This is a genomic window from Lentibacillus juripiscarius (assembly GCF_042685205.1).
GTDB lineage: Bacteria > Bacillota > Bacilli > Bacillales > Amphibacillaceae > Lentibacillus > Lentibacillus juripiscarius.
Genome location: NZ_JBHUNA010000042.1, coordinates 40,150 through 91,871, shown reverse-complemented (window position 1 = coordinate 91,871; position 51,722 = coordinate 40,150). Strand labels below are relative to the sequence as shown.

Here is a 51,722-nt window from a genome sequence, read left to right as displayed (position 1 = left end):
CAAATTACAAGGAAAACCTTATATAGCGGTTTCACAAAGGGTGTTGCATTTACTATTGCAATTTAGGAATCTGTTTATTAAAAGATCGTTTACATAAAATCTATTGCAATGTCTATATTTCTATGCTAAAGTATAAATACAATATATACTAACAATATCATATAAAAATACTATATATAGTATGCGCAAGCAATGGTGACACATGGTGTTTTAAAAGGGAATCCAGTGAAAATCTGGAACTGTCCCCGCAACTGTAAGTGTAGACGAACGGGATAACCACTGTATGGCAAGCTTTACGGCGGCAATACGGGAAGGCCCTCAGTAGGAAGAAGCACAAGTCAGGAGACCTGCCATTGCTTGAGTGTTTCCATTCCTCGGGGAAAGCGGGTGGTAAAACGATAGACATGGTATAAATCATCCATCGTTTTACAGCCGTTCATCCACCAGGGTGAGCGGCTTTTTATGTATTCAAAAGGAGGAGAATCATGACAACAGCAATAACGGATCAGTGGACAGACTTACTTGATGAGGCAACACAAGGGTTGAATGCCGATAAGGAACTATTACTTGAAAAAATACATAAGAACGATTCGGAAGTAACAATGGACCATGTCATCAAATGGGCGCTGGAAAACATCGACGAGGCGAATCCGGACTGGACATTTGTTGCCAGCCGCTTGTATCTGCAAAACCTGTATGAAAAGGCAGCGGCCAATCGAGGATATGATGCCAACAAGCGTTATGGAGATCTTTATGAACTGATTCAACTCCTTACCAAAAAAGGCATTTATACGGAAGGGTTGCTGCACACATACACGAGAGACGATATCGATTATTTTGCCAGCATCATCGAACCAGCGCGGGATAGACTGTTTCATTATCTTGGGTTGTTTACACTGGCGACACGCTACTTGGCAACAGATCATAATAAAGATACATTTGAGTTGCCGCAGGAGCGTTGGATGATCATTGCTATGCACTTAATGCAGCAGGAAGATCCAGCCTACCGCCGCCAGTATGTCGCTGAAGCTTACTGGGCGCTTAGTAATCTGTATATGACGGTAGCGACACCAACCATGACCAACGCCGGTAAGACCCACGGACAATTGTCAAGCTGCTTTATCGAAACGGTCGATGATAGTCTGCAGTCCATTTACGACAGCAATACTGGTATTGCTAAACTGTCCAAAAACGGTGGTGGGATTGGTGTCTATATGGGTAAAATCCGCAGCCGCGGCAGCTCCATCAAAGGGTTCAAAGGTATGTCGAGTGGTGTTGTACCCTGGATCAAGCAACTAAACAATACGGCGGTGAGCGTGGACCAGCTCGGAACCCGAAAAGGCGCGATAGCCATTTATTTAGACGTGTGGCATGCCGATATAGAAGCATTTCTTGATTTGAAATTGAACAATGGCGATGAACGCATGCGTGCACATGATATTTTCACTGGTGTTTGCCTGCCTGATTATTTCATGGAACAGGTAGAAAACCGCGGGGACTGGTATCTTTTTGATCCGCATGAAGTGCGCGAAGTGATGGGATATTCGCTCGAGGACTTTTATGATGAAGATAAAGGCGACGGATCGTGGCGTGCACGTTATTTGGAATGTGTGGCATCTGCTAAGCTCACAAAGCGTGCTGTTCCGGCGATCGACATTATGAAACGAATTATGAAGTCGCAGCTTGAGTCCGGTACACCGTTCATGTTTTATCGTGATGAGGTGAACCGGCATAACAACAACCCACATGAAGGAATGATTTACTGTTCCAATTTATGTACGGAAATAACACAGAACCAGTCGCCAACAGAATTTTTGGAAGAAGTAACCGAGGCAGATGGTACCATTGTCCAGAAGTATAAACCAGGTGATTATGTCGTTTGTAACCTAAGCTCGATCAACTTGGGTCGTGCTGTGCCTGATGGCGTGCTGGAGCGGCTGATCCAAATTCAGGTCCGCATGCTGGATAATGTGATTGATATCAATACATTGCCGCTGAAACAAACCCAATTGACAAATCGGAAATATCGCGCCATTGGGCTGGGAACGTTTGGCTGGCATCATCTGCTGGCGAAAAATAACATGTATTGGGAGTCCGACGAGGCGGTTGATTATGCGGACAGACTTTATGAAACAATCGCTTACTTATCCATCAAAACGAGCATGGAGCTAAGCCAGGAAAAGGGCAGTTATCCAGCGTTTTCCGGCAGTAAGTGGCAGACGGGACAGTATTTTACCGACAAAGGATATACAGGGGAGGAATGGGGGCAACTGAAACGTGATGTGGCCACTAGCGGCATCCGCAATGGCTACTTAATGGCTGTTGCACCGAATTCGTCAACGTCAATGATTGCCGGCTCAACGGCCAGTATCGACCCCGTATTCCAGCCGTTTTATTTTGAAGAAAAGAAAGATTTCAAAATTCCTGTCACCGCACCGGACTTGAATCATAATACGTATAACATTTACCGTCGCTCGGCCTATATTGTCGATCAGCGTTGGTCTGTGCGGCAGAATGCAGCCAGGCAAAAGCATATCGACCAGAGTATTTCGTTCAATATTTACGTGCCGAATACGATTAAAGCATCCGTTTTGCTGGATGTACATTTGCAGGCATGGCGCGAAGGGTTGAAAACGACGTATTACGTCCGGTCTACGGCCAATGATGTCGAAGAATGTGAGTGGTGTGAAAGTTGAGAAGTCTCGTAGCGTATTTATCCTATAGTGGCAACACGAAGGAAACCGCGGAAATGATTGCTGATTATATGATGGAGGACGGTGCGGTAGTGGATATGCACCAGATGGCCATCGATCCTCCCGTTGATGCAGCAGCTTACGACATGATTTTCATCGGGTCGTTCACTTGGGAGATGGGTGCAACGCCTGATGAGGTAAAAGATTTCGTCCTGGAAGTCGGCTATAAACCAGACAATGTGGCCATTTTCGGAACTGGGGAAACGCAATTTGGCGGGGATGAGCTATTTTGCCTGGCAGTGGATAAACTTGCCACGTTTTATGCAAGCAGGTGGCCTGGTTTGAAAATAGAACAGTCCCCGCGCGGTTCACAGGAACAATTGGTGGAAAACTGGCTGGAAGGAGTGCTTCACGATGTCAAAAGTCTTGCTTGATAAAGCAAAAACATTGGAACCGATGAACCCGAACAAGTCGACAGCACTGTTCGGCGGGCAATCGAGCGGTATCTTAAATTGGAATGATATTAAGTATCCGCATTGGTATAAAATGTATAAACGTTTAGTTGGCAATTACTGGCAGGCAGATGAAATTAATATGTCCGATGATTTGCGCCAATTTGCATCACTTACAGAGGAAGAACGGGACGCGTATTTGAAAATCATCGGCCTCTTGTCAACACTTGATGCACCGCAGACCCGGACGGCATTACTTTTATCCCTATATGCAACTGATCCGTCTGTCCAGTCGATTATGGCGGTCATCGCCCAGCAGGAGGCGGTTCATAATGAAAGTTATTCGTATGTATTGTCGTCGGTTGTTTCCCTTGACGAGCAGAACGAGTCTTTTCAGCTCGGCCGAAAAGATCCGGTCTTATTAAAGCGGAACGAAACGATTATGCAGCAATACAATGCATTTGTTGAGGAACCGACGATTGAAAATATCTTGAAAACGTGTGTTTACACAGCGCTCCTGGAAGGGATGTTTTTCTACTCCGGGTTTGCGTTTTTCTATTCATTGGCAAGGAAAAATAAAATGGTTGGCACGTCAACGATGATCAGCTATATCAACCGGGACGAGCTTGAACATGGTCGGTTCATTGCGGAATTATTCCGGGCAACACTGCATGAAAACCCGGATACGAATACAGCGGCATTTTCCGATTGGGTGTACAGCCGATTCCAGGAGTCCGTTGAGCTGGAAATCGAATGGTCCCGCTATGTATTGGCTTCTGTGGATGGCATCGATCTCGACGAAATGGCCGGCTATATTAAGTACCGAGCTAATAAAATGCTACGGATGATGGGGCTTGACGAGATTTACCCGGATCATACCGAGAACCCAATGAAGTGGATCCGGGCCTATGCTGATAATTTCGATGGCACCAAAACAGACTTTTTCGAACAAAAATCACGGCAGTATACGAAGACGAGCGATTTGAACGGATTTGATGATTTGTAAGGGGTATCCCGAAATGAGGGGTGATTTACCCGAAGTTCACAGTCGAAATCCCGAAGTTCACATTATAATGCCCGAAGTTCACAATTATAATCCTGATGTTCACAATTGATCAGCTAGTATAGCTGTCAAAAATAGCCGGTGTGCCCCCAATGAGCGCACCGGCTGCATTAACTACAACGTATTTAACGCCACAACCTCACCGGTCACGGCATTCACACCGTATGCGCAGTCCAGCTTGCCGCACATGATGTAAGAGTCTGAGCTGGCATCATAGACATAGACTGGATCCATCTCGAGATACCCGCGTAATTTATCAAAAGCCTCTTCCTGCGACACAGCCGCCTCGTCCGCTTCCGTAAAATGCTTGAACGCTTCAAAGAGCCTGTCCTGATCGATATAGTTCATTGCTGTAAGCGTGTCTCGTTCGATAAGCAGCTTGATTTTGATATCAAGGGCATTTTTGGCATCGTCCTTAACCGGTTTTATCTCTGCCACAATATACCCATTCTGCAGGTAAATACCAGTCAGTTTCCGCTTGCCGCTTTCATCCGGGTAAACAAGCCGCATGAAGCGTATGACCTCTCTTTCGCATGCTCCTGCTTCAGCGTCAGTCAGCGGTATCGTATCTGGGTGCGGTACATTGGCCAGTACCGTCTCCAGCGTAACTTCCGGTGATAAATCCATCTCTTTCCGCTCAAATTCTCCATCCAGCGGCTCGTCCCACCGCAATATCTCATCTTTCGAAACAAATGAATACCGATCCGCTTCAAATGTAAATGGAATCGTCCGCTCAGCATCATTCGCTATAAAAACTTCCTCCATGCCATACATCGGCAGCCATTTCTCCTGCCCCTGGTCAGGCAGTTCCAACAGCTGGCATTGCGATTTTGCGACAGGCTCATATTTGTCCGGTGTCAGTGCAAATGGTTCCCACGCAATTTGCTCCCCATCCGGAAAGGTGCCGTCAATCGAAAACAGCGTCAGTTCCCCGTCGTCATTGAATGCCACTTCAATCGTTCCCGTCGGTGTTACTGGAATGTTATCAACTGCTGCGCCGAAACTCAGCGCCTGCTTTTCTTCGTGTGCAATCAAAAATTGCCTCCCAAACGTCAGCCCGGTCCTATCCTCAATCCACTCGATTACATCTTCCTTTGCTGCGGATGACGGGTAGCGTGTATGGTCAGCACTGTTGAGATCTTGGACGAATACAATCCGCCGCACTTCTTTTGTATGAAAATTCACATCGACAACAGCAGTTCCGGCAGTATTAAAATCCTCGCTTGAACTGTCAGCATCATTCGGCGACCATTCCATATTCATAATATAAATTGTTTCGTTAAAATGGTTTTTTTCACGAAAAAAGTGGTACCGTTTCAACTGGTGACTGTTTAGCCCTAAATTTTCACGAACATTTTCCACCAGTTCCTGAACTTGCTCATTCACTTGTAAAACCTCACTTTTACAGAATTATGTACAGTATAACACCTTCTTTCTATTATAATCGAATGTCAAGCAGCCAAGGTGTAATTTATAAAAAAGTGTATGACACTACTTTATAATGAGAAACGAATATAATAGTGAAGGAGTTTACGCTTTCTAAGAATCCCTTTAGCGATAACACAAGTTTTCTAAGGTATCCCATATAATCCTTGGATGGTAAATAGGCTGAACGCTTTAATGTACAAATAAATTGAACATTACCTATGTTTTAAAACATCGACCTTTTTCCACAAAAACACTTCACTAAACCGCTTACTCCTGATACAATCAATGGCGGAATGACTAACATGACCTACAAATGGGGGGGAGCAACATGGGAGTGGAGCATAACCCGCATTTACTATGGTTTGTATGCGGTTATGGTATTATCATGATCTTAATCGGAATTTATTTCTCCAGGAAGATTGCCAGCAGTGAGGATTTTATTCTAGCAGGAAAAGGGCTGGGGACGATTGTTCTCACAGGAACGCTTCTGGCAACATGGACAGGAAGCGGAAGCATCTCCGGCGGCGAGACATCCATGGCGTATACGTACGGAATTATCCCGGCGTTCATGCTGATTTTTCCTACGCTTCTAGGTATCGTTATTTTATATGTTATCGCGCCGAAAATACGTGAATTCGGCAAGTATACGGTATCCGGCATTCTGGAGGCAAAATATGGGCAGACAGCTCGGCTGATTGCCAGTATCATTATTATCCTGGCGTTCGTCGGCATTGTATCCTATCAGATGACCGGGATTGGCTTTATTTTAAATGTAACGACTGGTATCTCTGTTGAAATCGGTACCATTATTGGTGCTGTATTAATCATATTTTTGGCGACCATTGGCGGGCTGCGTTCGATTGCCCCGACCGATGCATTGAGTGCTTTTCTGGCCATTGCGGGCTTATTCATTACACTGCCGGTGATCTATGGCATTGCAGGCGGCTGGGATGATGTAACAGCCAATGTCCCTGCTGCTAACCTAACGGCAACAGGCACATTGAATACAGTGCAGCTGCTTGGCTTTTTGCTGCCATCTCTATTTTTGCTACTGGGGGATCAGAACATGTATCAGCGGCTGGCTGCATCCAAAGGCGGCAAATCATCCAAGAAGGCACAAATCGGCTGGCTTATCGGGATGACACTTATTTCCCCGGCAATATCACTGATTGCGTTTGCTTCCCGGTCCATTTTTCCGGATATTGATCCCGGGATGGCATTAATGGCAACGACAACCGTGATGCCTACGGTTGTTGGAGGGGTGCTGTTGGCTGCCGCGACCGCGTTCATTGTGACAACCGGTAACTCGTATCTGTTATCAGCGGCAACCAACGTGACCTACGACGTTGTCAAAAAACATATCAATAAAGATGCATCAGACAAACAGCTGCTCAACATAACGAAAATTTTCACCATTGTACTTGGTATCATTGCATTTGTGCTTGTCACGTATTTTCCAACGGTTCTGGAAGTGCAAATGTATGCTTACACTGTCTACGGTGCAGGTTTGACACCAGCGTTGCTCGCGGTCTTTTTCTGGAAACGTGTCAACATGGCAGGAGGTATCTCTTCTATGATTGCAGGTGTCGGTACAACCTTGCTATGGGAAATCCCACTTGCCAAACCATTTGATCTGAACAGTGTCATCATTGCACTGCCGGTCGCCGTCATCGTACTAATTGCAGTCACACTAGCAACATCCAACAAGAAGACAGCATAGATCTTTTCACTAATCAAACACCTAACGAAAAGGTGTCATTCATAATAAAATGGGTGGCACCTTTTGTCATTCTGGTAAAGTTTTGCTGATGGGCGGTACCGTCTATATTTGTGCAAAATAGGATATCCTACACTTTGTGTGCTTTTCAGGTAATGTTGCTGCATAAGGGCCATTCCCGTATAAGCTAATCTTTTTTACATTAACCAAAGAATATTTGTACCGTTTGCTCTTTTTTGGCCGTCTCCAGGCAGTTTTTAAAAAACTTTTGAATTTCATTTCGTTGCCATGTTTCAAAGCGCTTTCCGCCCGGGTACTTGATACGATCCTTGTTATAGTTTTCAAGTGCCTTTTCTATTTGCTGCTGTGAAAACCTTACAATATCTCCTGTCCCGCTTACCCCCGCGTAGTAGTCACTGGACTCTAGCAAACTATACACCAACGAGGAATTAACGTCGTTCATCGTAAAACGCAAATGAGCAATAGCTTCTCCTGCTTTGTTGTGACCAATAATATCATGACTCATCTTGAACAGCTCCTTTTGTAATAAAATTTAAAAGTTCATTTAGTGGGGACATTTCTACAACTTACAAGCCTTGAGACGTTCCTTTACGGATACCGACCGCACAGGAAAGCCTGTTAATGCATCGTGATAAATCTGAGACAAAGCTTCTTCGTGATTTCGAAATGGAATGATATAAGCGTTGTGACAATGCAGGAAAACGTAATTATTGAAGACCATTTACGGGTAATAAAAAGAGGTCATTTACGATTATCCTGGACTAGAAGATGGGCAAAGAGGCAATAAGAAGTATGACTATATACACCATATACAGACCTTACATCTTTGTCAAAATGGTATTTATGTTTATAAAGGGGCTAAAATATCGTTATTATGAAGCGTTACAGCTCATAATAGTATTTTCACTGCACAAAAGCGTATTTTTAGCTTGAAACACATTCCGTATTTTAAATTTAGTTCATGGGTCAACACCAAAATCTATGGTTGAAATGAATGAGTGAATATAGTAGCAAAACTAGCTAGCGGAGGAAAAACATGGAGACTCCTGTGGGAATGCGCAGTGTGAAGACCCCGCAGAAAAAGCGATCTTCTTTTTCGAGGAGGCTGAGGACAAGCCCACGGAAAGCGTAGTGTTTTTCCGAAGCGACTGCTTAGGTCAAAATGACATCAAATTTGTCAACCATAGATTTTGGCGAACAGCCTGATTCATTAAATAAAAATAATCCACCTCGCAGTTTGGTAGATTATCTTACGCTCATTTTTATGCAGTTGGTGCATCGGCTGTCCGGATTCACAAGGGGATTTTCATGCTCACTTTGCCCCTATTCATTCGGGCCTATAACCCGTTTTTTATCAGAACTAGTCTTGCCCTGAGCCCGTTTGGATAACGTATTGCGCCAGCTTGGAGCAAGCAGTTCACATGCAGCAAGTTCAGTAGTGAGTTCCAGATTCTGCTTTTGGTTATACATCACATCGTTGGATTTCGCGACCGTCCATTCGGGAAATGGTCGCTCTTGTAGCTGAAGGTTGTCGCCTGCCTGAATATACCCCTCTTTCAGCACACGAAAATACCAGCCGGTCATTCCTTCTCGCTGGATTTGTATGGCCAGGTCCTTAATCTTCCAGCGTCGCGCCGGTCTCCAGCAAGGCCGCCTTGGCTGGGAAACTTGAACGGTTGCTTCGCCGATTTGAAACGTGTCCCCAATACACAGATCAGTTTCGGTCATATGCTGAACGGCCAGGTTTTCGCCAAACGCTCCAATGGTAAAGTCAGCACGATCAAGCTTTTCTTGCCAGCGCGTATAATGAGCAATCGGATAGACAAAGATAGCTTTTTCCACGCCACCATGATTTTTGCGGTCACCTTGTCCATCGCCTTCCAGGTTCGTTTGGCCTGCCCAGATTTTTCCTTGAATGGTTTGCTTCACAATGCCTGTTGTCCATTCGCGATCCATAGGGTTCTTGGCATCTTTGTCCCCATATGTTTTCGGTTTGCCAATCATAACTTGCTTAATAACGGCCTCACTCATACCTATCTTCCCCCTGTCGCTAAAAAAGTCCCCTTGTTTGTAAGAGGTTCTATATAAATATTTCGCTCAAGTCCAATTCCAACCCAGTTAAAACATGTACGGAGGTGTAATCATCTTTTGTAAAGACCCCTTGGAATTGATACTGTCCACCGGTTATAATGTGTATTTCCACCGACTCATTCACCGGATCAACAAGCCAATATTCCTTTACTCCCATTTTTTCGTCCAGCTTATATTTCGTCCAGCGATCCTGCTTAACAGATGAAGGGGATAACCTCAGCAATCATGTCCGGTGCTCCAATGCAGCCGCTGTCATCCAGTTTTGCTTCGTCACACACTACCGACAAATCAGGCTGGACTACATTATCAATATCTTCAACCCATTTGTTTTCTTCCGCTAAGCGCGAAAGGAGCAAAAAATACTTCACATTCTTTTTTACGCAAAAAAATTAGAGAAGGCGGTCGATAATTCCCTAAGAATCTGCTGGTGTCTGCGTGAGGGAGCAGGCGACATATTCACGGCTTCTCCGTCTATAATCTCCAGTCTCTCTCCTTCATCCCATGTCAGGTAATCAGCATATGAATAGCTTCTTTTTTCATACATATACTTCTGATGTTATGGGAAAACCGGAACGTTCATGGTTGTTTCTGGAGGTTTTGTTTCAACGATGATTTCCCCGTTTCTGATCGAATAAAGAACTGGTGACTGACAGCGAACAGCTTCATACTCAGAGTCTGTATTAATGACGATCAAGTTCGCCTTGTTCCCTTCTTTTACACCATAGTTACTCTCCATTCCCAAGGTTTTTGCTCCATTCGTTGTGATGAGTTCAAGGGCAGTCGTAATATCGTTGTAACTCGTCATATGACAAGCATGCAAACCGATTTCAACAACATGCATTAAATTGCCGTCGCCCAGTGGGTACCAGGGGTCCATGATTGAATCGAGGCCGAAGCAAACATTCATGCCTTCATCCAACAGTTCCTTCACACGCGTTAGACCGCGCCGTTTCGGATAGTGATCGAATCTTCCCTGCAAATGCAAGTTTGCTTTCGGCAAGGCGACGAAATGAATACCGGCTTTCTTCAACGTCTGGAAAAGCTTGTATGTATAAGCATCATTATAGGAAGCCATCGCGGTTGTATGACTTGCCGTTACCCGGTCACCTATTCCGGATTTAAGGGATTCGGCTGCAAGTACTTCCAGATACCGCGATTGTTCGTCATCAATTTCATCGCAATGGATGTCAACCAGCTTTTCATATTTGTTTGCCAGTTCAATTGCTTTTATGACTGACCGGACCCCATCTTCACGGGTTAATTCATAATGAGGAATCCCGCCGACTGCATCAGCGCCCATTTTCAGCGCTTTTTCCAACAGTTCCTCCCCTTTTGGATGTGTATACAGGCCTTGTTGTGGCAAGGCAACGAGCTGCAAATCCATCCAGGGTTTCATTTCTTCTTTGACTTCAAGTAAAGCTTCCAATCCTTTCAGTGTCGGATCACCTACATCGACATGTGTTCTTACATGCTGGATCCCATGTTTCATCTGCAGTTTCATTGCGATCAAGGCACGCTTTTTAATATCCTCTTTTGTTTCATGGACGACTTGTTTCCGTTCTGACCAAATCTCAATTCCCTCAAATACACTTCCCGATTGGTTCCACCTGGGTGTCCCTGCTGTAAGTGCATAGTCCAGATGAATATGCGGCTCGACATAAGGCGGTAGAACAATTTTTCCGGCCAAATCAATGACATTCGCATCAGCCGGTTCTCCCGTATTTGCTGCCGGATTGATGGTTTTGATCTGATCACCTTGAATGTCAATATCCCATCTGCCTTCTTGGCCATAGAGCTTAGCATTTTTTAAAAGCATTGGTGAACATCTCCTTGATTCTTGTTTTATTTAGTGGAATATCCATTTTAATGGTAAACAGTATAAGATTAGCCTATCTCCCTATAGTATATTCTAACGTCAGTTGGGTTGCAATCTAGGCCCGGGTTATGAATGAAGATTGTCCAGGAATTATGGCATCGAGGGCCTACTTATGATAAAGCGCATAATGATGGATTCTTAAATTAACTTTAATCCTTATTAAAATAGCTTGGAGTCACCTGCTGCTTAATACTTTAGTGAAAAGCAGGTCAGCTTTATGCAGTTTATGCATTACCTGCAGCATTGGTACAGAAGGGGGTTAACCATTACCTGATGTGGTATAATGGCCTTAACTAATCCATTCAAGAGGAGGGAATAAATTTGAGCACAGATTTAGATGAAGGGAATTCTATGTCCCATGAAATGGTCAGGGAGAAAGTGGACAAATGGCTAAATTAAGATGGGCGCTTTCAGCAGTAAAAGATCTGGAAGCTATATGTGAATTCATTGCGGAAGACTCAGAACTATATGCTAGGATTTTTGCAAAAAAGGTTATAAGTACCATTGAAACGACAGCTCTTTTCATAATTAAAAAAGCCGCCCACTTCCATGGACAGCTTTCTCTACTACTCTACCTATTAAAATAATCCATAACTCCTTCAACAATTCCATCCGCAACATTGGCCTGATGTTCTTCCGTCTGAATGATGGACAGATCATAGGCATTCGTCACGAATCCAAGCTCCACCAATACCGATAAATCACGATTCTCCCGCAATACATGATATTCATTTTGCCTAATACCGCGGCTGTTCAGATCCGTATGTTCCTTAAGGGCGGATTGAATGTTCTGGGCTAGCTTCTCTTCGGCTCCGTTTGCATAGTAATAGGTGCCAAAACCATTTACTCCGTCAAGCGGAAATGCATTATAGTGCAGACTGATGAAAGCATCTGCTTCGTTTGCATTGCTGATGCGAACGCGTTCCTCCAGTGGTACAAACGTATCGTCCGGCCTTGTCAGTGTAACGTCGGCTCCAGCTTTGCTTAGAGCCTTAGCGGCACTGACAGCAGCATTCATCGTGAGATTTTTCTCACGCACACTGGTATCGGCAATGGCACCCGGATCTTTGCCGCCGTGACCAGGGTCAAGCACAATTGTATAGCCTTCCAGTTTGCCGGATGATTCGCGTGCAGCCTTGGTGACTTTTACGGAATCTTCCTTACTGCTGGCCACCTCAGCGGATGTTTTCGTGTTTTCATCCGGAATCAGATAGTGTGATGCAACCCATGCTTCTTGCCCGCCATAATAGGTTTGTGCCCATCCAAAGCTTTCCTGAAAGACAACAACCTGATCACCAGCTTCAAGCCGGCCAATAATGGGGGCACTTTGAGCCGGGCCTGACCGAACATTTAGCGTATCCACCCCGATTTCCCGAGTTTGTCCTTCTCCGGCGTGGACAGACGGGCTGAATATTGCCATCACAAGCACCACGCCGACTGTTGCAAACAGTAAACGTATCTTCCCCACATGAACCTCTCCTTTTCTGTTTTCTTGTACTAATGCATGTTCTCCATAACAGGTTCAGTTTAAACAAGGCAGCTGAAAAATCATTCGAAAGTTTCAGAAAGGATGGCCGCATGACAGAATCTGGTATTGGCCAAGGCATCGGCTGCATATACTGAAGCAGAAGCGATTTTTGTCTTTCGTCTCATGTTTGGGCTGATAATGGAACGTAGGCCCGTCATTGTTAAAGATAGGATTATTCCGGTATATCCGGGAATAGGGGGGGGATGGTGATGCGTGATTTGTTGCGTAACCTGTTTCCGAGATGGGTCATTGCTTTCTCAACGCAGGACATCGGTGACTTCTATAAAGTAAAGATTAGACTAAACCAGCACCAGGTTGATTACAAGACAGATTCCGTAACATTCAAGGGGGGGTTCAGTGGGCGGAGTAGATATGCAACGACCTACCATATTAAAGTGAAGGAGGAGGATTTGCGGCTCACGAGTGATATTATTCATCGCTGAACATATGGAAGGCACCGGACACCTCAGCATAGTGAAGGTGTCCGATAGCTATTTGTCTTTGGCGATCTTTTTCCGGTCTGGGGCAAGCGGCGGCTGTTCAAACCATCTATTTTTTGTCATAATATTGAACCATTCTTTTGTCACCATGAGGTTTTTTAGAATGATTTTTTCGTATTCCGCGACAATATCTGTGCGCATGGCAGTTGCCAATCCCGCACCATGATAACCTTGTGACGCTTGAAGCAAGAACCCGATATGGTATAACATTAATTTATCCGAAAAAGGCGGATCCTGTGACGTTGTGACCTCTGTTTCCCACGACATTGGTACAGGCAAGTTATCGTTATGCAGGATTTTGCCGAGCGATTGAATTTGCTGATCGGCAGAGTCTTGTGCTGACTTTAGGAACTTTCTTACTTCCTTCGATTGTGCTGCTTGGCTAAAGCCAATGGACAGGGTCTTGGCCATGACTTTTTTCTTAATGTTCATGGACAGGTTTGCGATTTCTGTTGCGGCTAATGGGCGTTTGCTTCCAAAGAATCTATTGAGAAATTGTTGTCCGGATACAAACTCAGGGTTACTTCTTGGGTAAAAGTACGGGTCACGCTGAAAATGGCCCTTCTCCAGTAATAAATCAATCGTCTGATGGAAAAGCTTCATCCCGTCATCACCACTGGAATCATAAAACCTGCGAAGGTCCTCTCTGACAGAGGAGCTTAGCGAAGCCGTATGTCCTAGTAGGCCGTGCATCGTCATAATGTGCAAATAGTGCAGACAAAATATGTCCGAAAACAGTCTTTTTGCCCCTGTCTTGAGATCGGATTCGTTAAACCCGATTGGAACTGGAAATCCTTCGTTTTTAATGAACGTTTTAATCTGTTTCTTTTGTTCTGCAAATACTTGGATCGCATCTTCAAACAATGCCTTAATCTTTTCATCTTCTATGATGGAAACCATATACCGGTTGACCATATCAACCGCTGTCCCATTAACATATTCACCCCATAACGTACCTATCTCAGAGGAAGTCAGCTTCAAATCATCTTTGTCCATGCCATCACCTCATGTAAAGGTTTCCCAAATGAGGTATGAATATGAATATGTTAAATCACCGATGATTAGGCGGGAATAGCTGATAAAATGACCGGAATCGCTGATAAAAGTTTGAAATTCGCTGATAAACTGGCGGAAACTGCTGATAAACCAGCATGACAGAAAGGAGGGATTCATCATGGGACGAAGAAAATTTATTACTTCACTGGCTGGGCTTATTTTGCTCATTGTTGTGACAACTTTTGTTCTTAAATTTAATGACGTGGAATCGGCAAATAAAGAAGTAATTCGTTACGATCACACCCTTTCCGGTGAAAGCGAGCATTGGACTGCGGAGCTGCAAGTGAAAGGGGAACGTGTTTTTTACGAAGAAGATGATGTGATGAAAGGGGAAACAGAAGGTGGATCTGATTTCATTCTGACATATAAAGGTTCGCTTGATGAATTGGCTTCCGTAAGGGAACTGAGTTACGAATACGGCAGCACCCGCCTTGAGCTCAAGGTCGAGCAGCCATTTAGGAAAAAGGCATTCACCGACAGCACGAATAAATTGCCGGAGAAGGATGCCACCATGGAAGTGAAGGTACAATGGGGCGACAAAACGGAGACGTTTACATTGACGGCAGACAACCAATAATCCAACTGGGAAAACGGGTTTGGCGGGTTCTCCTTTGAGGTGCAGACAGGAAAAAGTAACGTAACGCAAAACACATAAAGATTCGTATAAAAAAGCAGAGCTTTTCGCAATTGATTTCACCTCTGCTTTTTTTAGTGAACAAAGGACCTCTTGGAATGTTCAACAAGTGATTGTATAGAAGTATAATTAAATGAATTTTACGTTCGTTATTTAACTAATAGGCAGGATCGATGAATAATTTATGGTAAAATAAAGAGTAGAGAGTTGTTTAGCTTTTGTTCAACAAACGGGCCATTTTGTTGAATAATCCTTCTTAACATATTGAATTCCATTCTAAAAATAGATAACTTGAATGACAAATTCATGTTACTAAATGTTACTAAATTACCGGAATGAACGAAAAATGATTGACTAATTAAAAGCAGTATGATACTTTAAATAGAAAGGTCGTTATATCTATTGTGGGAGGCTTGTATGAATACATCGGAAAAAAGAGAAGATGTCTTAAATGCAGCAGAAAGATTATTTTATAAACACGGATTTCGAGGTGTTGGTCTAAAACAAATTATTAGTGAAGCAAATGTTGCAAACATGACGCTCTATAATCATTTTTCATCTAAAGACCATCTAGTTGAAGAAGTCTTAAAACAAAGAGAAGAAAGATATTGGTCATATCTGAATCATTTTGTACAAGGAGAAAACGATACACCTTTTCTTATGGCAGTCGAAGCACATGGAAAATGGCTAGAGGAAGAGTCCTATATGGGAGACATGTTTTTGCGGGCTATTGAAGATTATGGAGGGACTGATAATGATATTGAAGATATTGCTCGCTCGCACAAGTCAAGGCTGTTACAGTATTTTCAGGTTTTGGCTAAACGGATTGATGAGGAAAACCACCATGACCTAGCGTACTATTTCACTCTGTTGCTTGAAGGAGCCACTTCAATGACAACATTAATTGGTCCTAATAAAGCTACAAAATACGCCAAAGATATGGCAGAAAAAATTGTTTATTCCATATAATAATTTTTTTAAACATAAAGTATAAAGGTCGTTATATCTAATTGGTTGTAGGAGTGGTTGCATGAAAATGTCAAAATTGGTATTTCCGGGGATTACGATGATTGCCGTTACTTATGGACTAGCAAGATTTAGCTATGGTTTGTTACTTCCAAATATCAGTCATGATCTAGCCATGTCCCCATCGACTTCCGGAACTATTTCTTCTCTTTTCTATCTATCCTATTGCTTTGCCATTATTCTCGCCACTGTTTTAACGATCAATAAGGGACCTCGTGTCATGATCCTTATCGCCGGGGCACTCGCGATTGTGGGATTAATCATCATGGGAGTATCACCCAATGTATGGCTCTTAGGGTTCGGCGTCCTACTGGCTGGCGCAAGTACGGGATTTGCTTCACCACCATATGGTACGGCGATTACACTTTGGATTGAAAATAGAAAACAAGGAATTGCCAATACTTGGATTAATTCTGGAACAAGCATTGGTCTTGTTCTATCAGGAATAGGTGCAATCTTTCTTGCATCAGAATGGCGAGTCATCTATCTGGTTTATGCTTTTATTGGTGTGATTGCATTTATGTGGAATGCAAAAGTGCTCCCACGTACCGATTCTGAACCGTACGTAACTTTTCAAAAGGGGAAATTCTCCGTCAAAGGTGTGAAAGGATCCGCACCATTGATCATTAGCTCCACCACGCTCGGAATTTCCACAGCGGCATTTTGGACCTTTGCTATTGGCTTTATTGAATCAACGGGAGCTTATAGTGGTTGGCAGCTTTCCCTATTTTGGGTTATCCTCGGCGTATTTGGCTTATTGGGAGGTTTCTCCGGATCACTTATTGAACGGTTCGGACTTCCATTTGCCTACAAGTGGGGATGTCTCATCATTAGCGTAGCTAGTTTCTTGCTTGCTTGGCATCCTGAGCAATGGTCTGTGTCTTATTTTTCGGCTGCTTTATTCGGGATATCCTATATTTTTATAACGGGTTTATTGATGGTTTGGGGGATCAAGGTATTTATTACTAATGCTTCGTTGGGGATTGGAACACCCTTTTTACTTTTGGCTGTCGGGCAAGTATTCGGTTCCTTATTTGCCGGTATCATTATTGATATTGCGGGGTTTGTCCCAACATTTGTCGTCTATGGTTCCATGGGCATGATCTCCATAATGCTTGGCCCGAGAGAGACAAAAAATACATCCGCCGATAAAATAAATCACGAATATCTTCCGTCCCAATAATTGCTAGATAAATCGAATACATCGGGGTTAACTGTATTACTTTACCGCAATACGATCGGGCGCTTTTCTTTAACAAGAAAAGCACCAGCGTCGCAGATAATGGCTGTTATCTGGAAGGATTGAATCTGGGGTAATGCTAAAAAATACTGAATGAAATACTATTTCGAATAATGGGGCAGGTAGTAGCTATGTTCAATAACTTTAAATATAATTAAAAGCAGAAAGAAAAATTATCTTTTCTTTCTGCTTTTACCGTTAAAAAGAGTATGATTCTCCGTCGTCCGGAACCAAGACGTTTGAGGAGATTCCTTTTTCATTGATGAAGTTTTTTAATTCTTCTCTTGATAATGTCCAATGATTGACTGCTTCCATATGACTGGCAATAATCTTTGCGTCAGTTGCAACCTTATGCACTTCATAAACATCATCTTTGCCCATAACGAGAGAACCACCCTTCAAGAATTGATTATCTCCAGCATTTACGACAATAACTTCTGGTTTGTGTGTTTCGATTTCCTGCTTAACATAGTCATTCCAAACTGTATCGCCTGCAACGTATAGGGTTTTTTCGTCTGAATGGTTAAAGACAATGCCACATACCACACCAGCAACTTTCAGAATTTCACCTCTGCCGTGTTCACCTTGTGTTTTCGATAAATGAACACCTTCAAAAACGGTGTCCTCCTGCAGAACTTCCACGTTTTGAAAACCGCTGTTCCTAATTTCTGCAGCATCTTCTGCGTTTTGGGCGAACAATTTTATATCCTTTGGAAGTGTTTCTTTTGCAGCATCATCCCAATGGTCTAAATGAAGATGCGTCACAACAACAGCATCCACATTATGAACAATATTATCAATGGACGTTGGTAAATCAACTAACGGATTATTCCGCTCTTGTCTTGGCGAGTCTGGAAAAGGAGGATAAGCACCTTTTTCCCCTAAAAATGGATCTATTAAAAATTTCTTCCCCGCATATTCAACCACCAGTGTCGCATTGCGGATCTGTTGGATATTCATAGTTTTAATCTCCTTTCTTTCAATTACATTTAGTATATATTATCATCAATGGAGACATACATGGATAAAATCAAGTGTCAGTGCCGTATAACTTGATATCTGAAAGGATTTGAATAAGATTGGATAATACAGACATGCGTATCCTGGATGAACTAGCCACTAACAGTCGTATCACCATGAAAGAATTGGGAGAGAAAGTCCATTTAACCGGTCAAGCTGCTTCAGAAAGAGTCGCTAAACTAGAAGACCATGATGTGATAGAGGGGTATACAATAAAGGTTAATCAAGACAAATTAGGGTATTCTGTACATGCTTTTATGACGATTATGATACAGCACACTAATCACCATCCTTATCATTCATTTATAAAGGCACAAGGACAGTACATTGTAAATAACTATAAAATTAGCGGAGAGGGCTGTTATTTGCTTGAATGCAAATTCCCATCAAACGAAATATTAGATAATTTTTTGGAAAAATTAAATGCGTATGCCAATTATAAATTATCGATTGTTATTAATAGATAGCACATTTTACGGTCAGTCCCTCAAAATGGCTTTCTTCTTTTAATTTATATTTAAAAATATTTGGTGCCGAAATTGCCACAAAGTTTACTATTGTAAGTAGGATTTAAAAGTTAGGGGATGCCCTTTTGGGGAGTGAACCATAGTATCTTTTTACGAAATATGTGGAATAGTTTTCCGTTAACGGGCACTTTCGGAGTGAATAACTCGCAAGCGTCAGATCTGGAATGAGGAGGGTATATTATAATGACAAAACAAATGAAGCGTTTTGAAAACAAGGTGGCGCTAATAACAGGAGGGCGTTCGGGGATTGGCCGGGCCATCGCCCACCGGTTGTATAACGAAGGAGCAACTGTGATCACTGCGCAGCGCGGCAATGATGAGGAATTTGACTGGGTCAAGGCAGATTTCTCCGATCCGCATTCACCGGAGCGAATCGTTAAGGAAGTCATAGATCGGACAGGCCAGCTCGATGTAATGATCAACAACGCGGGCATGATGCAGGAAGCCGCGGTTGAAGAAATGAGCGTTGAAGATTGGCAGCGCAATCTTACAGTGAATCTGACAGCCCCCTTCCTGCTGATTCGCGCAGCGTTGCCTTACCTGCGCCAGACGAAAGGCAGCATCGTTAATACCGGGTCGACGGAGGGGCTTGCTGCCAACCCCAGACATGCGGCGTACTGTGCATCGAAGGCCGGGCTACATGGGTTAACCCGTTCGGTGGCAGTAGATCATGGCCATGAAGGCATTCGCTGCAATGCGGTAGCACCCGGCTGGATTGACACGGAGTTAAACATTGATATGATTGAAAACAACTCTGATGTAGAAGCTTTCCGACGCGACATCGCACGGATCCACCCTGTGGGTCGTACAGGTTCACCCGAAGAAGTGGCAGCGCTCGTAGCATTTCTTGCAGCTGATGAGGCTGGGTTTATAACAGGACAGGTATATACTGTGGATGGCGGCAGAATGACCAAGCTGAGTCTTCCTTGAGCAGGGGGCTTCATATCGTTAGTCAGTCTGCCCCATTGCTCTTAAAGTAAAAATAAAATACAGTTGGGCGCACTTCTTGAATAAGGATCTGCGCCATGTATTACAGAATCGGATACGCTAATCGAATAGTGATCCTTTTGAATAGAGCCAGATTGTGGAATAAGACATAAATTTCTTAGGGGGGATCACTAGCGTTGCATAAAAAAGTAAAAGCTAAGTCAAACAATTGATTTTAAGATATTTTTATTGATTGAATTTTCAAACATATTCAACCTTGCTATGAACAAAAAAGGACAACAGGGCTATAAAGGTAGTCCTACATCCATTTTTTTACAGTTATTTAGTTGACAGGATTATAAGTTAAATCGTTCAAATGAGCAATATCACCCGATTCGTATTGTGCTAAGGTTTGTTCAAAGATACGTTGGTGCTGCAGTTTTCGACGACCACTGGATGATCGATCTGGCTCTTTGACTAATTCAGAAGCAAATGTTTCAAGTTGTTTGTGCCAGCAATCACAAATCCAGTCCCGCATTTCCAGTAAAGTACCTTCATATCCCAAGGTATGCTTCATCAATAAGGTTAAGCAGAACACAATCATAGCGATATAAATCTGGTTGAATACGGCGTTTTGGCTCTTACCATAAAGCTTTTTCAAAACCAAATGTTGCTTGCACCATTTGAAAAATAATTCAATTTGCCAACGTGTTTGATAGAGATCACTTATTTCCTGGGCGCTAATTTTAGCGTCATTGCACACAATAGAAATGTTGTTCCCTTCACTATCCAATGTTTCTATCAAGCGCAAAGGATGTTTCATTTTACCGATTTTCACCACGGCGTCCCGGATGATAGGTGAGGAAGATTCAACAGGTAACTCCTCTATCACGTGAACAACCGTATTGGTTTTATTTCTGGTGACAAATCGAATCCCTTCTGCACAGTAGAAATCAAACTTTTCAAAGTTGAAATAGCCTCTATCGAATACGTGAAGCGCATTTTTATCTGGTACGATCAATGCATCCAACTGTGTTTCATCTGCTGGTCTGGCGGGCGTGATAATCATATCGTTTGGGTAGGTTTCACCATCGCAAAAGACAACCGATGTATGCATCTTCACTTCGGATTTTGTATCCCGAAAATCTGCCCATTCATATTGGCTAAGGCACATGGAAAGCGTTGATGAATCAATTAAATGAATCTTACCAAGCGCCTTATCAGCCCTTTTGGGTCCAAGTGTTTGGTGCAACTTTTGAATCAAATGATGCAAGATTACCTGGAATATATCAGATGGTATATCACCAAACTTTCTTGAAAGCTGGGATTTACTGATACTTTTAATACCAACTTGTCTTTGCACCGTTTTTTTACGGCTAACATTTTCACTTACACGCCGTAAATTAGGAAGCTCTTTTAGCTGGGCATAGATGAAAAGCCTAGTAAATGTCAGGACATTCAGCTTTTTAACATATTTATCAATCCCGGCGTGGTCAACCACTTTCTGGATGACTTTCGAATCTAATGGATGTATGTATTCCTTGAATACGGATTTTATGGTATTATTGTCCATGTGTTCTCCTTATAGTTAGGGATTTGGACAGGACTACCATACCCTAATTATAAGGTTTTTTTATGGCTTTTAATAGCGAAAATTAATATCATTCATAATATTGCCATAATATATATTTCTTGACTTTTGCTTGATAATTTTATGCAACGCTAGTGAGGGGGGATAAATTGGGCAGTGATAACGAAACACCTGAAGAAAGAAGAGAGAGACTAAGACAAGAAGAATGGAAAGGCAACCCAACTGGTAACTTAAGAGATTCATTTCATAGATGTTCTAATGGAAGTCTTGTTGATTTAGTTGGAGGACTGGGTTGGAAAGGAACTGGAATACTACTCCTTGTACTCATAGTAGGCTTTATAATATATGGATTTTTTTATCTTTAAGCACTAGTAGTGATTGGTAATGCTATATATGTGTTCTATAAGAGAAGGAAAAACAACGGGATGGAAAATGAAAACCACAATCGCCGATAGTACAATATGTAAACGTGTCGTTTCGCTTATTCTTTAATCAGGCACCTATTTGGAATAAGGCAGGTGTCTTAATTTTTGTACAAATCATTGAACTGGATTACTTTTCTTGAAATAATTAGTACTAAGCAATAGGGCAGGATTGTTAAAAAGGGGGGGAAAGCATTTGAATAAAAATACAAGTTTAATTTTAGGTTCTTTATTCATTTTGGCAAGTGGTTTAATTTACACAATTGAACGTTTGAGTTCTTATGTATATTGGCTTGCACAAATAAATACAGGTTCCTGGCAGACTAATCCAGGTATTTCATTTTTCGGATAATATCTTTACTTTGTTATTCATTATTATTGGTATAGTGTTTATAGTGATTGCCTTTTTAAAAAAACCGTAGTTTCTTCAACTATCGGGCGCTTTTCCCTAATAAGGATTAGTGTCATCCTGGATTAATAAATTTTGTATAAGACTACAAAAAACAGCGCAATTCCACAACTGGGATTGCGCGTTTTTTGATGTCCTCCACGGAAAAACAAAGTAAAGCCTACTTGACGTATAGTAAACTTTACATTATGATAATAACAAAGGTGAATTTGACAAAGGATTGAGCCAATTGAAAAATACTCTGAAAGACCTAAGGAAAGAACACGGTTATTCTCAAGATGGTCTTGCCGAGATATTGGGTGTTTCCCGGCAGACCGTAATATCCATTGAGAAGGGTAAATACAATCCTTCTTTGCCACTTGCATTAATCATTAGCCAAATCTTCAATACAACGGTTGAGAGGGTTTTCTTTTTAGAGGAAGACGATCTAAAAAAATAAATGGGGTGATAGAAATGGGTTATCGGAAGACTTACCTCTTTTTTGGTTGTATTTTTATTATCTTCGGAGGGTTTCATACAACAATATATACCATTGCCGAAGAAACTTTCCCAACGATGGGTTATACGTACATTGCCTTAATCATTATGTGTTTTTGTTTAAGCTACCTTGCCCCACAATTTCAAAGAAATGATGAACGGACGAAATTCATCAGGCATAAAGCAATGTTTTATTCTTTTTTCTCAATAGTCGTTTATTTAATTGTTTTGATTGCTCTTCTTAATTTTAATGTTATTGCATTAACAGCTTTGCAGGCACTCAATCTTTTGCTTGCTTTGTCGTTCATTACGGTCTTTCTTTCAATGGTCATTTTGTCAAAATTTTATTAAAGGAGCAAAAGTCTATGGAATATTTTTTTCCTATCGTATCTGTTATTTCCTTTATTGTTCTGTTTCTTTTGACTCGTAAAGATAAGAATGAAGATGGTTCATTGACCAAAAAAGGATGGAAAAAATTCTGGGTTGCCTGTATAGTTATTTTTCTTGCGATAATTTTATTCTTGACTATTGTGAATTGATTTCATTAATCAGGAATGTTTGCTTATTCCATAAAAGGGCGCTAATCTCTAATAAGAATTAGCGCCAATGTTGCATCATAGAGCCATTAAAATGGAAATCTAAGCATTCATATGTGATAAACTTAGGAAAATATGGGGAAAGGATTGATTTATAGTGGAAAAGGTTACACCGTTTTTAATGTTTCAAGGTGGCAAGGCGGAAGATGCGATGAATTATTACACATCACTCATAGAGGATTCAGAAGTTAAAAGCATTATACGATACGGGGCTGAAGGACCCGGTGAAGAAGGCACAGTTATGCAAGCTATATTCTCGTTAAAGGGGCAGGAGTTTATGTGTATCGACAGTCATGTTGATCATGAGTTTACGTTTACCCCGTCGTTTTCTATCTTTCTTACGTGTGATACTGAAAAGGAAATCGACGACCTTTATAATAAAATGATGGAAAATGGAACAGCACTTATGCCTATAGATAACTATGGGTTTAGCAAAAAGTTCGGGTGGCTGAATGATCAATTCGGCATATCTTGGCAGTTAAACTTACCAGAGTAATCTGGTGTGTAGTATTCAATTAAAGGGCGCTTTTCCCTAATAAGGGGTAGCGTCTATATCGCATATAAGGTCCAGGATATAGAGTAAGGAAAACTAATTTGTTAAATAAAGAGGGGTAGAAGGTAATGACAAACTTCTCAAAAACAAATTGTTCGCACGATACCTATAAGATGGAAGCTGATCATAGCGCTGATCCTCTGTGGTGTTCAAAATGTGGCTGTAACCTTGACATTGATGATTTTCCTCTTTCTGATGAATTGAAATCTGAGTTAATGAATTGGATCGTTGAGTATGGGAAAATTTTAGAACGGACTGATTATGGTGACAAAATAAAGCGTGATACGGCAATATTAGTTAGGTCTCATGATGAAAAAGGATTAAGTTTGTATCAGAAGTTAAAATTCGAACTCGGAGATGGATACGAGGTAAATTATGTACATACTTCACTTTGAACAATAACTGAGGCAAAGGGTAGTTTTGGTTTATCAATGTTTCTTCAATTAAAGGGCGCTTTAATCGAATAATAACATAGCAGAATCGGGCCAGATTGTTGTACAAAAACGAACGTTAGAAGGACTTTTACAAGAAGGGAATTTATAATATTTTGTAAAGATAACCTTTGTATACCAGGAAGGGGTTATTCGGAAAGCTTGGTGACTGCTAATGAATAAAAGACTTATGTTTCTCGATTTGATATGTTATGGGGCTATCCCCTTTTTAATATGGAACTATGGAAGAGAGCCACTTGGCGATTACGCAGCTATACTTTTGTCAACCGTTCCTGGATTTATCTATACAGTTTATCGTTTTATTAAAGAAAAGCAGCTCAACATAGCTGGTCTTTTCGTTATTACATCGTTGTTTATTAGTACAGCTGTTAATTTATTATCTACATCTGCAAATGATATGCTTTGGAATCAAGTGTATCTTGGCTTTGTTTTCGGAATGGTTTTTTTAATCTCAACTATAATAAAAAAACCATTGGCACTTTATTTTGCTGTTGATGTGGCATACTTACAAGGTTATCCTCGTGAAGATAGCCGAAAGTTATATAAATCAAAAGGCTTGTTTATATGGTTTCAATTAATAAATTTATTATTTGTTTTTCGTGGTCTTTTTTTAAATTCATTAAAGGCATTTTTAATCAAATCATACGGAGTGGATGGCTACGATAAAGTTATTATCTATATGAATATAAGTGGTTGGGTGTTTAGCGGTTTAATTTTTTTATCATTCCTTTTTGTTAGCAATAAAATTGCGCAATACCTTGACCAATTAGGAAATAAAAAGAGGGAATCCTCAGTAAATACTGATACTTAATTGCAAAGAAAGCGTAGGACAGCAATAACAGGAGGGGTAGAGTGGAAATTATAGGTGCTACCAATATTGCGCTTATCATTTTTGTCTCCTTGGTTGGTTTCGTTACCTGGGTGGTTGTTCGATCTGTCAAAAGGACTAAAAATGACCATAAGGGTTAAGATGGACGATTATCAATTAAATACTGTCGAAGAAACAGTTGAATATCCGGAGGCATTTTCGGATGTATAATTTATTATAGCCTTTGTTCCATCATCGGGCGCATTTCCGGACCAAGGAGAAGTGCTTCTTTTTAGGGCCATTTAATGGAATAAGCAACGTGTGGGCTACCTTATCCTATAATCAATACTAATGCTCTTTAAGAATAATGAAGGAGAGGTGGTATTTTATGCTAGGTACATCTTTAAGAGTTCTTTACTTTCTAATTGGTATTGCTGTCTTAATTTCTAATTATGATGACTTGTATTTAAGAATTACTAGCATTATTATAATTGTTTTTTCTGGGTTAGATTTATATAAAGCTGCCAAAAATAAAAGTAAACGTAAAGCGGAGAGTTCTTAATATACTTTTCATCAATATCAATCTTCCGGAATACCAGCCAATAGCTGAAAGGAATATTATGTTAACGGGCGCGTTTGTGTAGCGAAAATTAGCGCGATTGTTACATAATAAGGGCCAGATTATTGAGCAACGTAAAAATAACTAGAAGGAATCCAGGTGAATGAAAATGGAGATTTAAAGGGGGGGGAAGTATGGCTCTTAAAGCAGGTTTACTTCTGATTATTTTAATTTCATACTTTGTAGGTATTTGGAGTACTAATTATTCAATGCAAGGGTACATTGTTTTTGGATTTCTTGGTATTACTGCGGTATTAAATGTGTTAAGGCTTGGAGCCAGCAACAAGAAAATAGCGGAGACATTAAAAAAATCGTTTTTATAAGACTTGGCATTAATCAATAATACAAACGGGCGCGAAAATCGAATAGTGCGCCTTTCTGAAACGGGCTATATTGTTGAACAAGGATACAAAGGGGAGTATGTATGTCAAAGTATTTCAAAGGGAAATTTTTGAGATTAAGAATTATTTTTACTGTTATACTCCTAAGCATAATAACACTATCTCTGTACGGATTAATTTCTAACACATTAAATTCATTTTTTATGGGAGTAGCTCTTATTGTATTTTTTATTGCGGAGAGTAATTTGAGAAAAAATGAACCACATTACTAATCAATCGGAGCGCCATTCCGGAATAAGTCTTGGCGGCCGGCCATACATAAGGGCTAGTTTATTTTAGGGAAATTTGTTGAACGAACGACCAAGATTATAGGCTGAAGGAGTAATTTTAGTTGAGTTTTAAAAAAGAAATAAGTCAAATATTATCAAGAAAAATTATATCTGCAACAATTTCTGGTTCTTTATTTGCTATATTATTAGGTTTGTTTATACCAAATCCATTTGGCGGAGATATTAACTCTGTTGGTGAATACTTTCAGGCGTTCGTACTATCAGTTCCTATGTATCTTATATATAGCCTTCCAGTTATCTTACTGTACGGTACAATAACTTCTACAATAAGTGACTATATAGCCCGTTTAACTTCAAATTACACAAGTGAAAATTTAAAAATATACTTCTCAATAGCATTACACATCATTTTTGGTTTAATTTTACTTTGGTACAGTTTATTAGCGTCTTTTTTATATTTTATAACTGATTATATTTTAAGGAAGAGGAATATTCATAAATGGAATAATGCTCTTAAGAGCCTGGGCATCCCCATTTTAGTCTGGATTGTATTTATGGGGAGCGTATATATTATAGAGATGTTCAGGTGAACGCTTATTCAAGAAAAGGGCGCCTTTATGGAATAAGGAGGCCCTTACTTTTTCATGAAGTGAAACTATAATTAAGTTTAATCGTAATTAATGTCAGAGAAGGAGGGATACAGGTTTGAAACGTACTGCGGAAATCACATTGGGAGTTATTGCCCTTGCACTTCAACTACTTGTAATAATTCTTCTAGTGTCATTAATGGTCTTTTTCAGCTCCCAATTTCCTGAAATGATGTCCGAAAAATTCGTACCATGGTATGCATGGTTTGTAGTTGCGGTTCATGCTGCTGGATTCATTTTAGGTGTCATTGCTCTCGTCTTATTAAAGAGTAAACCGAAAACTGCTGGAATTGTATTAATTGCTACAAGTATAGTCATGTTATTACTTACATTAGGAGCAACACTTATACAGTCTGCTTTGTTTATAATTGCAGGAATTATGTGTTTGGCAAGGAAACCAGTCGGCACATTGAAAGGTGTTTCACTCTAAATAAAATCAGGTTAATGATCTTCCATAAAAGGGCGCGTTTGCTTAAGAAAAGTATTCAGTCATCGGGCAAGTTTGTAGCATAGTGGTTTATCGGAATATAGCGCCTAACCGCTGTACCATTGCTAGCCACATACGTGGATACAATGACGCTTGTTGGGGTGTCCCCCAGGCCCTCTTAGTGCGTATTTGACTGCCTCAATGGCAATCTCTTATCCTTTAGGCTAAATTGAAATATGGGGGTACTGGTGCGGTGCTAACGTCTGCTATCTTATTAGTATTCTATTATGTTTTTGTTTTAACTCCTCTTGTAAACGAAAGTAGGTTGCCTTAATGGCAACCTACTAGCCTTTAGGCTTATGTGTTTCCTTCATAATTTGCGCCTTGTTGGGGCAGAAATAGGTGTTGGTTACTTTTGTGATTTTCGGAATCTAATCTTTTACTTTCCTACGAGAAAATAATCTTATAACAATAATTATTAACGCGAATCCACTGATTATTAAATACACATATTTAGGTAGTTCAAAGAAAATTAAAGTTAAAAAGATAAAAAGGAACAAGATGGAAAATGTTGAACTTGATAAAAAATTCATGTTATTCTCCTTTTTGTATTGATTTGGTAGTTTATCTCCTTTATCCTACCATTTGCAGGAAAGATATTAAAAGGAGGAAGTATTATGAAAAAATTCTTTATTGGATTAATGTCAGCACTATTAGTATTTAGTTTTACAGGGCAATCTTTTGCTAATGCAGAAAGTAATTTGGCTAATGAGAAAGCTATTCAGAGCATTAGTGACGAAGGAAATTTCTTTCATAAAGACACAAACTTATTTCTACAAGCGATAGTAGATGTACCAGATGAAATAGTAAAACAAGGAATTGAATCTACTATTACTTGGATAGAAAACGATACTGGTTTAGATTTACATAATGATAATGGCGTTTTGAAAATGACAGTTGATGGAGAAGGAACTAAAACTGTAGGTCAATTTCAGACATTTGGATTTTGGAGTTGTACTTCAGCAGTTTTGGCAGCTGTTGCTGGTGTGGGAATACCATTTACTAAGATTTTTAAGTTGAAGAAAGCTATCGACGCTCTTGGTGGTGTAAGTAAATTTGTAGACGATGTAGTAGATCTTGCTTCAAAATATAAAGATAGGGGATATAGTAAAACAGGTGCCCTGAAAAAAGCTATTAAAGAATTAGATGATGGTTTAGGAAGCGACTTACAAAGTGCATTATTGGATCTTGCAGGAATAACTGCAATTAAAGCAGGTTGCTTTTAATTGCAGTTCTGTAAGTTAAACATGTTGTTTTAAAAGGTTAAGAGCCTGTTTTTTCAAAAACAGGCTCTTAAAATATTTGTTACGGAATAATTCTTTGGGATTTGTTGTATTCTTTTGGATTGGCAATTATTTTATCGCCGCTTTGTTACATCATCCTAAAAATAATATCCAAGACTTTTTATCATTGGAAACAAAGAAATGGGACTTGATGAATATTGCCATCCAATTGAGCCATAGTTGCCATTTTTCTGAGCCATCGATGACAAGAAATTGAGCCAGTTATGACAAAGGTGAGCCTTACTGGAAAACATCACCGTTATAACCACAGCGTTAGCTGCTTGCCCTTGACCGCCGTGCCACTTCTTAGTGATCGCTGGAAGGGGGCGGGGCCCCGCCAGCGGAACTTAGAAGTGATTGTCCGTGGTACGCTGCTGATGCGGATGGAGCCCTAAAGGCTGCTTTTTCTCCATCCGCCATAGAAAACACTACCACGGACACAAACAAGGTCAAGGGTGGTGGAAGCGTTGCTATATCAGTAATCAAACATACTGGCTCTCTTAATGGCAACGGTGGCTCAAAATTATGTCATAGCTGGCTCTAAAATATGGCAAGGGTGGTATTATCTGATGTCTTTATTCACTTGATACAAAATAGCAATATCACCTACTATAATTTTAAGATTATTCCAGAAAAGGGCACGATTGCAGAAGTAGTTCCTTTGCTTAAGCAGCCAGAGTGAGCTTCTAAAATACAGGAAACGTATATTGTGTTATGATAAAGAAAATACAAACTGGCGGTGATTTCATGGGATTTATTGAATCCTCAGAAGAACTTATGAATCGCATAGAAAATATGGATCGTGATAATTCAGTTTTTCATTTTTCTATCCCAGGAAAAGGAAAATTCACCCTCGTACTACAGGAAGAGGATGAGAATTCAATCAAATCCGATGTAGAAAAAAATCCTCAACTTAAACAGATGATCGAGGAAAGCAAAAGTGAATATAAAAAAGGAAAAGGTATGTCAACTTCAGAGTTATTAAATTCACTTTCTGCAAAGGATTTCGAATAGAATAGTGGGTACCCAAAATATAATCTGGCTCCCAATTGTAAGGGAAAAGCTTCTACAGTTTAGGAGTGAACATTTCACATCAGAAGAGACTCTGGTATTCATATTTAAATTGATTTTAGATACTGAGTAATTTTTAAAAAATGAATTTGTTGGAGAAACCTATACGGAAGAATTTGAAAACTATAAAGGTATATCCCGAATCGTTGTTAGGAAATTTCGGGTGTATTATGAAAAAAATCAAGATAACATCATAGTCCTCGGTATATTATTTCCTGGTGAAAAATAAATACTTCTGCAGCAATAAAAGCCCTGATGATATTGTAGATGGGCTTATTTTTTATCGAAACAGGGAAATCCTGTACTAAACAATCGGGCGCAGTTGTTGAATATGCACTGTGCCAGAATCGGACCATTTTGGGGTGTGAATTACGTCAAAGTTAGAGTCTGTTTGTTAAGTAGATGATATAATAAGTCTAGGTGGTGAAGATATGGAAAATAAAGAGTTGATGCAAGTGTTTTCATCTTTATTAGACGAGAAGTTACAACCAATGAATGAACGTCTAGAGAGGCTTGAAGGTGGACAACAAGTACTTACAGAAAGATTAGATAATGTATCTAAACAAGTTGCTAATAATACTGAAAAGCAAACTAGCGTTGACGATATGGCCGTTAATAGTAGCCGTGCATGAAACGGACATTAAATTGTTAAAAAAGTTTATAACAAGCTAGAGAAAAATAGGTTCTATTACTGGGAAAAATTCTGCCTTTTATTTTTCCCGCTCAGCGTTTATCATCATAGTAGAGAAACTCAACTATCAATCTAGTAAGGAAGGCGGATGGCATATGCGAAAAACGCTGGCTGCATTTGTAGCGCTGGCCATTTTGCTGGTGGCATTTCTTGTCATTATTGAATATACAGGCGGGAATAGTGCCAATCAGGAGAAAGCCAAGAAAGAAACAGAACAAGCGGACAGGATGGATTTATCTTTTCAGCCGGATGGGGAAGTGGAGCAGCTGTCCACCTATGATACCCGGCGGATGGACAAACAGGAAAAACTGGAAAAGGAAATGCAAAAGAAATATGAGGCTGGAAGCTATACCCTGAAAGATCCTTTTGTGAAACTGGATCCGTATGGAGTCGCTCCTTTAACAGCCCTTGCGAAATTTGAAACAGAAGAGCCTGTCAAGATTAGCATGACGGTCGAGGGCAAGGACGAGCAGGGCGATATTCAGCGGACGTATGATGACTATAATACCGAACACACCATTCCTGTGCTCGGACTGTATCCGGATTTCGCCAACACGGTAACGATAAAAGCGGAAAATGAAGCAGGCGAAACGACGGAAGGCACGTTTACGGTAGAAACGAAGCCGTTGCCGGATGACTTTCTGACGAATGAAACAGAAACCGCTCATCCTGAAAAAATGGAAGACGGCCTGACTTTCATTGTACCAAGCACCCGCTATGTTTATGCAGTCGATCATAACGCAGATGTGAGATGGTATTCAACACTGTGGAACTCACACATCTTTAAGCGGTTTGAGAATGGCCACTTGATGTATATCACGAAAGAAAAAGGCCAGGAAAAATATAACGAAATTCTGGAAATGAATATGCTTGGAAAAGTTTATAATTCTTACATTCTACAGATGGAGGACCATCCGAGATCGAATGTCGTCCATCATGACGTGATTGAGCTCCCGAATGGCAATTTGCTGGCAACTGTGCATGATCTGGAATCGGATTACGTGCAGGATGAAATGATTGAAATTGACCGGGAGACAGGGGAAACAGTGAGGGATTTCAGTTTCCGCGACATATTCCCAGAAAATTTTTATCAGGAATATGAAGGCGCACAGGCGGACAAAGGAGACTGGTTCCATCAAAATGCCATCTGGTATGTTGAGAAAGATGACTCCATTCTTGTGTCCAGCCGGCACCAGGACTTGATTATGAAAATGTCCTACCCGGACGGCAAAGTGGACTGGATTTTAGCCGACCACGAGAAATGGCCGGATGCTTATGAAGATTATCTTCTGGAGCCAAAGGGAAAGGACTTTAAATTCCCTGCCGGACCACATGCGCCAATGACTATGCCTGACTTCGACAATAACAAAGCGACGAACGACTACTTGCTGTTTGACAACAATATTGTCATCACCCGCGGGAAGGATCCGCTCAGCGAACAGTTCAGCCGTATGGTTCAATACCGGATTAATCCGGAAAAAATGACAGTGGAAGAAGTGTGGGCATTCGGCGAGGACCGCGGGGAAAATCTGTACTCCAACATCGTCGGGGATGCTAACTATCATCCGAACACCGGCAACCGCATGCTCACATCCGGCTATATCGATGCAGGTGGTGACAGCAAAAACAGCCGTGTGATTGAGGTAACGGACGAGCAGCCCGCTGAAGTGGTTTATGAGTTGGTTGTTTCTGGCTTTAAGGAAGAAAGCCACCGCCAGGCTTACCGTGCACTGCGTCTGCCATTGTACCCAAAGTAAGCGTGGAATGTTGAGGTGGATAACCGACCTAGGTGGATCTGCTGATAAACTGATGAATTCCCGGAAAAAACCCCCTTACCACTTTAAAGTGATAAGGGGGTTTTTAAATGATGAGAAAGATAATTTGGGCCGCGCGACAACAGCATCAATTCGAGCGAGGGCGGCTTCAACTCGAGCGAGGGCGGCTTCAACTTGAGCGAGAGCGGCCCCATCGCGCAAGAGCAGCATTAATTACTGCCGATTTCCTCCATTCTGATCCCCTGTACCTGACTTCCGGAAAGAAAATGAGGCACGTTTTACGCCCGGATCCATTTCCAAATCTCGCCTGGGGTAGCATTTTTCCCGTACATGAGGATGCCGGTTTTGAATATCTTCCCGGCCACTTTCATGAAGATCCAAATGCTCACGGCCAGGATTGCCAGTGCGATGATGACTTCCATCCATGGCCATTCTTCCATCATCGTCAGCCGCAGCAGGAGTACACCGGGTGCTGTAAATGGTACATACGAGCCAATCTGTGCGAAAAGTCCGCTTGGGTCGCTGATGACGGGTCCGATAAACACAAACGGTAAAAATGGCAGCATCATAACAAGCCCCTGGAAATTGCCGGCTGATGACATGTCGGCCATCGTTGCGCCGACACCGACAAACAGTGCGGCAAACAGGAAGTATCCGAGAATCGCGATTGCAATTAATAGAATCAGTTCTGGCACGAGCAAGTATTCCAGGATTGGCACATCCTCCAGTTTCCAAATACTGATGGGAACGGCGAATCCAAGAAAAACGACGGCCTGAAACATGCCAAGGACGAAGTAGCCGATAATTTTCCCTTTCATCAACTGGCTGGGTGTCAGCGATGATAAAATGATTTCGGCGATTTTATCCTTTTTCTCATTGGAGGCACTTTGGAAAATGTACATACCCGAGAATATGATCGACATCAGGATAATGCCGGCAAACGCTCCGGGGATCACACGTTTAAGTGGATCATCGCCAAGAAATCCTCCACTTTCAGATCCTTGTTCTGCTTCATCAGAGGCGGCCAATTCGTCCGCAGTCATTTCATCAAATTGGATGTTATTGGAAACGGCAGCAAGCTCCTCGTCGGACAGGCCGAGCTGCTGCATCTGTAATGATTTAATTGGCGCCGCCAGTGCCTGCATCTTATTCATAAAGCCATTCTGGATATCCTCGCTCGTATAAACAGGGATGACTCCATCATCGAGTGCCCGCCGATCAACAAATACATAAGCTGTATTTTCGCTGGATTCTAGCTCGTTCTGCACATCTTCCTCGCGTATTTCTGTTTTCTGCAACTCCCAGTTCCAATCACTTGCTTCGGCTGTTTTTTCCAGACTGGCAAAAACCCCCAGATCATCCTGGACAAAAACTTGTGCAGTTTCACCGCCGTCACTATCATCATCGCCGAAAAGACTTCCTAAAAACATGAATCCGAGAAAAAGAGCTGGTGTTAAAAACAATCCGATTAAAAATGACTTATTCTTCATATTGCGTTTTATTTCCCATTTAGCAACTTTTAGTGAATTACGCACGGACAGCACCTTCTTCCCCGATTAAATTTTTGCCTGTAGCGATATCGATGAAAATCTCATGCAGGGATATGCGGTCAATCGACAACTCCTGAATCGACAGACTGTCCGGCAAATGCTTAAGCCAGTCCACTGGTTCCACATCTTTGGCCAAATAAAGGACGGCCGTGTCGTCATCCCGCTCCACACGTTCCACTTGCGGAAGAACTTCCAGCTGCTGCAGGTCATTATTGCTGCGTATCGTACATTTGAAATTCGCATATTCTTCTTTAACATCATCCATTTGGCCGTAAATAATTTTTTGGCCTTGGTGCATCAGAAATAAGCGGTCACACATTTCCTCTACCAGATTCATTTGGTGCGAGGATAATAGAATAGCAGTCCCGTTTTCCGCGAGATTCCGAATTTCCTGTTTGAACAATTCCTGGCTGACCGGATCCAGTCCAGAAAATGGCTCATCCAAAATCAGCAGCTCAGGTTCGTGGATGATGGATGAGATGAATTGTACTTTTTGCCCCATTCCTTTTGACAATTCCTCAACCGAACTGTTTTCCTGTCCTTCCAGGTCAAACTTTTTTAAATACTGCAGCGCCCGCTCCCTCGCTTTTTTCAGCGGATAGTCCTTCAGTTCTGCTAAATAAAGCAGGATGTCCATCACTTTTACATTTTTGTACAGACCGCGCTCTTCAGGCAAATAGCCAATTTTGTGCCTCGGTATTTCCCGGTGATTCTGAAATGAGATTGATCCCTGATCCGGATACATAATGCCCATAATATTACGGATGGTCGTCGATTTTCCCGCACCATTCGGACCCAGAATTGCCATAATTTCGCCTTTCCGAACATCAAAAGAAATATCCTGGATCACGTCCTTGTCCTTAAATGATTTAGCTAAATTTTCCACTTCTAGTACTGTTTCCATAAGCGTCACCTCGTTAATTTGTTCGGACTAAGTCGTTTCGCGTTAAAAATTGGTCATCGAATTTGATTGGAATGCCAACACCTTCTTCTTCAGCGTGGATATGCAGGTGCGGTTCGGTGGTGTTTCCGGAATTTCCAACGGTTCCGATCGGCTGCCCTTTTTGAATGGTGTCCCCCTCCTGAATCATAATGCTGTTTTCCTGCATATGTGCAATATAAACGATTGCATCTGTATCTTCACAAGCAAGTGCTGCATAATTTCCTTCTGGCTGTTCTGGGTTCATCTCTGGTGGTGTAAGATCCGGCAAACCATCTCTTACTTCCATTGCTTCCCCGGTACAAGGACTGTAGAGTGTGTCTCCATAAATGGCAAATTGATCAAGGTCTTTCGGATAAATTCCACTTGCCCGCGAACCGAACGAGTTTAATTTTGCTATATCCAGTGCATATTGCTGCGGTTCATGGGCGTGATGATAATTCATTTGTGTCGAGCTTCCGCCTTGACCGACATAATAGGTCCCATCCTGTAATGGAAACATCAGGTCAATCGCTTCCTCCTGTGTGGTATAACTGCTGAAAACAGAGACGTTATACAGACCGAACACGAGAATAAGCACGATATGAATTCCTCTTGTAATCTTTTGGCTGCCGTTTAGTGTGGTGCGAAGAGGCAAAGATCTTGTTTTTTTCCATGAAAAGAATACAGCAGGGATTAACAAAATTACCCAAACATACCGCACATAATATCCTAACCAATCCCAAGGTCCGGATAGAAAAATCCACATAATATAGATGACTGTAAACAACAGCTGAATGATCCAATCAAGCTTGTTTTCGGATTTGATCCTCCATAAGGAAAAAATAAAAGCGGCTGGCAAGACCAATTGGAGTCCAATGATTTGCAGGATGCTCAGAAGCATTTTTTACCTCCTTATTGAATGTGAAGAAGTCTTACCAACAGGATTACAATGAATCAATTAGAAAGCGTGTTTCGCAGGGGTGTCAATGGCCAGACTGATTTGCTAATACATATCTTCTGATAGTCTACCATACTTTTACATCGTAGGTGACAAAAATATCGGAACTTTTGGTAAAGAAGGTTACGTATAAGTTTAGTCCGGCTGGTAAGTATCGTATGCCGTTCATTCATACATGATGTCATTGGGTTTGGAAAGATAGTTGGTGGAGGCTTTGAGGCCAGTGGGCTTATCAAAGGTGCAATTGTAAACACTAGAGGTGAACACCCGGCTGTATAGGGGTGATGGGCTGTTTTATTATGACCGCTAACACTAAGAAAGCTGACCTTCAGGCAGGAGGTCAGCTTTGTGGTCGAGATTTTGCCGCGTTTGTCGACGGTTCCGATCAATTTTATTTCGATACATAATCGGACAGAACGCTTTGTACTTTGTAAATGTTCAGCTGTTTATTGAATGTCTTCTGAATTGGTTCCGCGGAGCCGGAGATCCATATTTTCAGTTCTGCTTCTAGGTCGAACGTTCCGGCTGTTTCCACGGAGAAATGTGTAATACTCTTATATGGAATGGAGTGGTATTCGATCTTTTTTCCGGTCACGCCCTGCTTGTCAACGAGAATCAGCCGCTTGTCAGTGAAAACCATCAGATCCCGGATAAGTTTATACGCGTGCTCCACCTTTTCCGTGGAAGAAAGCAGTTCATCCAGCTCTTCAGCGACTTCCTTTGTATCAGCTTCTGACGCATTCCCCATCACGCCATCAAAAATTCCCATCCTATCATCCTCCTGTCAACTATTTTCTTTAGTATACCAAAAAAGATAACTGGTTTCTCCCTTGTTTAAGTTTTCCAGATTTGTGAAGACTGTAGAATGAAATTTTAAAAAAGGAGATGAGGCCAATGAAGAAAGGTATGTTATGCTTCGGTCTTGCGTTTACGGTGGTTTTAGGTGCCTGTGGAGATACTGACGACACGGAAGAAACCAAAAAGCAAGATGATGAAACGAACGTTGAGACGGCCGGCAGTTTAAGTGAAGATACGGAAACAATGGAAGTTGACATGTATAATGCGGACAAGGAGAAAGTCGGTACGGCGACTATCAGACCCGTTCCTGCCGGGGTGAACATCACGCTGGACGCGGCCAATTTACCGCCGGGAACACATGGTTTTCACATTCACGAAAATGCTGTCTGTGAAGCGCCTGATTTCAAATCAGCGGGTGGGCACTTTAACCCGACTGACGCAAAACACGGCTTTGATCACCCTGAAGGACCGCATGCCGGTGATTTGCCAAACATAGAGGTTAATCAGGACGGAAAAGTAATGGCTGACGTTACCGCGGATATGGCCGCACTGGAAAAAGGCGAGAAAAACTCGCTATTGAAAGAAGGCGGTACTGCTCTGATGATTCACTCAGGAGCAGATGATTATGAATCACAATCATCCGGTGATGCCGGTGAACGGATTGCATGTGGTGTAATTGGTGAGTAATGAAAAACCCGGGAGATCCCCGGGTTTTTTATAAGTAATAATCCCTTTAGCCATTTCCGTCTGTTACACTAAGGGATACAGTAACCAAGGTTAGCGGGTGTTTTTTTGGAATCTATTCTTTTATTTTTCATCATTATATTGGTTGCCTCGATATTGCAGACTAGTACCGGCTTTGGCTTCTCCATCGTTGCAACGCCATTTTTGCTTTTGCTTTTTGAACCGCGTGAGGCAGTCCAAATCAACTTAATCCTGTCGCTGGTTATTTCCACCGTGCTCATCAGGAAAATCAGAAAAGATATCGATAAAGACATTGTAAAGCGGTTTGTCAAGGGCAGTCTGGCTGGGCTGCCGGTCGGTATTTTCATTTTTTTAATGATGGATATGACACTGCTAAAAACGACCGTCAGTATACTGATTCTACTTCTGACGATCCTTTTAATTCTGAATTTCCGTTTGCGCCACACCTCCAAGCGCGATTGGACGGTGGGTGGACTATCGGGTGCGTTCACAACGAGTATTGGCATGCCCGGCCCACCGATATTGCTGTACTTTTCCGGCACCGATACAGCCAAGGAAAAACTGCGCGGCACAACACTTGCGTTCTATCTATGGATTTATGCCGTGAGCCTGCTTGTACAAATTCTGTTTGCCGGGACCGCGAAAGAAATATGGATGTCGAGTGCACTGGCCTTACCAATCGTGCTCATCGGGCTGCTATTGGGACAGCTCCTATTTCGTTGGATCAATCAAGCATTGTTTCGCAAACTGACGTATGGTTTGCTGATTTTTACGGGTGTGTATTTGTTTTTGCAGCAGATATAACGCGTGGAGGAAAGCGGAAATGCTACCGTTTGGCCTTTTTTGCTAAAGTTCGACACGAAAACGCTAAACATGTACATAAAAACGCTAAAGTTCACAATGAAAATGCTAATGTTCACAACAAAAATGCTAAAGTTCACAATATATCAGCCTGATTCTTGAAGAGAGTCATTCCGGCAACCGACCCCGCCAAAAAAACTTTCCTTAAATAACACTTTCTATTATCAACACTCGATTGTAGGGGTGAAGGGAGGTGCTCAGCATGGCCGTCGCAGAGAAAATCCAGTCGCGTTTGACGCTTGTTTTGAATGACGGGGAAGATATGGAGACTGGTAATACGATTTATAAATCAAAGAGTTTCAACAACGTGAAACCTGAGGCAACGGCAGATCAGCTGTTAGCCATCGCACTTGCAGTTGCCCCGCTGCAGGAGCGACCGCTCTACAACATTGAACGTACCGACGATTCAATCATCAGCCAGGGATAATGTCCCGGCCTAAAATTCGAGAGGAGGACGACGAATGAAAAAATTGGAGTTGAAATTCTTGAATCAGGATGGAAAAACAGTGACCTACTCACTGGAAAAGCCAGTCGAGCCAGTGGACACAGCAACCATCACCAGTACGATGGATGAAATTATTGCCCAGGATGCATTTACATCATCCGGTGGTAACCTGGTTTCAAAAAAGAGCGCCCGTATCGTGGAACGAAATGTTACGGAAATCGACCTGCCGTCCTAAACGATTAGAAAACTTGGCTTGTCACAAGCCTCTAGTTGCACTTATGCAGTAAGAAAATATTTATACTTTCTTAACTGCCAAGCCACCAGACCAGCGGAACCATCGCCCTGGTCTTTTTCTAAAAAGCTTTTTCGTAAACTTTGTTGTTTTTCCAACGCAGTTGATCTTAAATGCGACACAGCAAAAAATTGTTATGAGACCGCTCCGGCAATATACTTCGCTTTCCATGGGCACGGCCTCAGCCTCCTCGGAAAGCAAAGACCGCTTTCCTGCGGGGTCTTTGGACACGTGCTGTTCCCATAGGAGTCTGCGTATATTGCCTACGCTGGCAATGAAGTTCTGCATATTGAATGTTGAAACCAATGAAATTAGTGCTAAAGAGTTTTCTCTTACTAGGAAAGAACATGACACTGAGCTGCGGAAAAATGCGAGACTCCGGCGGGAAAGGAACAGTCTGAAGACCCCACAGCGAACGATAGTGAGTGAGGAGGCTGAAGCGTTCCCCGCGGAAAGGGAGTATTTTTCCGCAGCGACGTACTAACACTCAGTCCCGACAAAATTGGAGAGAGACATTCAAAAAAATCCGTCGCAATGGGCGGCTATCAATAAACAAGCCCGCTCCGGCTTTGTCGGGACGGGCTAACATTTTAAACAGTCAGGAGGAATGTCCAGTGGAAACGTGGGTATCGTTTGTGACCGAGGTTGGCTTTCCGATTGTGGTGACATTTTATTTACTGCACCGAATCGAAGGCAAACTGAATGATCTGATAGAATCCATACACGCACTGCCGGCAAAAATGAAATAATTGCCTCGACCATTGATAGCTTCGGTGTTATGCCGGAGTTTTCTTTATGACAACTGTTTTTCGCTGAAGTTCACACTATTTCCGCTAAAGGTACCAAAAAATCTGCTAAAGTTCACATATGAGATATGAATGCTGAAACTGGCATCATTTAAGCGTAAATCGATCCACTTCCCGCACAATTTCACCGCACCTCATCCACCGTCACCACCCTGGCACCAATCCATAAAAGTATAGAAATCGTCATTCTGTCCCAACCTAGTAAGAGAATTCAGTTTAAAAGTCCGGTGTATCATAGTACAATGGTAGATAAAGAGTATGCAGAAGGTAGGGTACATTCGTTTTGAAGGCGATAAATGATAACATACTGCGAGAATTGTTTTCCCCCGTTGTGTATCAGCGCGGTTTGGAATATTATAATAATGGTTTGGTCACGGATCTTGCTTATGACAGGAATTTTGATGTTTGGTCGGCGAATGTCCGTGGTTCGGAAAGTTACTTTGTTGAAATTAGTATAGCCAGCCTTTCCAAAGGATATTTGAATGCCTATTGTGAATGCCCAGCTTTTGCAGCTTTTGGCAATTGCAAACACGTTGCGGCGGTCATGATGGAGATTAGTGACAGCAATGTCGGCAGTTCACTGAGAAAATCCCGGCAATATTACACGGCCAATTGGCTGATGAATGCCATGTCCTCCCTGCATGATTACGAACCGGCACCTGAGATTGCACAGCGGATGACACCGGTTCATGTGGAATACTATCTAAAATGGAATATGGAAGATCATTTGCTGCTGGAACTAAAGGTCGGGGAGAAGCGCTGCCTCGTTGTAAAGAAGCTGTATGCCTTTCTGGAAGATGTTTTGACTGGCAACGAACATTACTTCACCAAAACATTCACCTATAATCCGGATGTGCATTATGTCCAGCAGCAGGATTTGGAAATCTTTCGCGAGCTGTATGCTATTTTGCGCAATGAACAGGTTTATATCGACAGGTCCATCTATCATTTTGCCGATGCACCGGATCGTTCGGCGGTTATTCCACCACTTGCGGCAAAACAGCTGCTTTCTATGCTGCAGGAGCGGGACATAACGGTGAAGGCGGATGAACGTGATTATAAGGACATGGCCGTTGTGGAAGGTGAGCTGCCGTTCCGTTTTGATCTGGATAAGGATGACACAGGGGAAATAGCATTACACCTGAATGGCATGAATGCGGTTAAGTACTTCGAAAACTATGGCCTTCTGTTTGCAGAGGGGACATTCTATGTGCTTGAAGAAAATCAACTGCCCATTATGAAGCAGATAACAATGGCAGCTGCTTATGGGGAGTCCCTGCCGGTCGAGAAGGAACAGGCCGATGCATTTATTTCCCAGGTAATGCCGTCACTGCAAAAAGTCGGCGACGTGCAGATTGCTGACAACGTTGCATCGGAAATTGTCCAGATCCCATTGCAGGCAAAACTGTATTTGGAGCTGGACGACAGCTGGATTATCGGGAATCTGGAATACCATTACGGAGAGCATCAGATTGATCCGTTTAATGGCCGGGAAGAAACGGACGGCATCATCATCCGGGATGTGGAAAAAGAACAGCAGATCATGAACCTGATTGAATATGCCAATTTCCATTATAATGGCAGACAATTATATATCGAGACAGATGAGGAAACGCTGTATGAATTTTTGTACCAGGTTTTGCCTGTTTTGGATAAATACCTGGATTTGTACATGACATCCGATATTCGCAGTCTGATTGTCGATAACCAGCCATCCCCAAGCACTAGTGTCCAGATGGAATCCTCGTCCAATCTGCTGGAAATTGGGTTCAATGTGCAAGGAATCAATGACGATGAAGTCGACCGGATTCTGGGTGCCGTTATGGAGAAAAAACGCTATTACCGCCTGCAGGATGGCTCGTTCCTGTCGCTGGAAGGGGAGGGATTCTCCTCCATTAAGCAGCTGTTTGATGATTTGGATTTGGAAAAAGATGATATCCAAAATGGTCAGGTTCATATGCCTGTTTACCGCGGGACACAGGTGGATGAGCTGATTGGGACCGAGAAGCATTATGGGCCTGCTTTCCAGAAGCTGCTGCATCAGCTGAAAGCACCGGAAGAACAGGTGTATCCACTGCCGGAGAATTTGAACGCCGAACTTCGCAACTACCAGCAGACAGGCTACCAATGGTTTAAATCACTCAGTGCATACCACCTTGGCGGTATTTTGGCGGATGACATGGGGCTCGGCAAGACAATACAGGGCATCGCCTATATTCTGTCGGAACCAGGGGACGCTCCCCATCTGATTGTGGCACCATCATCCGTTTTATATAACTGGAAAAATGAATGTGAAAAGTTTGCCCCTGATTTGCAGGTGGCTGTCCTGGCTGGTACCCCAGCGGAGCGAGAGCAGATGATTGAGGAATACAGCACGGCGGATGTCTGGATTACGTCCTACGCAACTGTACGGCAGGATGTGGAGCGATACCAGGACAAAACGTTCCAGACGCTGATTCTGGATGAAGCGCAATACATTAAAAATCATGCGACCAAAACATCCCGGGCCATCCGTCAGCTGAAGGCAGGACGACGGTTTGCGCTGAGCGGAACCCCGATTGAAAATTCAATTGATGAGCTGTGGGCTATTTTTCAAGTCATCCTGCCTGGCCTTATGCCGAACCAGCGTAAATTTAAGCAACTGTCCCACGATAAAATTGCGGCGATGACACGTCCGTTTATTTTACGGCGTGTGAAGGAAGATGTTCTCAAGGAACTGCCGGAAAAAATTGAATCCGTCCACGTTTCCGAGCTGACCCGGGATCAAAAAGAACTATATGTCGGCTACTGGCGCCAGCTGCAGCAGGATGCAGCCCAGTCGATGGAAGAGAGCGGATTTAATAAAAGCCGGATGAAGATTCTGGCCGGCTTGACCCGTCTGAGGCAGATTTGCTGTCATCCATCCGTGTTTATGGAAAACTATGAAGGGGAATCCGGCAAACTGAATCAGCTGATGGAGACAGTTCGAAACGCTGCCGCCAATGGCAAGCGCATGCTCATATTCTCGCAGTTTACCAGCATGCATGAAATCATTATGGAAAAACTGCAGGAAGAAGGCATCGACTTTTTCTATCTGCATGGGCAGACCAAGTCGGAAGAACGCGTGCAGATGAGTGAGCGCTTCAACAATGGCGAAAAAAGTGTATTTCTCGTGTCACTGAAAGCGGGCGGAACCGGACTGAACCTGACAGGTGCGGACACGGTCATCCTGTATGACCTGTGGTGGAACCCCGCGGTAGAGGATCAGGCGACAGGCCGGGCACATCGGTTTGGGCAAAAAAATGTCGTCCAGGTGATTCGTCTCGTAACAGAAGGGACGATCGAGGAGAAAATTTATGAACTGCAGCAGAAAAAACGGGAATTGATTGACCAGGTCATCCAGCCGGGCGAGTCGATGCTGTCGACGCTGAGCGAGGATGATGTGCGGGAACTGTTGAATCTTTAAATCTCAAACGACGGACCTTTCATACTTTTCAATTTATTCCCTGAGCGTTACAATGGAACAAAGAAGGCATAAAGCCTGAGGAGATGATTCCATTGTACCGATTACTGAAAGGGATTCCTAAATTCGTGGCTGCTAATTTGACAGTTTTGTTTGTTATCATGCTGCTGCCAGTGCTTTTAGTGACGGATTCGGTACCAATGCTGGACAGTATAATGGATTACTTGTTCAACGACAGAACATCATAGGAAAAAAGCTGTAGTTCACCGTATAAGTGTGCTGCAGCTTTTTTCAAATAATGGCTGACCTGAACCGGGCTGCTGTTCATTGGTTCAGCTGAAACAGTTTGCGCGGACGCCCTTTCACGTACGGCTTTTCTTCTCCGACTACCTTGATGACGTCCCCTGCGATGAGTTTCTTGATGGTTCGTTCAGCACTGCGCTTGGTTACCCGGTAATAAGTGGCGATATCGTTGGATGAGAACGGTTCATTATTTCGGGTTTCAATAAAGTCAATGAAATTATACGACAGCTCGTTATTTAGTTTGGCCTCGTGAATGAGTGCCCGGTATAATTCTGAAGGATTAATCTCCTTTTTTACGCCTAGGGGGCCAATCGTTTCCCGCCGTTCATTGACGATGTAGCATGAGCCCTCCTGTGTACCGCTGCACGTCTCCAATGCGAGCTTGGCGTTGTCCTCGGCCTGCTTCGCTGTAAGTCCGAGTCCAAACCCGATATCAACGGATGTCTCCAGCGCATACTCTATTTCCTTCAAGAGCGGAAAGTCACGGTAATGGTTGGTAATATGGTCCAGGACGCCGCGGGTTCCGAATAGGGCAAATTGGTGATCCCCATTGGCAAGGACGGATGCATGCGTTTTCTTCGAATATTTCAGCAGTAACTGATGAAGCTGCAACTGTAATTCCTGTGCATGGTTATGGCCTTTTTTTGCTTCGATATCGGTAATATGCTTGATGCGGACGTACCCGGCTACGATTTGTGCACTTTTTGACTGATTAATGACTGCAATGGACGTTGCTTTTTCCAAGGTATGCCGGATATTCAGGTTCGGCGTCTGCATGCAGGTGACAGGTATCCCTTTAGAACGTAGAACCTCTTCCACTTCACTGAGGGATGTCAGCACATGATCGGTATCCCCTGCCTTCCAGTGTGACTCATGAAATGCGGCAATTTCAGATGTGTCCAGAGCCGGACTATTTTGCCCGTAGCTGCGAGTATAGATGGTTTCGTTCTGGATGCCTACTTCGTCGAGAACCTCATCCACTTGCCCTGCATCCGGTACATCGACGGAGAGCCTTTCCAGTTTTTGTCCTTTGTAGTTTTTCACATGATAAAAAGCGGTTAGAATCATGTAGGCATCCACTTCAACCTGAACTGCAGGCAGCTTTTTTTTATTAATTTTTTCTAAGGCATGCTGGTATGGCAGTGGACTGGCGAACAGATAAATATCACACATTACTGCCTTTTCGATTAACGCCCTGGCTTCAGAAGGGTCTGTGTAGACGAGCGGAAAAATCTCGATATCCTTCATCTTCCCGGCAATATGGTGTATCCGCTCGATTATTTCTTCCCTGCCAAAGACGGCAATTTTAACATCCACGTGTTTCGCCCTCCTGTCTTGACTAGTGCCCACTAAGGTGTATGGCGCAAAGCTTTCCGTAACGGCACATTTTACGACACTATTCGCTAATAACAATATGGTACGGAATTTTCATAATATTGTCAAGAAGGGGCGTGAAAAGATTTTAAAATGTTTGTAGGCCATTGTTATGGCAGCTGTCGAGTATTCAATTAAACAACCTGAAAATTCATTGTTGATTGACATATTAATGAAAACGGTTTATCATGGACAATGATAGATTAATATGTTAAAGGGGGATTTTTACGTGAAAAATCTGAAACTTGCAGGCTTGCTTCTGATCGGCCTTCTGTTTGCTCTTGCCGGTTGTGGAAGTTCACAGGATGATGGCGGGGAAACGGATGGCGGCAGCGGCAATGACGGCGGGGATGATGCCTCAGGTGAGGAAGTTCGCGTGACACTGGGAACTGGTGGAACGAGTGGTACATACTATCCGCTCGGGGTAGCGATGGCCCAGCAGATTTTCAGTAATGTTGACGGGGTTTCACAGGCACGTGCAGTATCCACTGGTGCGTCCGTCACAAATGCGCAGGAGCTGGCGGAAGAGAAATATCAGGCAGTCCTGATTCAAAATGATATCGCCTATTATGCAGTGAACGGGGAAACGCTCAGTGACTTTGAAGGAAACAAAGTCGATAATATGGCTGGTATGACGTCCCTGTATCCGGAAGACATTCAGGTTGTTACAACTGCAGACAGCGGAATTGAGTCACTGGAAGATCTGAAGGGGAAAAATGTGGCCGTTGGTGACCAGGGCAGTGGTGCTGAGGCCAATGCTAAACAGATCCTGAATGCAGCAGGTATTACGTATGATGACATTACGGCTGAATTCATGGGCTTTGGAGATGCTTCGCAAGGGCTGCAGAATGGTACGATTGACGCTGCATTTATTACAGCTGGTGCGCCAACCAGTGCGATTCAGGAATTGGGGGCAAGCAAAGATGTAAACGTACTCTCCCTTTCCGATGAAGTAATCGATAAGCTTCTTTCCGAGTATTCCTATTACACAGAACGTAATATTTCGGCTGACACCTATGCTGACTATGGCCAGGAAGAGGACATTAATACAGTAGCTGTTATGGCGATTCTCGTTGTGGATAAATCCCTGCCGGAAGATGCTGTATACAACATGACAAAAGGAATGTTTGAAAACCGTTCCGAACTGGTGGATGCACACTCACGCGGGGAAGACATCACGTTGGAAACGGCAACAGATGGTATGTCCATTGACTTGCATCCTGGTGCAGCCAAGTATTATGAAGAGGAAGGCATTTCGGTCGAATAATGAAATCTTTATTTAAAAAACGGCAACGCCTGCCCTGGCGCAGGCTTGCCTGGATTATAACAGGCATTTTCATTCTTATCGGCATTTATTTGCTTCAGTCTGACGTCCATGTTATGTATGCGGAAGCCGACAATGGAGACGTCTTGATTGCGGAGCTGGTAAATGCCGATACGAATGTTTCGTCACGGTACATCCATTCTGTTGCCAAGTGCCCGATTATTGAAAAGTATGAAGTGAACAGTGAGTATGACATGGTCCTGATGGAAAGCTGGAATTGCAGTTTTGGCGCTGGAATTGAAACAGAGCCACCACCAGGAGCGACCGACCGGCTTGAAGATGGTTTTTATGTCATTGACTCTATTGAAAAGAAGTTTCAGGAAGTGCTTTTTCACCCGGTCCGCATGGCAAAACAGACCATCACAATTGACAGGAAAACATGGGATATTTATAAAGAGCCATTTGTCGGCAGAACTTTTTCGCTTCACATAAAAGAAGAGCCGATGGTGGTCTACTTATGGAAAAAGCTAGTTTGACAGATTGGAAGAACCGTTCCGACCTTGAAAGGAGGCCCTTTATGGCTCAATCAAATCTAGACAAAGAACTCAACCAGGAAGAACTGAATAAGCAGCTAGACGAGCTCGAGGGCAGTGACCGTACGCTGTTTGGCTGGATGGCTGTGGCTGTGTTGGTCGTGGCCGTCAGCTTTTCGCTGTTTCATTTATATACAGCTGGCATTGATATGCTCCCGCGGATGCAGCAGAATGCCGTTCACCTTGCTTTTGCATTGACCCTCATTTTCTTGATCTTTCCGTATAAAAAGAACCTCGGCCAGAAGAAAATTCCCTGGTATGATCTGCTGCTTTCATTGCTCGGGGCATCAACCGGTATTTATATTTTAATTATTTCCAAGGACCTGGTCGGGAAAGTCGGCGACCCGAACACGATGGATACGGTGATGTCGTTTATTGCCCTTCTGCTCGTGCTGGAGGCGACACGTCGTGTTGTTGGTAAACCGCTGGTGATTTTGGCAACGACTTTTATGCTGTATGCCTGGCTTGGCGATATGTATTTGCCGGACTTTCTTGGCGCCCGGGCAATTTTGCCGGATGTGATCAATCACTTTGGTTTTACATGGAGCGAAATCGCTGAATTCATGTACCTGTCCAACGAAGGGATTTTCGGTACACCGATTACGGTATCGGCACAGTACGTGTTCATTTTTATCTTGTTCGGGGCATTTCTGGAAGTTACCGGTGCTGGGAAAATGTTCATTGACCTGGCCATGTCGCTTGTCGGTTCCTTTAAAGGCGGCCCGGCCAAGGCTGCTGTCATATCATCCGGTATGATGGGGTCTATTTCCGGAAGTTCAGTGGCGAATGCGGTAACGACAGGAACGTTTACAATCCCACTGATGAAAAAAACCGGATTTCGTCCAAAAGTTGCCGGAGGAGTCGAGGTGGCGGCCTCCTCCAGCGGACAGCTGCTCCCACCGGTGATGGGTGCCGCCGCGTTCATTATGGCAGACTTTACGGGGATTCCGTATCTGGATATCGTGAAATCGGCCGCTATACCAGCATTGCTCAGTTATACGGCAATTTTGTTCATGGTACACTTGGAAGCGAGCAAGCATAATTTGACGGGGATTCCCCGGAAAGAACTTGTGTCGCCGTTCAGGGTTTTTGCCGGGCGCGGTTACTTGCTGCTGCCAATTATCGCGATTATTGTTTTGCTCATATTGCGGCTTACACCGATTCTCGCATCTTTTATGGCAATTGTCGGGACGATTACAATCGCTTTGTTTTCTTACCGGATGCAAAAGAACTTCGGTGCCGGATTTCTCGTTTCCCTTGTTTTTACAGGGGCGGCGTATGCAGCGCATTTGCTGTTCGGGCTGAATGAATATGTGACGTTCGTTTCCATCGGTAGTATCATTTTTGCATTGATTTGGTACGTCATGGGCAAAAAAGTCGATACAGAAAAACAGGTTAAATTTGGATGGAAAGAATTTCTTTCCGCATTAGAATTAGGTGCGAAGAATGCGTTAAGCGTTGTGGCAGCCTGTGCGAGTGCGGGGATTTTGACTGGTGTTGTTACCATGACTGGGCTTGGTCCGATTTTGTCCGGTCTTATCCTGGACTTGGCCAACGAGCAGTTATTCTTGGTGCTCCTGTTCACCATGGGTGCATGTATTGTCATGGGACTCGGCCTGCCGACAACAGCCACATATATTGTGCTGGCGGCGGTAATGGCACCGGCGCTGATACAGCTCGATATTCCAGTGTTGGCAGCCCACTTGTTTGTGTTTTACTATGGCATTCTTGCAGACGATACACCACCGATTAATCTGCCGGCATACGCCACATCCGGAATTGCCAAGGCTGATCCGGTCAAAACCGGTGTGCAAGGGTTTAAATTTGATATGGGTGCCCTCTTGCTGCCGTTTGCCTTTGTGATGAATCCAATGCTGATTTTGCAGGATGAGACTGCGACTTGGATACAGATTGCATTGAGCATCATGACTGCGTTCATCGGTATTATCGCATGGTCCACCTTTATTCAGAGCTACCTGTTCACCAAGTTTGGATGGCTGGAGCGTGTTCTTGCCGTAGCCGCTGCAGTTGTATTGCTTAACCACTCTTTACTGACCGATGCTATTGGTGTTGCTTTGTTTGCAGCTATTATTGTTTATCAGTGGTGGAAACGGGACAGAGAAGACAGATCACAAGTTGAACCGGCACAAGAGACTGTGTAAGGAAAAAGGGCTATTTTGCAGTGTACTACTGTGGGATAGCTTCTTTTTTGACAGGTAAGAAAATATAAAACTCTTTTTGTATCAATTGTTGCATTTAAAAATACTCGCTTTCCATGGGGAACGCCTCAGCCTCCTCGCTCCAAAGAACGCTCGCTGCGGGGTCTTCAGACTGTTCCTTTTCCCATAGGAGTCTCGCATTTTTCCGCAGCTTAGAATAGTTTTCTGTTCAAGGAATAAAAGTCCGTGTAACGTAAATTCCATGGCTTTCCCCTTTCGATATCAGAACACCACTACCAGCGTAGGCAGAATACGTAGACTCCTGCGGGAACAGCACGTGTCTAGACCTGAGCAGCGGCGGTTTTCCGCGAGGAGGCTGAAGCCGTGCCCGCGGAAAGCGAAGTATTCTGCCGAAGCGAATTCAAGCACTAATCTATCATTAGAACGAGAGAAAGTGCTACGAAAGATAAATTTTCAGTGTGTCGCAGTATAGATCAACTGTGCAATAATAAGGAACTATCGAATGGTGGAATCTTTTCGGAAACAGCCAAGTATAAATACTTTCCTAATGCATAAGTGCAACGAAGGCTTAGGGCTAGGTTGATTCATAAATTTAATAAAAAATGGAGGAATGTTATTGTGAATAGATTACTGGATAAATTGCAGATTGAGGTGCCGATTATTCAGGCCGGCATGGCGGGCGGGATTACGACACCAGAATTGGTTGCCACGGTCGCAAATGAAGGTGCCCTTGGAACAATCGGGGCAGGCTACATGGACGGCACATCACTAAAGGAAGACATCAGAAAGGTAAAACAACTGACGGATCAGCCATTTGCTGTGAATCTTTTTGCCGTAAACATGGATGCATCATCCGCGGATATCCAGCCAATGCAGCGGTTTCTGGACGGCTTCCGTAACGAACTTGGTGCGGATCCTGGGGCAAGCTCCGTTCACGTGTATGATCATTTGGACCAGAAAATAAATGTCATTCTTGAGGAAAATATCCCTATTGTCAGCACGGCATTTGGGATGCTGGGTGATGCGCATATGGAGCGCCTGCAAAACAAGGGGGTTACACTGATTGGCATGGCAACGAATCCTGCTGAGGCCCGGCAGCTGGAAGACGCCGGCTATGATGTGATTGTCGCCCAAGGTGTGGAAGCGGGCGGACACCGGGGAACATTTAATGTTGAAAATTTCCCGTATGGAAGCACCATCGGATTACTCGTGCTCGTCCAGGAAATCGTAGCACAAGTCCGGGTGCCCGTTGTTGCAGCAGGTGGAATTCACTCGAAAAGTCAAATGGACGCTTTATTAGCCATGGGTGCAGCAGGTGTGCAGCTTGGCACGAGATTTTTAGTAGCCAAAGAAGCAGGTACGAACACAGCCTACCGCCAGGCACTCATCAGCGCAGATACAGGTGATACCGCGATTACGAAGGTGTTTTCCGGCAGGCCAGCGCGTGCCATCCGCAACCGATTTGTTCAAGAAGTGGAAACCAGCGAAATCGAGCCATTGCCATATCCGATTCAAAATCAAATGACCAAAGACATTCGTGCCGCCGCGAAACAGCATAGCTTGGCGGATATGCAGTCGTTATGGGCGGGGCAGGGTGTCGGCCTGATTGAGCAGGAAGAGCCAGCTGCAGTCATTGTGCGTTCGTTCGTGTAACTCACTCGCAGCCACCCGCCTGCACGGATCATAAGTGTTTCAAAAGAAAGAACACTGCCTTTCGTGCTACAATAGCAGAGGAATAGTACGGAAAGGCGGGCAATGATGGCGGGACAGCATGATTTCACACAGGGGAATATTTTACGGCATCTGATTATTTTTTCCGGCCCGGTCATGCTGACGAATCTGCTGCAGACGTCGTATCAGTTTGCAGACAGTTTGTGGGTCGGGAACTTGCTGGGAGCGAGTGCGCTTGGGTCGGTTGCTGTATCGAGTACAATTATTTTTACGGTGCTTTCGTTCGTTCTTGGGCTGAATAATGCGGCGCTGACGATTCTTTCGCAGCAGAAAGGCCGTGACAATGAATCAGGCCTGAAGCGGTATTTGAATGCATTTGTCGTTATTTTGACTGTGATGGCACTGCTGTTAAGCACGCTTGGCCATACATTTGCCGAACAGCTGCTGCGGCTTTTAGGCACACCGGAGACGATGCTGCCGGAAGCACAGACGTATCTGCAGATTAATTTTCTCGGTATCTTATTTTTATTTGGCTACAATTTTATTTCGACCGTTCTTCGTGCGCTTGGCGATAGTAAAACACCCCTCCGCTTTGTTATGATGGCGGTTTTACTGAACATTATTCTAAACCCGCTGTTCATTAGTGGATTCGGGCTTGGCATCAAAGGGGCGGCATTTGCGACGATTGTGGCGCAGGGCAGTGCGTTTCTTTATGGAATCGTTTACGTGCTTTCGAAAAAACTTGCTCCGTTCAGTATACCTAGTGTCCCGGCGAAACAGGAGGTTGGCATAATTTTGAATCTTGGCATTCCCTCCGGCTTACAGATGGCGGTCATTTCAGCTGGGTCGGCGGCCATTATGAGTGTTGTCACTGGATTCGGGAATCATGTGGTGGCTGGATTTGGGGCGGCACAACGGTTGGACAGTATTTTAATGCTGCCAGCTCATGCTTTGGGAACATCGGTCAACAGCATGGCCGGACAAAATATCGGTGTGCGTGACTGGCCGCGTGTAAGACAGATCGCCAAATTTGGTGTCCTGTATAATTTCTCGGTGATGCTGCTCGTCGGTATTATCGTTGTTTTATTTGCGGAATATGGCATCAGGCTGTTCATAGAAGATCCAGCCGCTGTTTCGTTTGGAACCACCTATTTGCAGATTATCGCATTGTGTTACCCATTTCTTGGCATTAATTTTATTCTGAATGGAATTGTCCGGGCCGCGGGAGCGATGTATCAGGTACTCGT

The 51,722-nt window shown here is 43.1% G+C and carries 53 protein-coding genes and 1 riboswitch; of the genes, 37 read left to right on the top strand and 16 right to left on the bottom strand.

Going from position 1 to position 51,722, the window contains the following annotated elements:
- Positions 1 to 176: 176 nt before the first annotated feature.
- Positions 177 to 369, top strand: a riboswitch (cobalamin riboswitch).
- A 116-nt stretch (positions 370 to 485) separates the two neighbouring features.
- From ACFSUO_RS16405 to ACFSUO_RS16395, 3 genes are read left to right on the top strand one after another with little or no spacing between them, the layout of a single operon-like run.
- Positions 486 to 2,696, top strand: a complete 2,211-nt coding sequence (locus ACFSUO_RS16405) for a ribonucleoside-diphosphate reductase subunit alpha (RefSeq protein ID WP_382396095.1) — start codon at positions 486 to 488, stop codon at positions 2,694 to 2,696.
- Positions 2,693 to 3,127 (top strand): flavodoxin, encoded by a 435-nt coding sequence (locus ACFSUO_RS16400; protein WP_382396093.1) that lies wholly within the window; start codon positions 2,693 to 2,695, stop codon positions 3,125 to 3,127. The genes ACFSUO_RS16405 and ACFSUO_RS16400 overlap by 4 nt, the downstream gene beginning before the upstream one ends.
- Complete coding sequence (locus tag ACFSUO_RS16395) at positions 3,108 to 4,151, top strand: ribonucleotide-diphosphate reductase subunit beta (RefSeq protein WP_382396091.1); 1,044 nt, start codon at positions 3,108 to 3,110, stop codon at positions 4,149 to 4,151. Before ACFSUO_RS16400 ends, ACFSUO_RS16395 begins: the two co-directional genes overlap by 20 nt.
- Positions 4,152 to 4,322: 171 nt before the next feature.
- Here ACFSUO_RS16395 and ACFSUO_RS16390 read toward each other — a convergent pair whose 3' ends face one another.
- Entirely contained in the window at positions 4,323 to 5,594 is a 1,272-nt protein-coding gene (locus ACFSUO_RS16390) for a hypothetical protein (RefSeq protein WP_382396089.1), read from the bottom strand.
- Positions 5,595 to 5,964: 370 nt separating this feature from the next.
- Between ACFSUO_RS16390 and ACFSUO_RS16385 the strand changes: the two genes are divergently transcribed.
- A complete protein-coding gene (locus ACFSUO_RS16385; RefSeq protein WP_382396087.1) occupies positions 5,965 to 7,356 on the top strand; it encodes a sodium:solute symporter family protein in 1,392 nt (463 codons plus the stop codon).
- Between the two features lie 199 nt (positions 7,357 to 7,555).
- Here the strand turns inward: ACFSUO_RS16385 and ACFSUO_RS16380 are convergent, their stop codons facing one another.
- The 6 genes from ACFSUO_RS16380 to codA all read right to left on the bottom strand — a co-directional run bounded on the left by ACFSUO_RS16380 (position 7,556) and on the right by codA (position 11,281).
- Complete coding sequence (locus ACFSUO_RS16380; RefSeq protein ID WP_382396085.1) at positions 7,556 to 7,879, bottom strand: hypothetical protein; 324 nt, start codon at positions 7,877 to 7,879, stop codon at positions 7,556 to 7,558.
- Between the two features lie 818 nt (positions 7,880 to 8,697).
- Positions 8,698 to 9,405 (bottom strand): MOSC domain-containing protein, encoded by a 708-nt coding sequence (locus ACFSUO_RS16375; protein WP_382396083.1) that lies wholly within the window; start codon positions 9,403 to 9,405, stop codon positions 8,698 to 8,700.
- Between the two features lie 49 nt (positions 9,406 to 9,454).
- On the bottom strand, positions 9,455 to 9,688 hold the full coding sequence (locus ACFSUO_RS16370; RefSeq protein WP_382396081.1) for a Uma2 family endonuclease: 234 nt from the start codon (positions 9,686 to 9,688) through the stop codon (positions 9,455 to 9,457).
- Positions 9,660 to 9,833 carry a hypothetical protein gene (locus ACFSUO_RS16365; RefSeq protein ID WP_382396079.1) on the bottom strand — a complete coding sequence of 58 codons (174 nt, stop codon included), beginning with the start codon at positions 9,831 to 9,833 and terminating at the stop codon, positions 9,660 to 9,662. Before ACFSUO_RS16365 ends, ACFSUO_RS16370 begins: the two co-directional genes overlap by 29 nt.
- Before the next feature lie 8 nt (positions 9,834 to 9,841).
- Positions 9,842 to 10,009, bottom strand: a complete 168-nt coding sequence (locus ACFSUO_RS16360; RefSeq protein WP_382396077.1) for a Uma2 family endonuclease — start codon at positions 10,007 to 10,009, stop codon at positions 9,842 to 9,844.
- A gap of 12 nt (positions 10,010 to 10,021) precedes the next feature.
- Positions 10,022 to 11,281, bottom strand: a complete 1,260-nt coding sequence (codA, locus tag ACFSUO_RS16355; protein WP_382396075.1) for a cytosine deaminase — start codon at positions 11,279 to 11,281, stop codon at positions 10,022 to 10,024.
- Positions 11,282 to 11,727: 446 nt separating this feature from the next.
- Here codA and ACFSUO_RS16350 point away from each other — a divergent pair, with 446 nt between their 5' ends.
- On the top strand, positions 11,728 to 11,928 hold the full coding sequence (locus tag ACFSUO_RS16350) for a type II toxin-antitoxin system RelE/ParE family toxin (RefSeq protein WP_382396073.1): 201 nt from the start codon (positions 11,728 to 11,730) through the stop codon (positions 11,926 to 11,928).
- Here ACFSUO_RS16350 and ACFSUO_RS16345 read toward each other — a convergent pair.
- Positions 11,913 to 12,809: an N-acetylmuramoyl-L-alanine amidase gene (locus ACFSUO_RS16345; RefSeq protein WP_382396071.1), complete on the bottom strand. Its 897-nt coding sequence runs from the start codon at positions 12,807 to 12,809 to the stop codon at positions 11,913 to 11,915. The two genes, ACFSUO_RS16350 and ACFSUO_RS16345, sit on opposite strands and share 16 nt — an antisense overlap.
- A gap of 269 nt (positions 12,810 to 13,078) precedes the next feature.
- Here ACFSUO_RS16345 and ACFSUO_RS16340 point away from each other — a divergent pair, with 269 nt between their 5' ends.
- Entirely contained in the window at positions 13,079 to 13,312 is a 234-nt protein-coding gene (locus ACFSUO_RS16340; RefSeq protein ID WP_382396069.1) for a hypothetical protein, read from the top strand.
- Between the two features lie 48 nt (positions 13,313 to 13,360).
- Here the strand turns inward: ACFSUO_RS16340 and ACFSUO_RS16335 are convergent, their stop codons facing one another.
- Positions 13,361 to 14,365 (bottom strand): DUF3231 family protein, encoded by a 1,005-nt coding sequence (locus ACFSUO_RS16335; protein ID WP_382396067.1) that lies wholly within the window; start codon positions 14,363 to 14,365, stop codon positions 13,361 to 13,363.
- Positions 14,366 to 14,543: 178 nt separating this feature from the next.
- Here ACFSUO_RS16335 and ACFSUO_RS16330 point away from each other — a divergent pair, with 178 nt between their 5' ends.
- From ACFSUO_RS16330 to ACFSUO_RS16320, 3 genes are all read left to right on the top strand, one after another.
- Positions 14,544 to 15,002 carry a hypothetical protein gene (locus ACFSUO_RS16330; RefSeq protein WP_382396065.1) on the top strand — a complete coding sequence of 153 codons (459 nt, stop codon included), beginning with the start codon at positions 14,544 to 14,546 and terminating at the stop codon, positions 15,000 to 15,002.
- A gap of 474 nt (positions 15,003 to 15,476) precedes the next feature.
- Positions 15,477 to 16,028 carry a TetR/AcrR family transcriptional regulator gene (locus ACFSUO_RS16325; RefSeq protein WP_382396063.1) on the top strand — a complete coding sequence of 184 codons (552 nt, stop codon included), beginning with the start codon at positions 15,477 to 15,479 and terminating at the stop codon, positions 16,026 to 16,028.
- A gap of 61 nt (positions 16,029 to 16,089) precedes the next feature.
- Positions 16,090 to 17,268 carry an MFS transporter gene (locus ACFSUO_RS16320; protein WP_382396061.1) on the top strand — a complete coding sequence of 393 codons (1,179 nt, stop codon included), beginning with the start codon at positions 16,090 to 16,092 and terminating at the stop codon, positions 17,266 to 17,268.
- A 255-nt stretch (positions 17,269 to 17,523) separates the two neighbouring features.
- Here ACFSUO_RS16320 and ACFSUO_RS16315 read toward each other — a convergent pair whose 3' ends face one another.
- Positions 17,524 to 18,285 carry an MBL fold metallo-hydrolase gene (locus ACFSUO_RS16315; protein ID WP_382396059.1) on the bottom strand — a complete coding sequence of 254 codons (762 nt, stop codon included), beginning with the start codon at positions 18,283 to 18,285 and terminating at the stop codon, positions 17,524 to 17,526.
- A gap of 119 nt (positions 18,286 to 18,404) precedes the next feature.
- On the opposite strand from ACFSUO_RS16315, the gene ACFSUO_RS16310 reads away from it, so the two are divergent.
- The gene (locus ACFSUO_RS16310; protein ID WP_382396057.1) at positions 18,405 to 18,812 is read left to right on the top strand and encodes an Lrp/AsnC family transcriptional regulator; all 408 of its coding nucleotides are present in this window, start codon (positions 18,405 to 18,407) and stop codon (positions 18,810 to 18,812) included.
- 243 nt (positions 18,813 to 19,055) lie between these two features.
- The gene (locus ACFSUO_RS16305) at positions 19,056 to 19,802 is read left to right on the top strand and encodes an SDR family NAD(P)-dependent oxidoreductase (RefSeq protein WP_382396055.1); all 747 of its coding nucleotides are present in this window, start codon (positions 19,056 to 19,058) and stop codon (positions 19,800 to 19,802) included.
- A gap of 340 nt (positions 19,803 to 20,142) precedes the next feature.
- On the opposite strand, the gene ACFSUO_RS16300 is transcribed toward ACFSUO_RS16305, so the two are convergent.
- Positions 20,143 to 21,372 carry an IS4 family transposase gene (locus ACFSUO_RS16300; protein ID WP_382396053.1) on the bottom strand — a complete coding sequence of 410 codons (1,230 nt, stop codon included), beginning with the start codon at positions 21,370 to 21,372 and terminating at the stop codon, positions 20,143 to 20,145.
- A 167-nt stretch (positions 21,373 to 21,539) separates the two neighbouring features.
- On the opposite strand from ACFSUO_RS16300, the gene ACFSUO_RS16295 reads away from it, so the two are divergent.
- The 14 genes from ACFSUO_RS16295 to ACFSUO_RS16230 all read left to right on the top strand — a co-directional run bounded on the left by ACFSUO_RS16295 (position 21,540) and on the right by ACFSUO_RS16230 (position 32,293).
- The gene (locus ACFSUO_RS16295) at positions 21,540 to 21,755 is read left to right on the top strand and encodes a DUF6366 family protein (protein WP_382396051.1); all 216 of its coding nucleotides are present in this window, start codon (positions 21,540 to 21,542) and stop codon (positions 21,753 to 21,755) included.
- 253 nt (positions 21,756 to 22,008) lie between these two features.
- Positions 22,009 to 22,164: a hypothetical protein gene (locus ACFSUO_RS16290; RefSeq protein ID WP_382396049.1), complete on the top strand. Its 156-nt coding sequence runs from the start codon at positions 22,009 to 22,011 to the stop codon at positions 22,162 to 22,164.
- A gap of 286 nt (positions 22,165 to 22,450) precedes the next feature.
- Complete coding sequence (locus ACFSUO_RS16285) at positions 22,451 to 22,660, top strand: helix-turn-helix transcriptional regulator (protein WP_382396047.1); 210 nt, start codon at positions 22,451 to 22,453, stop codon at positions 22,658 to 22,660.
- 14 nt (positions 22,661 to 22,674) lie between these two features.
- Entirely contained in the window at positions 22,675 to 23,049 is a 375-nt protein-coding gene (locus ACFSUO_RS16280; protein ID WP_382396045.1) for a permease, read from the top strand.
- Between the two features lie 342 nt (positions 23,050 to 23,391).
- Positions 23,392 to 23,790 carry a VOC family protein gene (locus tag ACFSUO_RS16275; protein WP_382396043.1) on the top strand — a complete coding sequence of 133 codons (399 nt, stop codon included), beginning with the start codon at positions 23,392 to 23,394 and terminating at the stop codon, positions 23,788 to 23,790.
- 125 nt (positions 23,791 to 23,915) lie between these two features.
- Positions 23,916 to 24,242 (top strand): hypothetical protein, encoded by a 327-nt coding sequence (locus ACFSUO_RS16270; protein WP_382396041.1) that lies wholly within the window; start codon positions 23,916 to 23,918, stop codon positions 24,240 to 24,242.
- A 211-nt stretch (positions 24,243 to 24,453) separates the two neighbouring features.
- Positions 24,454 to 25,110 (top strand): VC0807 family protein, encoded by a 657-nt coding sequence (locus tag ACFSUO_RS16265; RefSeq protein WP_382396039.1) that lies wholly within the window; start codon positions 24,454 to 24,456, stop codon positions 25,108 to 25,110.
- A gap of 750 nt (positions 25,111 to 25,860) precedes the next feature.
- Positions 25,861 to 26,049 carry a hypothetical protein gene (locus ACFSUO_RS16260; RefSeq protein WP_382396037.1) on the top strand — a complete coding sequence of 63 codons (189 nt, stop codon included), beginning with the start codon at positions 25,861 to 25,863 and terminating at the stop codon, positions 26,047 to 26,049.
- 409 nt (positions 26,050 to 26,458) lie between these two features.
- Positions 26,459 to 26,947 carry a hypothetical protein gene (locus tag ACFSUO_RS16255; RefSeq protein ID WP_382396035.1) on the top strand — a complete coding sequence of 163 codons (489 nt, stop codon included), beginning with the start codon at positions 26,459 to 26,461 and terminating at the stop codon, positions 26,945 to 26,947.
- 115 nt (positions 26,948 to 27,062) lie between these two features.
- Positions 27,063 to 27,434: a DUF4064 domain-containing protein gene (locus ACFSUO_RS16250; protein ID WP_382396033.1), complete on the top strand. Its 372-nt coding sequence runs from the start codon at positions 27,063 to 27,065 to the stop codon at positions 27,432 to 27,434.
- 674 nt (positions 27,435 to 28,108) lie between these two features.
- Complete coding sequence (locus tag ACFSUO_RS16245; RefSeq protein ID WP_382396031.1) at positions 28,109 to 28,717, top strand: hypothetical protein; 609 nt, start codon at positions 28,109 to 28,111, stop codon at positions 28,715 to 28,717.
- Between the two features lie 771 nt (positions 28,718 to 29,488).
- The gene (locus tag ACFSUO_RS16240; protein WP_382396029.1) at positions 29,489 to 29,788 is read left to right on the top strand and encodes a hypothetical protein; all 300 of its coding nucleotides are present in this window, start codon (positions 29,489 to 29,491) and stop codon (positions 29,786 to 29,788) included.
- Between the two features lie 488 nt (positions 29,789 to 30,276).
- On the top strand, positions 30,277 to 30,477 hold the full coding sequence (locus ACFSUO_RS16235; RefSeq protein WP_382396027.1) for a hypothetical protein: 201 nt from the start codon (positions 30,277 to 30,279) through the stop codon (positions 30,475 to 30,477).
- A gap of 154 nt (positions 30,478 to 30,631) precedes the next feature.
- Positions 30,632 to 32,293 (top strand): aryl-sulfate sulfotransferase, encoded by a 1,662-nt coding sequence (locus ACFSUO_RS16230; protein WP_382396025.1) that lies wholly within the window; start codon positions 30,632 to 30,634, stop codon positions 32,291 to 32,293.
- Positions 32,294 to 32,589: 296 nt separating this feature from the next.
- On the opposite strand, the gene ACFSUO_RS16225 is transcribed toward ACFSUO_RS16230, so the two are convergent.
- The 4 genes from ACFSUO_RS16225 to ACFSUO_RS16210 all read right to left on the bottom strand — a co-directional run bounded on the left by ACFSUO_RS16225 (position 32,590) and on the right by ACFSUO_RS16210 (position 36,510).
- On the bottom strand, positions 32,590 to 33,846 hold the full coding sequence (locus ACFSUO_RS16225) for an ABC transporter permease (RefSeq protein WP_382396023.1): 1,257 nt from the start codon (positions 33,844 to 33,846) through the stop codon (positions 32,590 to 32,592).
- Positions 33,839 to 34,765, bottom strand: a complete 927-nt coding sequence (locus ACFSUO_RS16220) for an ABC transporter ATP-binding protein (RefSeq protein ID WP_382396021.1) — start codon at positions 34,763 to 34,765, stop codon at positions 33,839 to 33,841. The genes ACFSUO_RS16225 and ACFSUO_RS16220 overlap by 8 nt, the downstream gene beginning before the upstream one ends.
- A 13-nt stretch (positions 34,766 to 34,778) precedes the next feature.
- Positions 34,779 to 35,684, bottom strand: a complete 906-nt coding sequence (locus ACFSUO_RS16215) for a M23 family metallopeptidase (RefSeq protein WP_382396019.1) — start codon at positions 35,682 to 35,684, stop codon at positions 34,779 to 34,781.
- A 448-nt stretch (positions 35,685 to 36,132) separates the two neighbouring features.
- Positions 36,133 to 36,510 (bottom strand): PH domain-containing protein, encoded by a 378-nt coding sequence (locus ACFSUO_RS16210; protein ID WP_382396017.1) that lies wholly within the window; start codon positions 36,508 to 36,510, stop codon positions 36,133 to 36,135.
- Between the two features lie 125 nt (positions 36,511 to 36,635).
- Here ACFSUO_RS16210 and ACFSUO_RS16205 point away from each other — a divergent pair, with 125 nt between their 5' ends.
- The 7 genes from ACFSUO_RS16205 to ACFSUO_RS16175 all read left to right on the top strand — a co-directional run bounded on the left by ACFSUO_RS16205 (position 36,636) and on the right by ACFSUO_RS16175 (position 43,338).
- Positions 36,636 to 37,226 (top strand): superoxide dismutase family protein, encoded by a 591-nt coding sequence (locus ACFSUO_RS16205; RefSeq protein ID WP_382396015.1) that lies wholly within the window; start codon positions 36,636 to 36,638, stop codon positions 37,224 to 37,226.
- 105 nt (positions 37,227 to 37,331) lie between these two features.
- Positions 37,332 to 38,048, top strand: coding sequence for a sulfite exporter TauE/SafE family protein (locus tag ACFSUO_RS16200; RefSeq protein ID WP_382396013.1), 717 nt, complete (start codon positions 37,332 to 37,334; stop codon positions 38,046 to 38,048).
- Positions 38,049 to 38,307: 259 nt separating this feature from the next.
- Positions 38,308 to 38,532 carry a DUF1659 domain-containing protein gene (locus ACFSUO_RS16195; RefSeq protein WP_382396011.1) on the top strand — a complete coding sequence of 75 codons (225 nt, stop codon included), beginning with the start codon at positions 38,308 to 38,310 and terminating at the stop codon, positions 38,530 to 38,532.
- Positions 38,533 to 38,566: 34 nt separating this feature from the next.
- Positions 38,567 to 38,785, top strand: a complete 219-nt coding sequence (locus ACFSUO_RS16190; RefSeq protein ID WP_382396009.1) for a DUF2922 domain-containing protein — start codon at positions 38,567 to 38,569, stop codon at positions 38,783 to 38,785.
- Positions 38,786 to 39,456: 671 nt separating this feature from the next.
- A complete protein-coding gene (locus tag ACFSUO_RS16185; protein WP_382396007.1) occupies positions 39,457 to 39,591 on the top strand; it encodes a YvrJ family protein in 135 nt (44 codons plus the stop codon).
- A 340-nt stretch (positions 39,592 to 39,931) separates the two neighbouring features.
- A complete protein-coding gene (locus tag ACFSUO_RS16180) occupies positions 39,932 to 43,093 on the top strand; it encodes an SNF2 helicase associated domain-containing protein (protein ID WP_382396005.1) in 3,162 nt (1,053 codons plus the stop codon).
- A gap of 92 nt (positions 43,094 to 43,185) precedes the next feature.
- A complete protein-coding gene (locus tag ACFSUO_RS16175) occupies positions 43,186 to 43,338 on the top strand; it encodes a hypothetical protein (protein WP_382396003.1) in 153 nt (50 codons plus the stop codon).
- 76 nt (positions 43,339 to 43,414) lie between these two features.
- On the opposite strand, the gene ACFSUO_RS16170 is transcribed toward ACFSUO_RS16175, so the two are convergent.
- A complete protein-coding gene (locus tag ACFSUO_RS16170; protein ID WP_382396001.1) occupies positions 43,415 to 44,710 on the bottom strand; it encodes a hypothetical protein in 1,296 nt (431 codons plus the stop codon).
- A 286-nt stretch (positions 44,711 to 44,996) separates the two neighbouring features.
- Between ACFSUO_RS16170 and ACFSUO_RS16165 the strand changes: the two genes are divergently transcribed.
- The 5 genes from ACFSUO_RS16165 to ACFSUO_RS16145 form a co-directional block, all read left to right on the top strand.
- The gene (locus ACFSUO_RS16165; protein WP_382395999.1) at positions 44,997 to 46,034 is read left to right on the top strand and encodes a TAXI family TRAP transporter solute-binding subunit; all 1,038 of its coding nucleotides are present in this window, start codon (positions 44,997 to 44,999) and stop codon (positions 46,032 to 46,034) included.
- Complete coding sequence (locus ACFSUO_RS16160) at positions 46,034 to 46,567, top strand: DUF1850 domain-containing protein (protein WP_382395997.1); 534 nt, start codon at positions 46,034 to 46,036, stop codon at positions 46,565 to 46,567. Before ACFSUO_RS16165 ends, ACFSUO_RS16160 begins: the two co-directional genes overlap by 1 nt.
- A 41-nt stretch (positions 46,568 to 46,608) precedes the next feature.
- Complete coding sequence (locus ACFSUO_RS16155; protein ID WP_382395995.1) at positions 46,609 to 48,786, top strand: TRAP transporter permease; 2,178 nt, start codon at positions 46,609 to 46,611, stop codon at positions 48,784 to 48,786.
- A 636-nt stretch (positions 48,787 to 49,422) separates the two neighbouring features.
- Positions 49,423 to 50,457, top strand: a complete 1,035-nt coding sequence (locus tag ACFSUO_RS16150; RefSeq protein ID WP_382395993.1) for an NAD(P)H-dependent flavin oxidoreductase — start codon at positions 49,423 to 49,425, stop codon at positions 50,455 to 50,457.
- A 102-nt stretch (positions 50,458 to 50,559) separates the two neighbouring features.
- Positions 50,560 to 51,722: MATE family efflux transporter (locus tag ACFSUO_RS16145; protein WP_382396101.1), on the top strand; the 1,163-nt coding region annotated here is incomplete at its 3' end.

Excerpts from the sequence above, each read along its gene's own strand:
- ACFSUO_RS16405 (WP_382396095.1), top strand. The coding sequence starts at position 486 with ATGACAACAGCAATAACGGATCAGTGGACAGACTTACTTGATGAGGCA.
- ACFSUO_RS16395 (WP_382396091.1), top strand. The coding sequence starts at position 3,108 with ATGTCAAAAGTCTTGCTTGATAAAGCAAAAACATTGGAACCGATGAAC.
- ACFSUO_RS16385 (WP_382396087.1), top strand. The coding sequence starts at position 5,965 with ATGGGAGTGGAGCATAACCCGCATTTACTATGGTTTGTATGCGGTTAT.
- ACFSUO_RS16380 (WP_382396085.1), bottom strand. The coding sequence starts at position 7,879 with ATGAGTCATGATATTATTGGTCACAACAAAGCAGGAGAAGCTATTGCT.
- ACFSUO_RS16375 (WP_382396083.1), bottom strand. The coding sequence starts at position 9,405 with ATGAGTGAGGCCGTTATTAAGCAAGTTATGATTGGCAAACCGAAAACA.
- ACFSUO_RS16360 (WP_382396077.1), bottom strand. The coding sequence starts at position 10,009 with ATGTATGAAAAAAGAAGCTATTCATATGCTGATTACCTGACATGGGAT.
- codA (WP_382396075.1), bottom strand. The coding sequence starts at position 11,281 with ATGCTTTTAAAAAATGCTAAGCTCTATGGCCAAGAAGGCAGATGGGAT.
- ACFSUO_RS16350 (WP_382396073.1), top strand. The coding sequence starts at position 11,728 with ATGGCTAAATTAAGATGGGCGCTTTCAGCAGTAAAAGATCTGGAAGCT.
- ACFSUO_RS16340 (WP_382396069.1), top strand. The coding sequence starts at position 13,079 with ATGCGTGATTTGTTGCGTAACCTGTTTCCGAGATGGGTCATTGCTTTC.
- ACFSUO_RS16335 (WP_382396067.1), bottom strand. The coding sequence starts at position 14,365 with ATGGACAAAGATGATTTGAAGCTGACTTCCTCTGAGATAGGTACGTTA.
- ACFSUO_RS16330 (WP_382396065.1), top strand. The coding sequence starts at position 14,544 with ATGGGACGAAGAAAATTTATTACTTCACTGGCTGGGCTTATTTTGCTC.
- ACFSUO_RS16325 (WP_382396063.1), top strand. The coding sequence starts at position 15,477 with ATGAATACATCGGAAAAAAGAGAAGATGTCTTAAATGCAGCAGAAAGA.
- ACFSUO_RS16320 (WP_382396061.1), top strand. The coding sequence starts at position 16,090 with ATGAAAATGTCAAAATTGGTATTTCCGGGGATTACGATGATTGCCGTT.
- ACFSUO_RS16315 (WP_382396059.1), bottom strand. The coding sequence starts at position 18,285 with ATGAATATCCAACAGATCCGCAATGCGACACTGGTGGTTGAATATGCG.
- ACFSUO_RS16305 (WP_382396055.1), top strand. The coding sequence starts at position 19,056 with ATGACAAAACAAATGAAGCGTTTTGAAAACAAGGTGGCGCTAATAACA.
- ACFSUO_RS16300 (WP_382396053.1), bottom strand. The coding sequence starts at position 21,372 with ATGGACAATAATACCATAAAATCCGTATTCAAGGAATACATACATCCA.
- ACFSUO_RS16280 (WP_382396045.1), top strand. The coding sequence starts at position 22,675 with ATGGGTTATCGGAAGACTTACCTCTTTTTTGGTTGTATTTTTATTATC.
- ACFSUO_RS16270 (WP_382396041.1), top strand. The coding sequence starts at position 23,916 with ATGACAAACTTCTCAAAAACAAATTGTTCGCACGATACCTATAAGATG.
- ACFSUO_RS16265 (WP_382396039.1), top strand. The coding sequence starts at position 24,454 with ATGAATAAAAGACTTATGTTTCTCGATTTGATATGTTATGGGGCTATC.
- ACFSUO_RS16260 (WP_382396037.1), top strand. The coding sequence starts at position 25,861 with ATGGCTCTTAAAGCAGGTTTACTTCTGATTATTTTAATTTCATACTTT.
- ACFSUO_RS16245 (WP_382396031.1), top strand. The coding sequence starts at position 28,109 with ATGAAAAAATTCTTTATTGGATTAATGTCAGCACTATTAGTATTTAGT.
- ACFSUO_RS16240 (WP_382396029.1), top strand. The coding sequence starts at position 29,489 with ATGATAAAGAAAATACAAACTGGCGGTGATTTCATGGGATTTATTGAA.
- ACFSUO_RS16235 (WP_382396027.1), top strand. The coding sequence starts at position 30,277 with ATGGAAAATAAAGAGTTGATGCAAGTGTTTTCATCTTTATTAGACGAG.
- ACFSUO_RS16230 (WP_382396025.1), top strand. The coding sequence starts at position 30,632 with ATGCGAAAAACGCTGGCTGCATTTGTAGCGCTGGCCATTTTGCTGGTG.
- ACFSUO_RS16220 (WP_382396021.1), bottom strand. The coding sequence starts at position 34,765 with ATGGAAACAGTACTAGAAGTGGAAAATTTAGCTAAATCATTTAAGGAC.
- ACFSUO_RS16215 (WP_382396019.1), bottom strand. The coding sequence starts at position 35,684 with ATGCTTCTGAGCATCCTGCAAATCATTGGACTCCAATTGGTCTTGCCA.
- ACFSUO_RS16210 (WP_382396017.1), bottom strand. The coding sequence starts at position 36,510 with ATGGGAATTTTTGATGGCGTGATGGGGAATGCGTCAGAAGCTGATACA.
- ACFSUO_RS16205 (WP_382396015.1), top strand. The coding sequence starts at position 36,636 with ATGAAGAAAGGTATGTTATGCTTCGGTCTTGCGTTTACGGTGGTTTTA.
- ACFSUO_RS16195 (WP_382396011.1), top strand. The coding sequence starts at position 38,308 with ATGGCCGTCGCAGAGAAAATCCAGTCGCGTTTGACGCTTGTTTTGAAT.
- ACFSUO_RS16190 (WP_382396009.1), top strand. The coding sequence starts at position 38,567 with ATGAAAAAATTGGAGTTGAAATTCTTGAATCAGGATGGAAAAACAGTG.
- ACFSUO_RS16160 (WP_382395997.1), top strand. The coding sequence starts at position 46,034 with ATGAAATCTTTATTTAAAAAACGGCAACGCCTGCCCTGGCGCAGGCTT.
- ACFSUO_RS16155 (WP_382395995.1), top strand. The coding sequence starts at position 46,609 with ATGGCTCAATCAAATCTAGACAAAGAACTCAACCAGGAAGAACTGAAT.